We start from the raw sequence: 47,670 nt of genomic DNA, 5'->3' as shown, positions 1-47,670 counted from the left end.
CCCGCCTCTCCATATAAAGCAACAAGAAAAAAGCAAAAGAAAAAACGGGGCCGTCATGCTATTGACAGTCCTCGTTCATATCAGTGAAGCTGAAATTCCCCGCCATTCATTTCCAAGCTAGGATGGGCTCCAGAGGCGCTTGGACTGGAAATGCGCTTCTTCCCACGAGGCTTTGGTTAAAAGGAGCGAGAGCGGATTCTATGGAAGCAACTCTGAACTGTCCCTCCATGATGATCTAAAAGCTCTAAAAGCGGGAAGAGATCAAAGCTGTACGAAAGCACTGTCACATGTTTGGAAGGAGACCGCCCGAACGAAGAGAGGATACAGGCGACTGGAAAACATGTGGCAGGGCTTCTCCCGACCACTACCGTTAGAAGTCAACAACTAAGGGTTTTACGAAAAGAGAACGTATGTGCTATAATCAGTTAAAATTTTCCTAATCTACATAATCATCAAACAAAGGGTGAACGCAATGAAGATGTTTTTTCAGTATAACTGGCAAGTTCGGGACGAGTGGATGGAATGGTGTAAGCAGCTGTCGCCAGATGAATTGCTGCGCGAGCGTACAGGTGGGGCTGGCACGATTTTGTACACGCTGTTTCACATTACGGATGTGGAGTATAGCTGGCTTCGAGGTGTACAGGGGAAGCCGGATATTCAGGTATCGTATGAAGATTACAAGTCTCTGGAAAAAGTAAAAGAACTATCGGATGCTTGGCGCGTAGAATTGCGTGATTTCATCGAGCATTGGTCAGACGAGATGGAGAACGAACCAGTAAAGGTCGCCTGGGATGATGAAGTGTACACGAAGGGGGAGCTGCTTCGCCATGTCATCGCCCACGAGATTCATCACATGGGACAGTTGTCCATTTGGGCGAGAGATCTCGGGATTACGCCTGTTTCCGCCAATGTCATTGGTAGATCAAAAAAATAAAGTGTTAGACTGCGCTTTTACAGACTTAAAACATTATTTTTATCAGACAGTAATAGAGTAGGCCCATGCGTAGTTGCATGGGCCTTTTACAGGTCGGGACGAACAGGTCATCCATCTTAATCACCAATTTGAAAATCGAGCAAAGCGGCTTGTTTCCACATCAAGAGTTGAATCAAGGGAAAATAGAAAGACCTAAATGATAGACATCTCGATCAGCTACATTCTCTATGATTCTTGCTGATGATGGTTGTGTAGCGTCATATATTCCTTCGTAGAATTCAATTTTTACAATATCGAAATGATGGGTCGCCATTGGTAAAGAGTACATGTGTTCACCAACAGCTGCTGGAAGAATCATCTGGAAAGAAAAGCGCCCGTTGGCATCCGTAACGAATTCCATCTGTTTAACAGCTTCTGCGTTAAGATGACCAAGGAAACGGAAGGTCATTTTTTCATTTGGTAGCGGATTTCCGTTTTGATCGGTAACTTCTCCTTCAAATGTAACCGGGACAAAATCGTCCACACGCCATTTGTTTCCGTACCCGTAATTGATTGGTCCTGCTCCACTCGGAGCAATGATATTGGTAATCCTGGTACTACCAACATCTACTGGAGTGTCCACACGGTCGTTTGGATCGGACGTGCTGCGGTACTTAAAGGCCGATTTCAACTTGTAGGATTGTCCATCCGGGTTGACAACTAGTATGTCGACATCGCCCTCTGCATTTGCCACCGGGGCTTTTACTTTCATGTAACCGTCAGTATAGTAAGCCAGAATGCTTGCTTGGTTATCCCCAAAGAATACTTTTACATCCGGCTGTAGATTTACCCCGAACAGGAACACCTCTTTTTCTTCCGCTAACAATCCGCTAGAAGGTGTAACGCTTGTTAACCCAGGGGCTGGATCGCTCAAATAGGTGTAGGCACTAGCCAACACAGATTCTTTTCCATTTGGATTTACTACTTTCAGATCGATGGTACCCGGATTATCTCCTGGAGGCGCCTCTACCTTGATTCGGGTAGGATTATAATAGGTGATGAGCTTGGCTTCTTTGTTCCCCATGTACACCTTCAAGCTTTGGTCGAAGTCTTTGCCATCGATATAGATAGATTCGCCCCCATCCATCTTCCCGCTCGCTGGTGAAATTTTGGTAATAGCTGGAATCGAGTCCGGCGGCGCCTGGTAGGTATAGGCATTAGTAAGTACAGCTTCTTTTCCATCTGGATTCACGACTTTCAGATCGGTGGTACCCATATTATCTCCTGGGGGTGCCTCCACCTTCAATCGGGTAGGATTATAGTAGGTGATGAGCTTGGCCTCTTTGTTCCCCAAGTACACTTTCAAGCCTTGGTCGAAGTCTTTGCCATCAATATAAAGAATTTCGCCTCCCGCCATCTTTCCGCTCGTGGGTAAAATCTTCGTAATCCCCGGGATCAGCTCCGGCGGCGCTTGATAGGTATAGGCATTAGCCAGCACAGCTTCTTTTCCATCAGGATTCACGACTTTCAGATCGGTGGTTCCCGGACTATCTCCTGGAGGTGCTTGTACGCTCATTCGAGCTTCCCCATAAAAGTTGATGAGCTTGGCTTCTTTGTTCCCTATGTACACTTTCAATCCTTGGGTGAAGCTTTTACCATCAATATAAAGAGTTTCGCCTCCCACTAGCTTTCCACTGGTCGGTGAAATTTTCGTTATTCCTAGTTCTTGTGGCGCTTGATAGGTATAGGCATTAGCTAACACAGCTTCTTTTCCATCTGGGTTCACGATTTTCAGATCGATGGTTCCTGGATTATCTCCTAGGGGTGCCTCCACCTTCAATCGAGTAGGATTATAATAGGTGATGAGCTTGGCCTCTTTGTTCCCCAAGTACACTTTCAAACCTTGGGTGAAGTCTTTACCATCAATATAAAGAATTTCGCCTCCTGCTAGCTTTCCGCTGTTCGGTGATATTTTCGATATCCCCGGGATGAGTACCGGAGGCGCTTGATAGGTATAGGCATTAGCCAACACAGCTTCTTTTCCATCTGGATTTACTACTTTCAGATCGATGGTACCCGGATTATCTCCTGGAGACGCCTCTACCTTGATGCGGGTAGCATTATAAAAGGTGATGAGCTTGGCTTCTTTGTTCCCTATGTACACTTTCAAGTCTTGGGCGAAGTCTTTACCATCAATATAAAGAATTTCGCCTCCTTCCAGCTTTCCGCTATTCGGGGTAACTTTTGTAATCAAAGGTGAATCTGTTAATGCTTGCGCTTGAGTGGTTGAAACGCCTGGTGCAAAAAATACGAGTAACAAGATCATAAATATCTTTAGTCTTGTTAGTAAAACATTCGTCTTTTTCATTTTTGGATCTCCTTTTATTCTTTTCTATAATTTTCTTATCGGAATGTTGTCTGGTTATATTTAACTAGATCGCCAAGCTCGCTCTCTGCCCCTGTGCATAATTTTCCTCTTAACGGATCATACTCCAACTGTTTTCAATCACGGTTGTAAGTGAATGACCCGCTTGGGAGGTCGCAGAATATGTCATGGAAAAATCAATTGCTGAGGAAAAAGTCGGTTGCGCAAATGTTGGAGCAGGTGGATAAAAACGAAAGCTCTCTCAAAAAGTCATTAGGCGCTTTTGACCTGACGATGCTGGGCATCGGCGCGATCATGGGAACAGGGATTTTTGTCTTAACGGGAGTTGCCGCTGCCTTGCACGCTGGACCGGCACTTGTTTTGTCTTTTGGCATTGCGGCACTTGCCTGTGTGTTTGCCGCACTCTGCTATGCGGAATTTGCTTCGACTGTTCCGGTGTCGGGAAGCGCTTATACATACAGCTATGCGGCATTTGGCGAATTTGTCGCCTGGATGATCGGATGGGACCTGATTCTCGAATACGGAGTGGCTTGTGCTGCGGTAGCAAGCGGATGGTCCGGGTATGCACAGGGATTGCTAGCCGGGTTTAATATCCACCTGCCCCATGCGCTCACGAGTGCGTTTGATGCATCGAAAGGAACGATTATCGATTTACCTGCGGTCCTCATCATTGTCATCATTGCAGCTTTATTGATGAAGGGGACGAGAGAATCAGCGAGCTTGAATACCATCATGGTGTTAATAAAGGTAGCGGTAGTTATCCTGTTTCTCGTCGTTGGAGTCATGTATGTCAAACCGGAAAACTGGACTCCATTCATGCCGTTTGGTTTTGCAGGGGTAGCGACTGGTGCTGCAACGGTGTTTTTTGCTTTTATTGGATTTGATGCGGTGTCTTCTGCGGCCGAAGAAGTGCGCAATCCCCAACGAGACATGCCAATCGGGATCATCTCTTCCTTACTCGTGTGCACGATTTTGTACATTGCTGTCTCACTGATATTGACGGGGATTGTTCCGTACAATCTGTTAAATGTCAAAAATCCGGTCGCGTTTGCGCTCAGCTATGTCAATCAGAACTGGGTGGCAGGCTTCATTTCGTTGGGAGCCATCGTCGGGATCACGACAGTTTTGCTAGTCATGATGTATGGGCAAGCCCGGCTGTTTTTTGCGATGAGCCGAGATGGCTTGCTCCCCGAGCTCTTCTCGCAAGTACATCCTTGCACACAGGTTCCACAAAAGAGCACGCTCGTCGTGGCAGCATTAGTAGCAACCTTCGGTGGATTATTGCCCCTCTCTAGCTTGGCTCAGCTCACCAACATCGGAACACTGTTTGCTTTTATTTTGGTCTCGATTGGACTGGTTGTACTGCGCCGCACTCATCCGCAATTACCACGGGCTTTTCGCGTCCCATTTGTTCCGCTTGTTCCCATACTCTCGGTCCTCTTTTGCGGATATCTCGTCTTCAACTTGCCTGCGCTGACAAAGATCGGTTTTCTTGGTTGGCTGTCGGCCGGAGCGATCGTCTATTTTCTTTATGGGCGCAAACACAGTCGATTGGCAACAAAAGACGACTCCTCAAAAACATAAGTGGCAGGGTAATCAGATTAGGCATGTTCTACGCGAGCATGTCTTTGTTTGCTATCTGACAAAGCGATCCCATTCATGTTAGAGTAAAAGCAACCAAAACGACGAGGGAGAGCAGGCTATGAAGCGAAAACGAGCAGATCGACCTGGTTGGAGACGCGTGAAGCGATTGGGCTACCAGCAAAAATGGGTAGAGTCTTTATCTTTCTCTGGGTACACTGTCCGCCTGACTCTGGACGAAGTAATTGAGCCTGCCTACATGACTGTGGGGGATAAAACACTGTGTGTGGGCGATAGAGGATATGTATACTTGCAGTATTTTCCACATGGTCAAGCTTATGCCGTAACGAAAATGATGGATGAGCTAGGGAATACCGTGCAATGGTATATCGATATTTGCCGGGGACATGGCAAGGATGAGAACGGGCATATCTGGTATGACGATTTGTACCTCGATATCGTGGTTTTACCGACGGGGGAAGTATACCTGCTTGATCAGGATGAACTCGATGAGGCGCTGATAAAAGGAGCCATTACGAAAGAGGATCACCAGTTTGCCACAGAGATGGCTGATGGCATGCTACAGGATATTTTAGCGGGGAAACGCGATGCCTTTGACTTTCCCAATTTCTTTGCATAGAATGGTGAAGAGTTTTCAATAGTGAAAAAAAGGAGGGGATGGGAATGAATAACAAGGGCAGGAAGTTCCCAATCTACTCTTTTTGCTTCGAAGAACGAAGGCGATGTTTGCTTTCGTTCTTTTTTTGTTGAACGTAGTCCGTTCCGAAGAAAAGAACGTAGGGGGAGGCGCCATGCGGTATAAACGAGTCTTGGTCAAATTAAGCGGTGGAGCGGTAGCTAAGGAAAACGGGTTTGGTTTTGATCCTGTACAGCTGGAGCATATCGCGGGGGAGATTCTGGCTTTGCTGAATATGGGCGTAGAAGTAGCCATCGTGATTGGCGGGGGGAATATTTTTCGCGGGAACATGGCCGATCAATGGGGAATCGAGCGGGTCGAGGCGGACAACATCGGTACATTGGCCACCGTCATCAATAGCTTGATGCTGCGCGGAGTTTTGAAGGCCCGCGTAAACAGGGAAGTCAGAGTCATGACTGCCGTTCCGATCAATGCAGTCGCCGAGCCGTACATTCGTCTTCGTGCTGTTCATCATTTGGAAAAGGGCCATGTGGTCATCTTCGCTGGGGGAAATGGACAGCCGTATGTGACCACAGACTATCCGGCTGTCCAGCGGGCGTTGGAGGTAGGCGCGGACGCCCTTTTGGTCGCGAAGCACGGCGTAGATGGCGTGTACACCGCCGATCCGCGCAAGGACTCTACCGCGAAGCAGTACGTGGAGGTTTCTTTTGACGAGGTGGTCAGAAGAGATTTACGTGTTATGGACCAAGCCGCAATGATTTTGGCCAGAGACCATCAACTGCCGCTGCACGTGTTTAACTTTGACCAGCCGGGAGCCATGGCGCAGATCTGTCGTGGGGAGCAGGTAGGTACGTACATTAGCACAGAGCTGGAGGCATTGTATAAGTAGTAGGCAAAGGTTGGTGCGGTTAGTTTAGACTGATCCTAATAAAAGAGACAGCGGCAGCCTAGGACGAGAAAAAAAGTCCTAGACTTCCGCAGACAATTACATCTCACCTGGCGTTTTCTGTCCGATGGGGGGGATATGCCGAAGCTTGATCACGGTGAGTATGGCGATAGCGATCATGAGCCCGCCGCTAACGGTCACAACAGCATGCATGCCGTCGATAAAAGCTATCTGGGCGCCATGAAGAAGTGTTGAACCAAGAGGTTCGGGCAAAGCTTTTGCCGCCGAGACTGCCCCAGCCAGACTTTCGCTGGAGGCTCCGGATATTAACGTCGTAACATCTCTCGGTATGAAGCCGGCAATTTGAGTGCGGTACACGTATGTACCGATGCTGCCTAATACGGCAATACCAAGTGCAAATGCGAATTCACCGCTCGTCTGCAGCAAGGACACCGCCGAACCCGCTTTCGCCGGCGGGGCCGTACCGACAATTAGATCGCTGGACAAGCTCGCAAACGGGGCTGCTCCCACATTAAAAAAGATATAACCGATGATCAGGGTAGAGAGTCCGGTTCCCGCTCCTACCTGGGACAGTAGAATACAGCCAGCCGCCGAGACGGCAAGGCCTGCCCCGATAATGAGCGACGGTCGGATCCGCCGAGCGATGATCGGCGAAAACAACATGCCCGCCATCGATGCAACCACTCCCGGGAGCATGCACATCGCTGCCGCGAGCGGCGATAGTCCTTCCACGAATTGAAGATGCTGTGCGATGAAGAGCATGGAAGCGCCTGTCAAAGTAATGCCGAACATGCCGCCCAGCGCTGTGCTGAAGGCGGGGTTTGCGAATAGGCGCAAGTCCAATAGCGGACTGTCCAACCGTTGCTGCCGTCTTACGAATAACGTCCCGAAAGCAACTCCAGCCGCGATGGCAATGAGCGGCAAGGTCTGTAGACCTTGCGTAGCGATTTCCTTTAGGCCGTATATTGCTGGTAGAATGGTGAACATCGACAGCATGACGCTAGTTATATCCAAATGACCAGGTGCGGGATCCCGATATTCGGGCAGAAGGTGGGACGCAGTCAACAACAGCAGCGCCATGACTGGAACGCCGAGTAGAAAAATCGAACCCCATGAAAAATGCTCCAGCATCATCCCGCCGACTACGGGGCCAAGCGCCATGCCTCCCATGGAGCACATGAACCATATGCCTATGGCGAGAGAACGCTGCTTATGGTCGCGGAACATATTGCTGATTAAAGCCAGGGACGAAGGCGATATCGTCGCCCCGGCTATACCGAGCAGCGCCCGTGCTGCAATCAGCATTCCGGAGGTGTTGGAATAAGCGGCCAACACCGAAGCCGAACCAAATGCCGCTGCGCCGATCATCAGCAGCTTACGGCGTCCGAGCCGATCTCCGAGTGAGCCCATCGTGATCAGAAACCCCGAGAGCATGAAGCCATATATGTCCATGATCCATAACTGCTCTGTACTGTCAGCGCCGATAGAGACGCTTATGTGAGGAAGTGCGAGAATCATTACGGACAAGTCTATCGAAACGAGCAAGGCAGGCAATGAAAGCACGGCAAGCCCAATCCATTCGTTCAAACCGGCCCGGATATTCGATTCAAACGCAGCATCTTTCATTGGCCGTCCAGAGCCTCTCCGAGCCGATCCAACATTACCTTTGTTCCGTGCTCACGCTGTTCAGGCGTATCGAGACCGTCCAGAAAAACTCCCTGCTCGGTATAGATCAAGCGCGTGCCGCCGTCCACGGAATCGAATTCCACCGTTGTCACGGAGACAGACATCCGCTTGTCTTCCATGTCCAGAGTGTATGAGTATACAATTCGCCTATTCTGAACGATCTCCTGATAGCAGGCAACGAATGTGTAAACTGGTCCCCCAGGCGGACCACCACGATTGAATTCGCGTCCGCCGACGCGGAAGTCGAACTCATCGGCTTTAGGAAACCAACTGGCTTTGGCTGCTTGACCCGCCCATGCAGCGAATACACGGGCAGGGGAATGTTTATAGTCCCTTTCGATGACAAATGTGGAATGCTTAGCAGATCTTTCACTCACAGTCGAAACCTCCTTGTCCGGGTTCTTCCGGATGCTCGTCTAAATATTCACCAAGTCGGTCGAGGTGGAGATCCATACTCGATTTTCTCTCGGCGAAAAATTTCTCATGATTCATTCTCATCGTCCGTATGATTTTCATGAAATGCTCAACGGTAAACGGTTCGTTCCTTTGCATCCGACTCGATACATTCTCAAGCTCGTGCAAGAGTTTCTGCTGCATGCGGATACTTTCTTTCAAGCTGTCTATTTGAATGGTCACAATGTCTGACAGGCTGAGTTGATCTCCGTCCATAACGGCTTTAATCTGCTCCAGCGATAGCCCCAACTCCTTCAAGGACAAGATTTGCTGTAGGCGTGAAATGTCCTTTTCGGTGTAGAGTCTGTATCCGGATGGCGAATAGCCGGACGGCGAAAACAAGCCTATCTGATCGTAAAAACGCAAAGTTCGTATCGTAATTCCCGCCATTTTCGCAAGTTCTCCGACTTTCCACTGTTGCTTCATGATCAGCCCCTTTCTGGGTCGCTAGCGTTTCACCGGTAACTTCACTATAAACCGTTACGTAACGTAATGGTCAAGGATCCATATGAATTTTTTTCCAATTAGTCTAAAACTTTATGATCTCGGAACATTTAAAAGCCCCTCTTCCTGCTTTTTTGTTTACAATGGATAACAGATTGTTGATTTGCTTTGAAAGGATGTCATACATGAGTAAAACAGTTGTACTGGCAGAAAAGCCTTCGGTAGGACGTGACATTGCCAAAGTATTGCAATGTCACAAAAAAGGAAACGGCTTTTTTGAAGGAGATAAATATATTGTAACGTGGGCGCTCGGGCATTTGGTCACCCTTGCTGATCCTGAAACCTACGGGCAGCAATTCAGCTCGTGGCGAATCGAGGATTTGCCGATTATGCCGTCCCCATTGCGCTTGGTCGTGATCAAGGAAAGCAACAAGCAATTCCAGGTCGTCAAACAACAAATGAGACGCAACGATGTCGGGCAGATCATCATTGCGACGGATGCAGGGCGTGAAGGAGAGCTCGTAGCCCGCTGGATTCTCGAGCTGGTGCACGTAAATAAACCAATCAAGCGCCTGTGGATTTCCTCGGTGACAGATAAAGCGATCCGCGAAGGCTTCCGCAATCTGAAGGACGGCAAAATCTATGAAAACCTGTTTGCCTCCGCCGCTGCTCGTGCAGAAGCAGACTGGCTCGTAGGAATCAACGCTACGCGCGCCTTGACGTGCAAGCATAACGCCCAGCTCTCATGCGGTCGTGTCCAGACGCCAACACTCGCCATCGTCGCAACGCGAGAAGAGGAGATTCGTCGCTTTACACCCAAGCCGTTTTACGGACTGTCTGCAGTGGCCCAAGGTCCGATTCACCTTCAATGGCAAGATCAGCAAACGAAGGATGTCAAAACGTTTTCCAAGGAGAAAGCGGATCAGCTAATAGCCTCGATCAAACAGGAGAGAAGCGCAGAAGTCATCGAGATTACCCGTGCTCACAAAAAGACATTTGCTCCGCCGCTGTACGATCTGACGGAGCTGCAACGGGATGCCAATCGGCTGTTTGGCTATTCGCCAAAGCAGACGCTGTCCATCATGCAGGGATTGTATGAGCATCACAAAGCAGTGACCTATCCGCGAACCGATTCTCGCTATCTGTCTGCTGATATCGTCGAGACGCTGCCGGATCGAATCAAGGCTGTCCAAATGAAGCCATATGCACCCCTCGCAGCCAGAATCCTGCGTGCGCCGATCAAAGCGAACAAATCGTTCGTGGATGACAGCAAAGTATCTGACCACCATGCCATTATCCCGACGGAGCAAGCAGTTTTCCTCGGTGATTTGAACGATAAGGAACGCAAGATTTTCGATCTCATCGTGAAGCGCTTCCTGGCCGTTCTGCTGCCTGCCTTCGAATACGAGCAAACTACCATTCAGGCGAAAATCGGGAATGAAACGTTCCTGGCAAAAGGAAAAACCGTGCTCTCACAAGGCTGGAGAGAGGCGTATGACCACGATGTGGAAGAAGACAATGCGAAGGACGGCGTAAAGGAACAAATCCTGCCTTCTCTTACAAAAGGAGATCGTCTGCTTATCCAGTCGATATCCCAGACCAAGGGTGAGACGAAACCGCCAGAGCCATTTACGGAAGCGAGTCTGCTGACTGCGATGGAAAACCCAGCGAAATATATGGCGAACGAGAGCAAGGATTTGATCAAAACGATTGGGGAAACAGGCGGACTTGGTACGGTAGCAACCCGCGCAGATGTGATCGAGAAGCTGTTTAATAGCTTTTTGCTAGAGAAGCGCGGCAAGCATATTTTTGTCACCGCAAAAGCCAAACAATTGCTAGAGCTCGTCCCAGATGAAATGCAGTCGCCGACCTTGACAGCCCAATGGGAGCAAAAGCTCGGTGCCATCGCCAAGGGAAGCTTGAACAAGCGAGCGTTTATCGAAGAGATGAAATCGTACGCCAAAGAAGTCGTCCAACAGATCAAGAACAGCGATCAGACTTTCCGTCACGACAACCTGACCAGAAGCAGGTGCCCGGAGTGCAATAAGTTTTTGCTTGAGGTAAACGGAAAGCGCGGCAAAATGAATGTGTGCCAGGATCGCGAATGCGGCTATCGCAAAAGCATTGCCCAGCAGACCAATGCCAGATGCCCAAAATGCCACAAAAGATTGGAGCTGCGCGGGGAAGGGGAAGGTCAAACCTTTGTCTGCGCATGTGGGCACAAGGAAAAACTGACGAACTTCCAGGATCGTCGCGATAAGGAAAAGGGCAGCAAGGTTTCGAAGAAAGAAGTAGCCAAGTATTTGAAAGGACAGGACAAGGAGCAGGACGAAGGAATCAACTCAGCGATGAAAGACGCACTGTCCAAATTTAAGTTCGACTAAAGAGGCGTGAAAAAAGGCGGCCGACAATTCCTGTCAGCCGCCTCATTTTATTTACTTTTTCTCCAGCACAGCAAAGTAATTATCTTCATCGTCTGCGAAGTTAAAGACGCGGCCCGAAGGCATCGTGACAATGTCTCCAACCTTTACATTTTTATTAACCAGGTCGTTACGCAATTCCTCGATATTTTCCGAAAAGAGCAGGAGGGAAGGAGTGCCAAGATTCATTCCGGGAGACATTTTCGCAACGAATTCCTTATTGTGCAGAACGATGTTTGTTTCAGCGCCTTGTGCGGGAGCAATTTCAATCCATCTCATTTCACCGTTTTTCTCTTCTGAAACCACACGAAACCCTAGTTTTTCCGTCCAAAAGTTCACTGCTTGATCCTGGTTATTGACATACAACATGATTTGCCCGACTTTGCTAATCATCATAGATGCTGTCCACTCCCTAAATGGTAGTTAAAACCCGACGCTCCTAATCCTTTCCATCCCGACGGTATCTGATACCCGATGCCAATGGATTTGTCTAGCTTGTCTTTATCTTAGCATGAATAATCAGATCGAATTTCTTTTCGATTGCGCATTTTAAAAAATGAATTGCATTTCGTAAAAGAGGAGCATATACTCACAATTGAAAGTGAGTAATCACTCGCTAAAACAAAAAGGTCATCGCCAGCCTAGTTCTGTGGCTTGTTTTTTTATCATAAAAAGAAAGTGATTACTCACTCCGATATTTAGGTAGGGGGAAGCGTTTATGAAACCAGTTGTTCGCTCCATTTGTATCGGGGGACTGTTACTGGCATTGACGGGCTGCAATTGGACATCCGAAAATCATCCGTCACTGTCCGGGACAATCGAGGCCATCGAGCTGCCGATCGTAGCTGAAGTAGGAGGATTGGTTACAAACGTGACGGCAGAAGAGGGGAGTGCAGTAAAAAAAGGACAAGTGCTGGCTCAAATCGATAAACGAAGCTACCAAATTACTGTGGCAGAAGCACAGGCAGCATTGGATCAAGCGACAGCCAGGCTAGAAGAGGCGAAAGCTGGTTCACGCGACACGACGATCCAAAGAAGCATGGCCAACGTCCAGCAGGCAAGTGCGAATATCCAACTGGCACAAGCGAGAAAAAATCAGGCGGAAGCAGGCAAAGCACGTGTTACTGAGCAGATGACGCAGGCAGAATCGCAATGGCAGGGGGCGCAGCAGACCCTTTTGTATCAACAAAAAAGACTCGGGGAAGCAACAGCGCTCTTCGAAAAAGGAGCGATCTCTGCCAAAGACCTCGACACGCAAAAAGAAGCAGTGAACCAGGCAAAAACGCAGGCAGATCAATGGGCGGCACAAGTAGCGCAAGTGCAGGCACAGTACCGTTCTGCGCAAGAAGACATGCAGCTTCTGTCTCTTGATCCTGACCGTCGCTATCCTGCGATTCCGCAAGAAGATCGAATAAGAGGAGCGTAATAGAAGGATGAACAAGCCGCCAACATTTGTAGAAGGCCTGTTGCAATATGTAGAAGAGTTGAAAGACGAGAGCGAGATGACAGAGAAGCAGCGCAATATTTTGCGTGCATCAGTAAAGCTGTTCGCCGAAAAAGGCTTTCATGCCAGCTCAACCTCTGAAATTGCCAAGGAAGCAGGAGTGGCAGAGGGAACGATTTTTCGCCACTACAAATCGAAAAAAGATATTTTACTTGCCGTCGTAGCGCCAGTATTGGTCAAGTTCGCGGCGCCGTTTATTTTGAAGGATGTCCGTGAGATCTTCAAAGAGCAGAATAAAAAAACATTCGCACAAATCGTGACAGAGCTGTACCGAAACCGGATCGACCTGGTGCTGGCGAATGAAAAGCATATTCGCATTTTGCTGCAAGAAGCCTTTTTTCATGACGAGATCAGGGAAGCGTTGATCGCGACCGTTTTCACGGGTGTGAAAGAGATGGCAAACAAGCTAATCGAGGCAAAGGTAGATGTGGGCGAATTGCGTCCGCTCCCGACACAGGCTGTCTTTCGGGCGATCCTGTCCTCGATGATCGGGCTCGTTCTGTTCCGGCAAGTCTTGGATACTGATGAATTTACGCAGTTCAGTGACGACGAGCAAATCGCCCTGACCGTAGATATTTTGCTAAACGGGATTGGAAATCACTCTATCTAAAAAATTTTATCGATAAGTGAACGTTTTTCTCTCTTTTTGGGTATAGAAAACCCGTCTGGGAATGGTATAATTGCAAACAACTTTTTGCTGTTTTTTATGGAGGAGAGTAAATCATGCAATTGTTATCAGAGAGAGAATGGCTCGCGTACCGAGAGAAAAACAAAGATCGTGCGCGCATGCTAATTTCTTGCCCGGACCGCGCGGGTATCGTCGCTGCCGTATCAAACTTTTTGTTCCAACAAGGAGCCAACATCGTTCAGTCTGACCAGTACACGACCGATCCGGAAACAGGCCGTTTTTTCATGCGCATTGAATTCGATCTCATCAATCTGGATGAGCGTTGCGAAGAAATGAAGGAAGCATTCAGCCCTGTAGCCGAGAGCTTTGGCATGGAATGGTCGTTAGTCGAAGCAAACAAGCGAAAAAAGGTCGCGTTGTTTGTTTCCAAAGAAGATCACTGTCTCTTGGAGCTCCTGTGGCGTTGGAAATCCGGGGAGCTGTTCGCGGATATCGCGGTTGTCGTCAGCAACCATCCTGACATGCAGGAGACTGTCGAGTCCTTTGGTATTCCGTATCGCTGCATCCCAGTCACGAAGGATAACAAGGCGCAGGCAGAAGTAGCGCAGCTGGCAGCAGCAGAGGGCGTCGATCTGATTGTTCTGGCTCGCTACATGCAGATTTTGTCCCCGCGCTTTTTGGAGGACTACGCGATGCGGATTATCAATATCCACCATTCCTTCCTCCCAGCCTTTGTCGGAGCGAAGCCTTACGAGCAGGCGTATCGTCGCGGCGTGAAGCTGATCGGAGCGACTGCGCATTACGTCACAGAAGAGCTGGACGCAGGACCGATTATCGAGCAAGACGTTCAACGTGTATCGCACCAGGAAGACGTCGAGGCACTGAAGCAGCTGGGACGTCAGGTAGAGCGTACGGTGCTTGCACGTGCGGTTCGCTGGCATTTGGAGGATCGGGTGCTGGTATACGGCAACAAGACGATTGTGTTCCCATAAGCATTGCGGATTAGAAGAGGCTATTCCTTTGAGGAAAAGCCTCTTTTTTTGTGTTTATTTTGGTAGAAGAGTTTTTCCAATTATAGAGGAGTACGACCAAAAGGCAAGCCAATGAAAGAAGGGTGTCACATTAGCAGTGAATACGACTAAGAGACGTCCCATTTCTTATTTTCAAGTCAATTTCTCACGCTTTACCAACTCCAGAAACTGAGTCACAACAGGCCGCTGATCTGTCTCACCGTCACGCGTGCAGACATACAAGGGACGCTTGATCTCTACCCCTGGAATGGTTACACGACCAACCTCACCGCGCTCTACCATTTCTCTAACAGCCAGCGCAGGAGCCAACATCGTTCCGTATCCCGCACGAACGGAGTGGATAGACTCGACCAGACCGTGATACTGCATACCGACCTGCGGACGTTTCACACCATGCTCGCGGCAGAGGGTAAAGAGCCAGTCGCGGGTAGAGCTGCCTTGCTCCCGCAACAAAAATGGTTCCTCCACGAGCTGCTCCATACTGATCTCCTTTCCTGCAAGCGGATGATGGGCGGGCAAAATAAACCAATAGGGAACATCCATCAAATGATGCCGATTGATAGGCAGCTCATCCCACGATTCCTTGATAATGACGGCCACATCGACCTCACAGCTCAAAAGCAGTTCAATGGATTGCATAGAATTACGCGTGCGAATTTCCACATCAACCCCTTCATAATCGCGTTTGTACTGAGCCAGCCACTGTGGCACGAGATAATGGGAGGGGAGAAAGGTAGAAGCAATCCTCAGCCGCCCTTTCTTCCCTTGCTTGATTTCTGTCAGCTGTGTTTCGATTTCGCGTTCCCAGTCGTAAATGCGACGTGCTTTTTCAAAAAGAAAGCGTCCTTCATAGGTAAGAGAAATGCCACGTCCATCAGGGATGAGCAAGGTGATTCCCAACTCGTTTTCCAGCTTGCGGATTTGGGCACTTACGGCAGGCTGGCTAATCGAGAGTGCGATTGCTGCTTCGGTGACACTGCCTCGTGACGCTACTTCTACGAAAATGCGGAGTGCATGTAAGTTCATCCTGTACCTCGATTCATAACGTTTGCTTATGAGTTGTAGATAAAGATGTATTAGAAATGATGAGTGATTGCGCGTAAGGTATAGCTCATAAAGACTGAAAACGAGTAGAGAGAAGGATCAGGAGATGAGAGAAGTCAGTGGAAAGACACAAGTCGTGGCAGTCGCACTGGTGACAGCATTATGCATGATAGGAGATTCGATGCTGTATGTGGTGCTTCCTCTTTTCTGGGAGGAGGCAGGATTAACATCGCTGTGGGAGGTGGGGATATTGCTTGCAGTGAACCGCTTCATCCGTGTACCACTCGGCCCCCTTGTTGGAAAATGGTATGAACGCTCGGGAGGACGCGCGGGTTTGATTGTGGCAGTTGGGCTGGCTTTTCTGACGACACTTTCGTACAGCTTGGAAGGCTTTTGGCTATGGCTTGTGATGCGATGCTTGTGGGGAGTGGCTTGGACATTTTTAAGGCTAGGTGCGTATTCCTTGATCGTGACGGTTTCCGAAGGGCATAATCGCGGGCAGCTCATGGGCTTGTACAACGGACTGTATCGATTGGGCAGTCTTGGCGGCATGCTGGTCGGAGCGCTGTTGGCCTCTTGGTACGGGCTGTCTGTTGCTTCCATCGTACTAGCGGTACCTTCCTTGTTTGCATTCATTCTTGTTTTTCGCTATATACGTCCTTCCTTTACCAGTCAGCATCCAACAGACGTGAAGCAGATAGATACAGGAAAACGGTTGTGGAGTCAGGCGCAGGCGCTGTTGACGATGACGACTGCATTATTCGTTACGATGGTGTACCAGGGGGTGTTTACCTCCACGCTAAGCAGAGTGATCGAAGTGCGTGAACCGCTTATCATGATTGGCGGGGTTATGCTGGGGGCAGCAGTGATTGCGAGTGTGATCCAGGGCATTCGCTGGGGGTGGGAGCCGTGGGCGGCCCCATTGGTAGGCAAAATATCGGACAAACATGGAAGGGCGAATCTGTTCATCGTAACGTTGCTAGTCGCTTCCGTTCTGTTTGCTGCGTTGCAGGCAACGTCTTCGCTTGTGCTATGGTTTGCGATTTTATTCGGCATCCAGTTGACCGCGACGATTATCACGACCGTGCTGGATACCCTTGCGGCAGATGAAGCTGCGAGACAGCCTAACAGCCAAGTGGTAATGACGCAATATTCAGTTATAAGTGATCTGGGCGCGGCATTAGGGCCGCTCCTTGCTTTCTGGCTGGATGAACACGTAGGTCTGGGTCCGATGTACTTCGGAATTGCGATGATCTTACTTCTGGTGGGACTTGTATGGTTGGGGCGACCGAAGCTGATCAAGATGGAAAACGCTTCTTGATGCTTGTCATGACGTGAGCAATGGCTGCTTCCTTGTCCGGACCGTGCAGCAGCATATGGTTCGAATGCTCATACCAGGTGATTTGCGGGGAGGCAGATTCGTCTACGCTGGTTGCGAGTATTTGTGCGCTCACGGCGTGAACCGTATCGTCCCGCCTTGCTTGTAGCAGGACGTAAGGCGTCGTAATTTGAGCCAAAAGCGGCTTTGTTTCTGCCAGCAGTCTGCGAAATTGCAGCATGCTGCTAAAAGGGATTCTGCCGATGCCATGTATGTAGCGTTTGGAGTGGGTTGGGAAATCCTCACGCAAATAATGCATCGCCTCTTTGACATCCCAATATTTATAAGGGGTGTTGATGGTAAACAGCAGGGCGACGGGGTATCTTGTCGTCAAGTGAAAGGCGAGTAGTCCCCCCATGGAAAATCCGATGACCACGATGGTGTCAGCGCGCATGGACAGTCGCTTGTAGCCTTCTTCTGCCGAGCGGAGCCATTCGTGGCGGGTGCTTTTTGCCATGTGACGACGAGTAGTCCCATGTCCCTCCAAGGTAGGGCATTCCACCTGATAGCCAGCCTCGCGGAGCTTTTTGGCGAGTGGGAGTATGTCGTTGATGTCTCCGGCAAATCCATGGATGAGTAAGCAACCGACTGTTCCTGACATGGAATCTCTTCCTCTCAGATACTGGGAAATTTGATGGATCATCCATATTATATACGAAAAGGTGAGAAGGAGGCGACCGCGCAAGTGTGCCCACACCAAGCAAAAAAAAGGAAAGAAAAAGCGACTTCACGCAGTTGCGATGAAGTCGTCTATTTTACTAACGGGGTTCTGTACCTGAAAAATAGGTTACATGTGAGAGTGCTTTTCTTTTTATACAATGTCGTTGCAGTTTGAATACAAAACTGATACGTTGATTGTATGGCACAAGAGTATAGACGTACAGCTACCACAGTATCTCTCATCAACTATCATTTTGTTTTCTGCCCCCGTTATCGAAGAAAGGTATTAGTAAAACAGGTGGAAATACGATTCAAGGAACTCCTTGAAAAAATATGTCAAGAGAATGACTGGCATATGGTAGCAATGGAAATAATGCCAGATCATGTTCATCTGTTCCTGAATTGTCTTCCCGCCGATTCTCCATCAGACGTAATGGCAAAAGTGAAAGGAGTGACGTCTCGAATATTAAGGCAAGAGTTTCAGCATCTCGCTCATTTGCCTAGTCTGTGGACACGCTCTTTTTTCGTAAGTACAGCAGGAAACGTATCAAGCGAAACAGTAAAGCGTTATGTGGAAGAACAAAAGAAAAGGGGGTGAACACATGCAAGCTTTAACCGTTACGATTCGCCTATTTCCTGATCAACCAGAAGTTCTTCATCAATTAGGGAAAGAGTATATTCGGGTAGTCAATCAACTAACCGAACAGGCTGAACAACACGGAGCATTTCCGAAAATGACGACAAAAGATGTAGATACCTTTCTTCCATCTGCCGTTTGCAATCAAGCGATTCGTGATGCCAAAAGTGTTTTTCGTAAAATCAAGAAACTTGGTGTTCGCCCCATTCTTAAAAAATCTGTTTATTTCGTCAACAATCAAAACTACACGGTATCCGACAACACAGTTGCTTTCCCTATCGTTGTAGATGGAAAGACGAAGAAAACAGCGTTTCGTGCTGCGATGACTAGCCGAGATAGGAAACGGTTAAGCAAAGGAAAATCTGGATTGATGCGTATCATTGAAAAGTCAGGGAAATGGTACGCTCAAATTTCGGTAGAAGTGTCTACAAGTGTAACAAACACTGAAAACATGATGGGGATTGACCTCGGTCTGAAAGTTCCTGCTGTTGCTGTAACTTCTACAGGTAAAACCCGATTCTTCGGAAAGGGCCATACAGCCATTCAAGAAGGTGTGTCAATCATCAAGCTTGAACGACTAGAGAATATTCGCAAGACGGCAAGAACAAGCCGTAAAAACGCAAAGAATCTGCATAGTTGGACTTTCTATCAGCTTCAACAATTCATCTCCTACAAAGCAAACCTTGTCGGCATAAAGGTTGTCGAGGTGAATCCTGCCTACACTTCTCAATTTTGTCCTGCCTGTGGGGAGAAGAACAAAGCGAGAGACAGAAAGTACGAGTGTTTATGCGGATTCAACGCGCATCGTGATCGGGTTGGAGCGATTAATATCATGAATCAACCTGTGGCAGATGGTAACAGTCTGTCAGCCTAAGATGCTATAGGCACTGTCTTAGGATGGGCTGATGAGACAGCCCTGAACTTGGGGGAACTACGGTTAGCAGAAATGCACGACCGACTACCACCCAAGAATCCCACTGATATCGAAGGTATCAGCTTGCGGCTTTAGCCGTGGGAGTCTCAAAGCCCAATTGTTTTCAGTTCAGGAGAGATAAGTAGCGTAGGTTGCGTGCAGGCTTGGATATCTTCCGCTGTATAGCCTTCTGCTACTTCGACGAGGACAAGCCCGTCTGGTGTCACGTCCATGACAGCTCTGTCCGTAATGATACGGTTGACAACCTTCTTGCCGGTCAGTGGCAGCGCACATTCATTCAAAATTTTTGTCTCACCATGCTTGTTGACATGATCCATGATGACGACGATTTTTTTTGCGCCGTGGACGAGATCCATGGCACCGCCCATGCCCTTGACCATTTTTCCAGGAATCATCCAGTTTGCGAGATCACCCGCAGCAGAAACCTCCATCGCCCCTAAAATCGCGAGGTCGATATGGCCGCCGCGAATCATCGCAAACGATTCAGCACTGGAGAAGTAGGCCGCACCTGGAATAGCGGTAACGGTTTCCTTTCCGGCGTTGATCAGATCTGGATCGAGGTTTTCCTCCGTCGGGTAAGGGCCAATTCCGAGCAAGCCGTTTTCCGATTGCAGAACGACCGTTTTTCCTTCCGGGATGTAGTTGGCGACGAGCGTGGGCATTCCAATCCCCAAGTTTACGTAAAAGCCATCTTCTATTTCCCCGGCGGCACGAGTGGCGATTTGCTCACGTGTAAGCGACATCTTTTGTTTCCTCCCTTGAATGTAATCCGGTTCTCTGTCTTGCTGCTTACGAGCGGACAGTGCGTCGTTCGATGCGTTTTTCGAACGAAGGTGCCTGTATCACACGTTGTACATAGACACTTGGTGTGTGAATATGCTCAGGGTCCAGTTCACCTGTCTCTACGATTTCTTCTACTTCGACGATGGTGATTTTTCCGGCCGCTGCCATCATCGGATTGAAGTTTTGTGCTGTTTTGCGGAAGACGAGATTGCCCATCTTGTCAGCTTTCCACGCCTTGATCAGTGCGAAATCACCCGTGATGCCATACTCAAGCAGGTACTCTTTCCCTGCGAAATCGCGCGTTTCCCGACCTTCAGCGATAGGTGTGCCGACTCCAGCTGGGGTATAGAATGCCGGAATGCCAGCTCCGCCTGCGCGAATTCTCTCGGCAAGCGTCCCTTGTGGTGTCAACTCGACTTCGAGCTCACCAGACAGAAATTGACGTTCGAATTCCTTATTTTCTCCCACATAAGAGGAGACCATTTTTTTGATTTGTTTTTCGCGTAAAAGGAGACCGAGTCCCCAATCATCCACACCACAGTTATTTGAGACGACTGTCAAGTTTTTCACTGCTTTGTCTCGCAGGGCGATAATCAAATTCTCCGGAATTCCTACCAGTCCGAAGCCGCCCACTAATAAAGTGGCACCATCGTGAATATCAGCCACGATGTCCGTGTAAGAAGTGTAAATTTTAGCCATGACGATCACTCCCACCATGAAAAAATAAAGGATTTTTGTAAGCGCTAACAATGGGGGGCGGTGCAGTTTCCCCGTCTCCCTGCCTTTCTATCATACTAGATGCGAGTTACAAACAAGTGACGAGACATTTGGATTATAAAAAATAATGTAAAATGACAGAAAAGTAGTACAACTATACCATGTTTTTCTGTAAAATATATTTTGTCAATAATCGTCGTTTCTTTGTCAGTATAGGAAGATTCAGGGGGAAATGTGGGGTTGCAGGAATGAAAAATACGAAAAAATGGATAAGTCTCACGGTTGTGGTCCTGCTGCTCGTAGGGTGCGAAAAGCTGAATGAGAATGTTGAAGGTCTGAAACGAACAAAAGAAGATACTGTGATCAAGGTGAAAACCGTGAGTGCGTATACGGTGGAGCAAGGCAAGGATGAGCGACTGATGGATGTCGCAGGTGTAGTAGCACCGCTTCAAGAGCTGGCTTTATCGTTTGGCGCCTCAGGCAAAATCTCAGGCATTCTCGTTGAAAAAGGAGCCACTGTCAAGGCGGGGCAGACGTTGGCGACATTAGATGGAACGGCCTTGCAGCAAGGAGTTCACGCAGCCCAAGGACAGGTAGCTAGTGCTGCGATCAAGCGGGAAAAGGCCTCCAAGGGACCGGAGAGTCATGAGGTGCAGACCAAGAAGCTGCAGGTAGAAAAAGCGAGAGAACAGATGCAAAAAGCTCGCGACGAACTCACTAAAGCGGAGATTCTGTATGCGAATGGAGCTATCTCGAAAGATGAAAAAGACAAGCTGACCTCAGCTCTGCGACAGGCCGAGCTGAGTCTGGAAGAAGAACAAGTGGCGTATAACAACCTGCTGAAGGGCGCCGATCCACTGGATATCGAAGAAGCGAATGCAAGCGTTCAGCAGGCCAATGTTCAATTGAGCCGCGCGAAGCAGGAAGCGGCTGATGCGGTGATCAAAGCTCCGTTTACAGGTGTGGTTGCAGCGATCTCCAAGACCGCATCGGAGCAAGCCGGACCTGGGACAGAGGTCATTCGGATGGTCGATACGAGTTCCTGGCTTGTGAAATTGCAGGTAGAAAGGGAGCAAATCGCCCATTGGCAGGCAGGTAAAGTGGTAAAGGTGAAAGCTCCAGACGGCAGTGAAGCAGAAGGAAAAGTGACGTTTGTCTCACCGGTTATGGATACCAGCTTGGGATCTTATCCAGTCGAGGTGACCGTAGACGGCAAGAATGTAGCATGGAAGGGTGGCATGACCGTCACTTGTCAGTACCCGCTGCCAGCGTCAAATGTTGCGCTCGTTCCAGTTAGCAGCATTGGTGTCTCTGATGAAGAATATTACGTCATGAAAATCAATGAACATTCAGTGGAAAAGACATTTGTCAAAGTGGGCGCATTGCAAGGAACCTTCTATGAGGTAGTGGAAGGTCTCGTGCCTGGTGACCAGATTGTTGCTGCAGGCTTGTCGTATGTAGTGGATGGTGAGGCGGTGAAGGTGGCGGATGAATAACAAGACATTTTTAGCGATTGTCCCCTCCTTTGCCCGCATTCTGGCGGTCATTTGCTGTCTACTTGCGGTAGGAGCTTGGTTCAGGCTGGATATCAAGACGTTCCCTGATCGGTCTGTGCCTGAATATACAATCAGTCTCTTAGCACCCAAACTCTCCTCTGCGGAAGTAGATGAATCGGTCGCGAGAAAAGTGGAGGAATCGGTACGTTCATTAGGAAGTGTGCTTACGATTGCTTCCGAATCTCGGATGGGGTCAGCGGTTATTACTGTAAAAACATCGGAACAGATCGGTTCGGATTACAAGGAACGTTTGGAAAAGAAGCTGGGAGAAATCACGAAGCAGCTTCCAGTGCAGGAGTGGAGCGTCAGCCAAAGCAATCTGGCTGATAGCAAAATTGGCTTTTACCTGTTGTACGGTACGGATTTGCAGACCTTGTCTGATATTGCCCAGAATACCGTGTACGATAAATTGATCAATCTGCCAGGAATTGCTCGCATCGAAATGGACAAGCAAGCCTTGAAGGAGCAGGTAGATATTATTTTCCGACCGTCGATGCTACTCGCCTACGGGCTTACACCTGCTGATGTTCTGTCGCAACTGCCGACAGATGTGGTCGGGGAAGAGGTAGGTTCTGTTGGCACTGATAAGGATCGAACCATTATTCAATGGACGAGTAAATCGGAAGGGCTGCAAGATCTGGGGAAGCAATTGATCTCCACCGATAAAGGATACGTGCCACTAAATACGTTGGCGGACATTCGTGATCGACGCGGGAGCAAAGGCGAACAAATCGGGATGTACCGGGACTCGCCTGCATTAGGAATCACTGTGTATGCAGCAGATGTCGGGCAATTGCCTGTAATCAGCAAGCAAGTAGATGAAGCGGTTGCTGAGTTGAATCAGGCTTCAGGCGGAAAATATCGCCTCGATTTGTTTAGTGACGATGCGCAGACAATCACTGCTGCATTGAGACAGCTTGGGGCACTTGCTGTTCTAACTGCTATCATCTGTTCTCTCTTTTTGTACCTGACCCGAAAACAATTGGCAGGGGCTGTACTTGCGTTTTTGGCAAACGTTCTTGCGGTCGGCAGTGTCCTGGGGGGCATGTGGCTTTGGGGAATCCCATTGACGCTCTCCACGCTTGGACCACTCCTATTGTTTTCGCTATTGTTCACAGGAGCAGGCTCTGCGTTGTTTCATCAGTTTTCTCGCTTGCCCTCGTACTCGTTCGTTCGTTGTTTGCAAGTGGCCTGGAGTTTGATGAAGCCGATTTTACTCACGGTTGTCGTAGTGGCAGCCTGTTGGACAGGTGTCGTCTTCACTGATTTCCTCAAGGCAGAAGACAAGATTGTCTTGTACGATGCTTGGCCTGTTCTCCTGCTGGGGACATTTGCGCTTATTCTTGTCTATGGATTTATCACGCCGGTACTGACAGGAACGTGGCTGAAAGCTTCCGAACAAGTAGAGAAGAAAACACCACGGGCCTCCAACAAAGTGACAAGTTATTTTCAAGATCGCTGGGAACGACTGGTGGAACAAGGGTATTTGCCTTATGGAATCACACTGGTTGCCTCGCTTGCCTTTGTCTTTTTGCTCAAGTCGTTTATTTTAGTAGATCCGTACGCCAAGCTTGATTATGGGGACAAGTCGCTTTCTTTGCCAATGGTGCAGGGAAGCAGCATCGATGATGCCATGCGAGCAGCGCAAATAGCGGAGGAGCGATTGCTCGCCATTGCCGAAGTGCGGGATGTCTATACAATTGCCTCCGAAGAAAATCTAAGGTTTCAAGTAAAGCTCGTGGACAAATACGATTGGACGCAGTCAGTTTCGGAGCTGGAAAAAGTACTGGATAAAGAACTGCGAGATATTCCACAAACAGATCCGTTTGCTCTGGTCATTAATAAAGATAAGGCAAGTCGTCTCGTATTGACGATCATGGGGCCATCCTTGCAAACGACGCAGAACATTGCCAATGAAGTACTGGCATTCATGGAAAAACAGACTGTGAAGGATAAAGATGGGCGAGAACTTGTAACAGACGAAAGAATCGGTCCGGGTGCAGAGGGGACCTTTATCGACATTCGTCCGAAACAAGAGATGCTGGCACGTTACCGGATTACGCAAGAGGAGATCAAGAGACAGCTAGAGAGCTATTTAGGAGAAAAAACAGTTGGCAGTGTCTATTGGAATGAGCGTCAGGTACCTATCCACGTCCGATTTCCTGACGGGTGGATGGAGTATCCGGATCAGGTGAAAAATATTTTGATTCGAACATCACAAGGTACGGTACGACTGTCTGAGCTGGTAGATTGGTCCATCGGCAGCGAACCGCCCATTTATCAACGGGAAGACGGGCTGTATGTCTTCAAGGTAAGCAGTGCGGTAACAGACCCAAATCGAATTGAGCTGTGGTCTTACATTATTCCTTATTCCATGCAAGAAAAGGTGACGATACCGGAAGGCTACACCGTATATAACGACGATGAGCTGAAGAAATTGGAAGAGAAAAAACTCAACACGGTTGACTTGAGTAGCCGGTTCCTGACGATCGGTAGTCTGGTTGCCCTCGTACTTATCATGAGCTTGCTTTTGCAACGCAGAACACGCGATGGATTATTTGCCCTCGTTCTCTTGCCAGCCTTGTCTGGGGGCTTTTCGCTGGGATTGCTGTGGTTGGATCGACCCATGAACGTCATGGGCTTTTACGGAATCGTGGCTGCCATTGCCGTCATCGTTTTGCAGGCACTTCTTGCGATGGATGAGCTGTACAAGGCCCAAGCCGAGCAAGAGCGAGCTTGGGACGGTATTAAGCTGGGGGCCAAACGCACCCTAGTCAATCAAGCGGGGATATACTTTGCGATCGCGTTAGCCAGCCTTCCTCTGGCTGGGGGCTTGGGTGTTGGGAATGATTCGTTTGCGTCCTTTGCCAGCGTGTTATTGTTTGGCATTCTAATGGGGGCTTTTGCCACCATGGTACTTCTTCCTGGTATGCAATATGCTGCCATGCAAAGACAGGCAGCCCATTCTGAGATGTCCTTGCCGATCCTCGCCCGTCATTTACGGATTTGGTGGGAAAATGGCCAAGTACATCGCCGCGATTTCAAAGAAAGAAAACGGGAGCAAGCCCGCTCACAAAAAACAGTGCAAGCCGAAGCCACGAATCATGATTCCAGGGAGTATGTGCCTGCACAAGAGGACTTCCTGCCACTATCTTCTTCTACACAAGACGCCAACCGCTAAATAGGCTGGCGTTTTTCTTTTTCAATCGTTCACGTAGCTGTAACGGACTAACCACATATGCGTCATGGTAAGATAGGAAAGAGAATCGAAAGCAGGGGGTAGCAAACACGTGCGTCGATATCGAAAAATAGGGGATTACTTGCTTTTGATCGCTATTCTGCTAGGGTTGTTCATTTCTTCTTCACAGCCATACGCCAAGCAAGATATGCGAGGGACGATAGACAAGCTCGTAGATGAACAGAGCATACAGGACCGTATAGGCGACATATCCATTCCTTACGCAGGTAGGGAAGTGAGCTTGGAAGAAAAAGGAGCGGCTGGCTTTATTGAGTTCTTTATCCGGAAAGGAACACACTTTACTGTTTTTGCCCTCTTGGCTTTTAGCTGGTACCGCGTGTTTTCGCATCATCTCTCGTTTGGGCAAGCACTGCCCTGGAGCGGTTTTCTCAGTGTGATGACGGCTGTTTTGGATGAATGGCACCAGACGTTTACACCGGATCGAACCGGAATGGTGCAAGATGTTTTACTCGATGCCTCTGGATCTGTCACGATGTTGTTGATAATTGCTCTCAATTACCTGTATTCACGAAGAGCATATCGTTATAAAATGTAGGAAGCCTATCCATCCTATGAGGAGAGAAGGCTGTGATTGAATGATTGGAGAGTGGATTAGATCGTGTTAGAAAAAATGAATGTCCTTGTACTGAATTGCGGAAGTTCTTCTGTGAAGTACAAGCTGTATGAAATGCCTTCCAAAACCTTGATCGCACATGATTATTTGGAACAAATCCAGCGTGATCAATATGAAGATACTATTCGGGGAGTGTTTGAATCCCTCAAACAATATTCGATAGATATCGTTTCCCATCGTGTTGTCCACGGCGGGGAAGCATTCAAGCAATCCGTTATTGTCAATGACCAAGTAAAAGACGAAATTCGTAACCTGTCCCGTTTTGCCCCGCTTCATAACCCCATCAACCTGACCGGGATTGAAGTTGCTCAAAGTTTGTTTCCTGATCTGATTCACGTAGCTGTTTTCGATACATCGTTCCACCAAACAATGCCACCATCCTCGTATTTGTATGCACTGCCTTATGAATACTACGAACAATACGGCATTCGCAAATATGGTTTTCATGGAACGTCTCACCGCTATGTAATGGGTCGTGCAGCAGAAATGATGGCTCGCCCGAAAGAGCAGCTTCGTCTGATCAGCTGCCACATCGGTAGCGGGGTAAGTATCACGGCGATCCGAAATGGTGAATCGTATGATACGTCGATGGGTATGACACCGTTGGCTGGTCTGTCCATGGGTACACGCAGCGGAAACATTGATCCAGGTATCATCCCGTATATCGAGGAAATTGAAAAGACCGATACGGCTGGCGCTATTAAGATTTTGAATAACAATAGCGGACTGATGGGCGTATCAGGTGTATCCAATGATTTGCGTGACGTGATGAAAAAAGCAGAAGAGGGACATCATCGCAGTAAGCTTGCGCTGGAATTGTTTACCACGATTTTGCATAAGCATGTGGGACTGTACCTCGCGCGACTGAATGGAGTCGACGGCATTATCTTTACAGCGGGTGTTGGAGAAAACAGTTCTGCCGTGCGCGAACTGGTTTGCGCTGGTCTGGAATATGCTGGGGTCAACCTTGATCGTGAGGTAAATCGCACAAGCAAAGGCGAGGCATTTATTAGCACGAAGTACTCTCCAGTTAAAGTAATGGTAATCCCGACAAATGAAGAGCTCGTTATGGCGATGGATGCATTTGAACTAGGCCATAAATAGTTTGGAATAAGCGCCTAGAAAGAATAGGCTTTTCAGTATTGGAATTTCTCTGCTATACTAAGAGAATGAGGCTTCTGGTTTGAGGTTCTCACCATTTTTCTGAAAAAATAAAAGGAGTGCAAACTGGATGGCAGTACAAGTGGGAAGCATCATCGAAGGAAAAGTGACAGCGATTAAACCGTTTGGGATGTTCGTAGCAGTCAGCGAAACCGAGCAGGGGCTGGTCCACATTTCCCAAGTAGCAAACGGTTTTGTTAAGGATATCAATGATCACTTTACCGTGGGGGCACAAGTAAAGGTAAAAGTACTCTCCATTGATGATGTAGGTAAAATCTCGCTTTCGGTTCGCGCAGCACTCCCAGCGCCTGAGCGTCCGGAACGTGAAGAACGCCGTGGTGGTGGATATCGTGGAGGCGACCGCGGAGGGAATGCAAAACGAGAAAGCGGAGCTTCTTTCGAAGATAAGATGAAAAAATGGATGAAGCACAGCGAAGAGAACCTTGCGACAATCAACAAAAAGAACGCAAAACGCGGCTACTAAGCCTTGCGATAACGTGAAAAGGACGGGATGATTCCCGTCCTTTTTTGCGTCTAGTGTTCCAGTGGATTTCCTTCTTTTAGCCAGTATTCAAACCCCCCGAGCATTTCTTTTACTCGAAAGCCGAGAGCGGCTGTTCGAAGAAAATAATGTTTTAGACTGAGAAAATATAGTATTAGACTGACTATCGGACATTATGCTAACGGGCAGTATAACGGAATGGATGGTGAGGAAAATGAGGAAAGTAGAGGTTCAGTCCTATAACCCTCTCTGGGTTTCAAAATTTGAGAAAGAAGCTGAAAACCTTCGAATAATTCTTGGTACGGAAATTATTGAAATACATCATATAGGGAGTACATCTGTCCCAGGGTTAAATGCTAAGCCTATAATTGACGTTATGCCAGTTGTCAAAGACATCTATCGAGTAGATGAATATAATGAGCAATTTGTTCATCGAGGTTATGAGTCAAGAGGCGAGAATGGAATAGTTGGAAGACGTTATTTTACTATTGGCGGCACCGACCGAACTCATCACATTCACATTTATGCTCTTGGAAATCCACAAATTCAGCGACACCTTGCTTTTCGAGATTATTTAAGAACTCATCCGAAAGTAGCCAAAAGTTACGGAGACCTCAAAGCAGAACTGGCAGTTCAATTTCCTTATGATGTATCGTCATATATCAAGGGAAAGGAAAAGCTGGGACTTGAAATTGACAGGCAGGCAACTGAATGGGCTATGGGTAGATAGTATCGCTGCGCTAAAGGGTATCGATAGCGTAATAAAACAGCGGCCAGTTTCGCGCACGCCTTCGCGGCACCGTTGCAGTTGGGACCCCAGCAGTAGACGACCATGAGCTTGGTCGGGTCCAGAGCAGCCGTCGTTTCAGCCGAAATCAGCGCATGGGAGTGATTCAGGGCCCCGGGAACATGCCCATCCCGATACGCTCTCTAGCTGCGGGCATCCAGGATGTAGAAGCCTTCTACACCGTTTTGCATGTCATTCCATACATCTGCGACATCTGTCTCAAGAGAAAGCTTGTCGAGAAAATGAGTGAGGGCTACTTCAGGTGATGCGGCGGGGCGTGCGATGGTTATGTACAAAGCATAGCATGGAAGCAATCATCACAGTTATCTATACTATTTAATAAATGTCATTACTGATTTCTATGGGAGGAAGCGGGATGGAGCTAGTCTATTTACATACATTTCGCGAAGTAGCCCGGTATGGGAGCTTTACACGGGCAGCAGAAGAACTAGGCTATGCACAGCCGACAGTAACCGCACAAATGCAAAAGCTGGAGCAGTCGTATGGAGCACCGCTGTTTGAAAGATACGTACGCAAGCTGCGGCTGACACAGGCAGGTGAAGCCTTGCTGCCGTACGCTCGGGAATTGATTCGTCTGTATGGGGAATCTAAAGAGGTAATCAAGCAACAGACAACAGGTCCCATTGCCATAGGAACGATCGATACATTGACGGCGTTCTTTCTGCCACCGTATTTGCAGGCTTTTTGTCAGCAATACCCTCATTCACTGTCCATGATTTGGCCGGGGTGCCGCTTGTATTGACCGAAGAAGGCTGTACGTATCGGGGCATGCTGCTAGAGGCCTTTGGAGAGGCCGGGATGACGCAGCGAGTAGCCTGCCAGTTCAGCAATCCGGAGGCGATCAAGCAGTGTGTGCGCTGTGGCTTAGGGGTGACTTTGTTACCGCTCATGGCGGTCAAAAGAGAGCTCGCAGAAGGGGAGCTCTCAGCCATCCCGTTCCGGTCGGAGAAACCGCCTTTTTCCATTCAGCTTGTTTATCATAAAAAGAAATGGCTATCACCTTCGATGGTGACGCTTGTGGATACGATTACGAGATCACAGAGAGAGGAATCGTGAGCAGGATGCAGCTAGATATTTCGCCATTTGTCACATGTACACCTGAGGAGACAGTCCATCCGGGAGTGCGGCTCTATACCGTCAGCTACTACAGTCAAGACTTGCTGGTAAAAGCTGCATTGGCTGTACCAGAAGCCTATTTTCAGGAGGGAGCAAGTCTGCCAGCTCTCCTGTATTGCCGAGGGGGGATTAAAGGAGTGGGACGCGTCAGACCGGAGAGAATCAGTCAGATGGCTGCTTTTGGATACGTGGTCCTCGCTCCTCATTACCGTGGCAACGAAGGTGGAGAGGGTCGGGATGAATTCGGAGGGGCAGACAGGCATGATGTGTTTGCCGCATTCGAATTGCTCCGAAGCCTGGAGAAGGTGGACAAGGGGCGAATCAGCGTTTACGGCTTTTCACGTGGCGGCGTCATGGCCTTGTTTGCTGCAATGGAGTGCAAGGACGTGCTGTCTTGCGTTGTATGGAGTGGCGTCAGCGACATGTTTTTGACCTACGAGGAGCGGGTTGATCTGAGAAGGATGCTGCGCAGAATCATCGGTCACCCGCGTAAGCAGGAGGATGCCTATCGCGATCGGACGCCTTTGTATCGGATTGACGAGATTTCTTGCCCCGTGCTGATCATACATGGAACGGAAGATGAGAATGTGGGAGTGGAACATGCTCATAGATTGGCAGATGCGCTGACGCGGGCAGGCAAACCGTATGAAAAATGGCTGGCGCAAGGGGCCAGCCATCTGTTTGTCGGAGAAGATATCGAGATGTATACGCGCAAGATGTTTGCTTGGCTGGATGCACAAGCCTAATCTTCTTTGGGTGTAAGCGGCAGTGTGATGATGATTTCCGTGCCTTTCCCCAGCTTACTGTTCACGTGCAGCTCTCCACCGTGGTTTTCGACCATTCGTCGCGAGATCGGCAGCCCCAATCCTGTCCCATCCTCTTTTAAGGAGAAGAACGGATCGAATATACGCACGAGATACTCTTGGGAAATGCCTTCTCCCGTGTCTCTGACATGAATATGGACAGCTTGATCATCCAGGTTGCTTTCAATGGAGAGAACGCCGCCGTCTTTCATGGCTTCAATGCTGTTTTTCATTAGATTTAACAGGATTTGCTTTAATTGCTCGACATCGACGTGAATGCGAATGCTTGGATCACAGCGATCTACGATTTCTATTCCATGCAGCATGGCCTCGGCTTTCATCAAGGGAAGAATCGAATGAACGACACCGGCTAGTGCAACCTCGCGATAATCGGGCTTGGACGGTTTGGAGAGCATCAGCAACTCCGTCACGATGCGGTTGACTCGTTCAATTTCCTGCAAGATTAAGGGCAAGTAATACAAATCACGCTCTTGATTCGATAAGCGTTGTTCCAATAGCTGGATAAAGCCGTAGATGACCGTTAGCGGATTGCGGATCTCATGAGCGGCTCCGGCAGCTAGCTGACCGACCATGGCCAGCTTCTCGGATTGATTCAAGTACTCTTGAATTTGCTCCTGCTCCGTAATGTCCAAGAAGGCGACCATCCACCCCGTTTCCTGATCGTGGTGATGATTGTGCAAAGGGATGTACGAGACCAGGGCAATGAATGGCGTGTCGTCTTTTTTGTATAAGGTCATTTTGCGATTGACGAACCAAGGAGTCGGCTCATTGCATGTGGGTGCTTCAAAGGAATCCTTGGACACCGGGTAGCCGTGATCGTCGAGCTTGACCAAATGCTGTGCCAGCTGGTTTACATGACGACCGACTGTCGCATGGGAATGGGTAATAATACCAACAGGCAGGGAGTTTAAGATTTGCTCCCGGATGTTCTTTTCTTCGGTCAAAATTTGCCGCTGCCTTTCATCTTGTGCGAAGAGATTGGCGATGCTGCTCGACATTTTGTTGAACTCCTGCGCCAACTCAAGGAATTCATCTTGATGGGTATAGACGATTTGCTGACCGAATGTTCCTTTGGATACTTCACGTGCTTGCTGCATCAGAGATTGGATCGGACGCAACAGCTCATTGCGGAAGTAAAACGTGCAGAACAGACCAAACAAGATAGAGGCTACGGAAACCGAATACGTCAGGATCAATGAGACTTTGATACTCTCATTCGAATTCTGAAACTCTTTGTTCGTCTGATACTCCAGCTGATTGAGTGAGAAAGAGAGATCTCGATCCAATCGATCGAGCAAGGGCTTTACATCGTTGTCTAGTACATAGCTGACAGCTGGAACATTTCCTGCTTGCAGCAACGGATTGATTTTGTTCAAAAAGATAAAGTCCAGTTTGGAGATGGATTCAATAATGGAAAACAATTCGCTGTTCGCCTCCGTTTTGGGAAGCGAGGAAAAGCGAGCCGTATCAATCAGATTCGTATAGTACTGATCCAGGTAAGATTCGTCTCGTGTTAATGTATACATGTTTAGCGCATACGTCTTGGTGTAGATCTGATTTTTGACTTCCAGTAAGGCGCTCGTTTGCGGCAAGAGGTTTTGCGTCAAATACACTTCATCAGAGGTGACCTTGGTCATTTGATAGCTGAACAGAGTCGTCACGCAACCGATAAGAAGCATCATTACGAGATAGCTGAGCATGATTTTTTTCTGAAATCCGAGATTGCTGAAAAGGGGCATGCTAATTAACCTCCATACGAGCCACGGGAAGGAATAAGATTTTTCAGTTCCCGTTCCAAATCTTCACGAACATTTGTTGGCACCATGTGACCGAATTGACTGAACTGGTTGACTCCTTCGGCAAGCCCGTACATAACTTTTCCATTAGGGAGTTCCCCCTGAATGAACTCCTCCATGATGATGCGGTAGCATTGGCGAACATCCTGCATCATGGAGGCCAGCACGTAGTCTGGAGCGATGTAGCGTTGATCGGCAATATATCCGATGGTGAATACTTTTGAGCGTTGCGCTTCTGTAATCACTTCGAGATTGAAGCTGTCGCCTGTGGTGTAGATCACATCCACCCCTCGTGAAATCATGTCGCGAGTCGTGAGAACGGCTCCCTGAATATCATTGAAATCAGGAACTTTTCCCACGACCACAGTTGTTTGGGGCGATGCCTTTTTCACTCCCTCGATAAAGCCTTCTACTTGATGGATTTCTGTGGGCTTGTCCACCATGATGTATCCGACTTTATCCGATTTCGTCATTTTCGCGGCAAGAATACCTACGAGCTTGCCGGCAGGCTTCATATCGTAGCGAATAGTCGTCTGATTTGGATGCGGAGCCTCACCGTTAAAGGAGAGGAAGTGTGATTTCGGATAGCGCTGTGCCACTTCTGTAAAAGGATCGGAGAAGATGAGGCCATGACCGAGTATGAGATCATAGTCATTGGCTGCATACTTCTCAGCCACCTTCGTGATTTGCTCCGGTTTGATGTTGTTGGCGATTTCGAGTGAAAAGTTATATCTTTTTTGCAGTTCTGTCATGCTCTCCAGTGCACTGCTGTTCCAGCCCTGATCGTAAGTGGGGCCCTCCAATAACAGGGCGACACGCACTTTGTCAGAAGAATGGCTGCTTTTATTTATGACTTTATCGAGATGTTTCATGCTGGTAACGAACTGACTGGTAATGAGCAGAAGCAGCCCGACTACTAAACCGGTAAATAAGACGGGAAATGGCAGCAGCTTTGGCATGCGGGATTCCTCCATAGAAAAAAAGCATAATCCATTTGAAAATATAGATACATGTCATGCCTATTATATCGGTTCTCTGAAGGTTGTGCATGGAAAAAAGGGATACGGACAGGCTAAACATATGGAGAATAGATCCTCCTGCCAATAGGGAACAGAAGGGAGGCGTACACGCGATGGAAAACGATATGTTGGAAATCCCCCAGATTCATATTCCTGATGAGGTAACACAGGTCGATCGACCAGAGATTGGAGAGACCACTCCACATCCGAAACCAGATAGCCCTCTAGCGTCGAGCGGGACAGCCGAACCCGCCAGCGACAACGGTTCGAAAGAGAGCAGCGAGCGAATCGGATTTATTTCATAATGCCGATCGGATTTCGAGCTATTCGACAAAAGTAGTCATTTTCTCTCGTGGACAAGGCTTGCGATTTCTGCAAAAGTAGGAAGTAGAATAGCAAGCGAGATGCGAGGGGATAAGATTGCATGGCCCGATTGCTGATAGTAGATGACGCAGCCTTCACGAGAAGGGTGCTGACGGATATGTTAGGCGAGCAACATGAGGTTTGTGGAGAAGCGAGCAATGGCTTGGAAGCAATTGAAAAATACAAGGAGCTCAAGCCTGACATTGTTACGATGGATATTACCATGCCGCACATGCATGGGATCGAAGCCATGCGTCACATCTTGGATTTTGACCGAGATGCCAAAATTTTGATCTGCTCGGCAGTCGGGCATCGGCAGAAAGTGCTGGAAGCGATGAAAACAGGAGCGAGTGATTTCGTCGTGAAGCCTTTTCAAAAAGAGCAGATTCTCGATGCAATCGCACGACTTTTGTAAACAGGAAAAGGCAAAACAGCCGCCAAATCCCGGGTGGGGTGGCGGCTGTTTTGCTATAAGACGAGATTTACAAACTGATTTCTGTTCCAATGCCGTTTGCTTTCGCCCGTTCATAGACCGTTTTGGCAACGGCTGTGTCCAAATAGGCAACCCCCACGGATTTGTACAGCGTGATTTCTTCATCGTTTTCTCGACCAGGCTTTTTCCCAATCAAAATGTCTCCCAGCTCAGCATGCATTTGTTCGAAGCTCCATTCTCCGCGTTCAATCGGAATGAGCAGATCGCCTGCTTCGTGCTGGGCTCCCTCCAGTGTATCGACCACGACTTTGCTGTTTTGTACGGTAGTCAAGTCGACCTCCTGCATATGGGGGAGAAAAGCACCGATGGCATTGATATGCGTACCGGGGCGCAAACATGTTCCATCAAACAACGGGCTGGTAGCCTTGGTGCTGCAAATCACGATTTCGGCATTCGCAACCGCTTCATTGGCATCATCCATGACCGTGATTTCGCCTTGCCACTCCAGGTAGAGGGAAAGTAGAGTTTGTTTCATTTCGTCCGCTTTCTCTCGCGTGCGGTTATAGAGATAAATGTTTGTCAGCGGACGGACTTCCATGACGGCTTGAATCTGCCCGATCGATTGTGCCCCGCAGCCCAAAACAGCGCAGCTTTTCGCCTTTTCTTTTGCCAAGTATTTGGTTGCAACGCCACTGCTTGCACCTGTGCGCATAATCGTCAACAGACTCGCGTCCATCATCGCCACATGCTGTCCCGTTTTTGCTTCGGTCAATACGATCACGCTTTGGAGTGCTTTGATATCGTGCTTGTGATTCTCAGGGAAAATGCTGATGATTTTTACCGCTACATAATCGTCCGTTTCCAAATAGGACGGCATGTATAGACTGGTCGCTCCGAATTTCGGATGGTCAATGGCAGTACGAACAGGTGTAGTGACGTTTCCCAGCATATGCTCACGGAAGACGTGCTCCACATCTTCCAAGCAATCTTTCATCGTGTAGATTTGTTCAATGTTTTCACGGCTTAATATTAGCATTTCATTCTTCCTTTCCATCAGGATTCGTCTAAATTCAAATCCTTTGTTTCCTTCGTAGCAGAGATGGCGATCAGAGAGATTACCCCGGAAATCACGATGTACAAGGCGATGGGCACCCAGGAGTTAAAAGTGCTTAACAAGGCAGTAGCGATCAGCGGAGCAGTACCACCGGCCAAAGCAGCACCGAGCTGGTAGCCACCGTAACCCCAGTATAGCGTACATTCGTACTGAAAATCTCCGAGAACATCGTACCCAATACAGCTGTCACTGGAGCCCAGAGAATGCCGAGTCCGATGACAGTAGCGACGGTAAGCCACAGGGCCGATTTTAATGACAGCATATAAAAGTATGGAAATGCAAATAGCATCATGGCTACTGTCCCTGTGATATACAACGGCTTTCTGCCGAATTTATCAGACAGCATGCCCATGTACGGAATCGCGATGGTTGTTACCAAGGTAGCGATCGTGACGGCATTTAGCGCCGTTATTCGGTCGTACCCCAAGTAGTTGGTCGCGTAGGCAATGATAAATGTCGAGAAAATATAGAATGGCGCCGTCTCAACGACCTTGGCTCCGACGGCAATCAGAACGGCTTTCCAGTGGTAACGGAATGTATCTACGATGGGAACTTTTGCGATGTTCCCGGTCGCTTTTGCTTCTTGAAAAGCAGGTGTCTCATCGATGCCATTGCGAATCCAGAGTCCTACAAAGACAAGTGCCGCACTCAACAGAAACGGAATTCGCCAGCCCCAAGACATGAATTGATCATCTGGAAGTGCACTCATCAAAGAAATGGCCAACGTACCGAGCAGCATGCCGATCGTAACACCCATTTGAGGGATACTGCCAAAAAAGCCGCGTTTGCCTTTGCCGGAGTACTCTACGGCGAGAAGCAATGCACCTCCCCATTCACCGCCGATCCCCAAGCCTTGAATCAAACGCATCAGGACGAGAAGAATCGGAGCCCAAACGCCAATGGCATTGTAATCAGGCAGCAAACCGATCAAAACGGTAGCGCCTCCCATCAGGGACAACGTCAAGACCAGTGTCTTTTTGCGACCGATTTTGTCTCCGATATGACTGAAGATGACGCCACCCAAAGGCCGGATGAAAAACGGAAGACCAAATGAGAGATAAGAGAGCAGTAAGCCTACATTTGGATCAGAAGAAGGAAAAAATAGCTTGTTGAAGACGAGCGATGCCATGGTTCCATACAGAAAAAAGTCAAACCATTCAATGGAGCTGCCAATGAGGCTCGCGACCAACGCTTTGTTTTGAACCTTTTTGGAAACGGCAGTCTGTGTTTGTAATGCCATCGGGTAATCCTCCTTTGTCAGTAGACATTGAAGTGTCACTTCAATTCAAGAGTGAAGTAGCACTTCAATTTTTGAGAATAAAGCGATTACATATCTGATAATAATAAAAATTATAAAATGCAAAATAATTTGTAGCAATAGTAAAAATTGATACTTGTGCTAACTTTACAACTTTTTTCAGGAAAGAGTATGATAGACCTATCCTTTTTACGGCGAGGTATGCAAATGGAACCTACCATTGGTGTATTAATCAAATCGCTTCGTGTCGGCAAAAAGAAGACACTCAAACAAATCGCGGAAAAAACACAGCTGTCGATCAGCTTTTTGTCCCAAGTAGAGCGCGGAAAGTCTTCCATTACACTGGAGTCTTTGAAAAAAATTTCGGAAGCCTTGGGAGTGAGCCCAGGCTATTTCTTTTCGGGTGAGTCGAGTGGGGGGAATGAGCAGGTACGCAGGGCGAGCAGAGAGCGATCCCAGCTTCAGCGTGCGCCTTTTGTGTATGAGGACCTGTCCGGGCGCTTGGCGAATCCGTCGCTGGTACCGATTCTCGTCACGCTTTCGCCGCATGGAGAAAAAGGCACGCCTTTTGTGCACAAGGGTCAAGAATTTATTTACGTCCTTGAGGGTGCGCTGACTCTTTTGCTAGGGGAAGAGGAGCATGATTTGTTCCCTGGTGACAGCATTCATATGGATTCATCCGTATCGCACAACTGGATGAATCGTACAGGCGAGGTCACCAGGTTCCTTTGTGTCAATTCGCATGACAGCGACATGATTCCGACCGCTCCTTATTAATTGACCGAGAGCGTTTAGCGAAGTCATGTTTTCTACTATAATAAAGGAACGCGTAGAAAAGAGCGGTAAAGAGGTGAAATTGTGCCCGTAGAGCCTAACTATTTTCAACAGTATCAGCATGCTGATATCGATGAATTAGCTGATGTCATTGGAGAACTTTTGCAAAATCCGATAACGGTTGAAGATGCCGATCATAAACTGATTGCTTACAGCTCGCACGGAGAAAGCACAGATGAAGCGCGGTGGTCTACCATCATGGGGCGACGGGTGCCGGAAAAAGTGCTGACGCGCCTGTGGAAGGACGGCGTATTTCAGGAGCTGTTAACGCAAGACGACCCCGTACACATCCCAGCCAAGGACGAAATAGGCTTGGGTAAGCGTGTGGCGATAGCTATTCGCAGAGGGAGCGACGTGCTCGGCTATATTTGGGCACAAGAGGTGAATCGACCGATTACCCGGGAAGATGATGAAATTCTTCGTCAGGCAGCACGTGTAGCTGTCTCGCGTCTCATCCAGCGGCAGGGAAAACGCAAGGCGGAGGAGCAGCGACGCAAGGAATTTCTGTGGGAGCTGTTACTGGGGAATCACAGCAGTGAGGCTGCCATTCGTCAAAAAGCGGACATCTTGCAGATGCAGCTTCCGACCTCTTATTTAATCTGTATTATTGAAGCGGCAGGAGCGCGTCTGGATCAGTACTTGTATCCATTATTAATGCGTGACAAGCTGCTCTGGGTTGTCGACGGCTCGCAAATCATCTTATTGATCGGTCTGTCCGAAGCGAAAAAAGAGAAGAGTGACGTGCTCATTCGCAAGGTGGAACAGTTCCTGTCCGACTCGCTCGGCAAGCTCGAAGCACATGTCACGGAAGGACGTCAGGTGATTGCCGGGTACGGGAGAGATTACAAGTCCTATACGGATATTGTGAAAAGCTACAGGGAAGCGCTTCACGCGCTCAAGATCAAGAAGCTGTTTCCGCAGGAAAATGAGGGCATTCACGGGTACCACGAGCTTGGGATTTATCGATATCTACTACAGTTGAAGCAGTGGGAAGAGGAACAGGGCTATCAGAATGAACGGCTGGAAAAGCTCAGACAGTACGATCGCGACAATCAGACCACGCTCTTGACGACATTAGAGACTTTTTTGGATGCAGCAGGCAAGGTCAACAAGACAGCAGAGCGCCTGCATATTCACATCAATACATTGAGCTACCGACTGAGACGAATTGAGGAGATCATGCGTGTCGATCTCGACAATATGAACCAGCGGGCCGCCTTATACTTAGAGCTGAAAATCGCGAAATTAGATGGGGAACAGTAGTTTGTTTGTGAATTTTCACAAATGAAAATACGCTAAAATTAAAGGAATCTCCAAGGAGTATGCCTGAAGATACGCTGTACAATAATAGTAATCGCAAAGAAATCGGCGTTTCCAAGGAGGACATACTTATCATGATCGTTGGAATTCCAAAAGAAATTAAAAATAATGAGAACCGTGTAGCTATTACGCCAGCAGGTGTAGCTGCTTTAGTACAAAACGGACATTCGGTTCGTGTAGAAACAAGTGCAGGGCAAGGCAGCGGTTTTACGAATGAGGATTACAAGGCAGTAGGCGCTGAGATCGTGGAAACAGCAGCAGAGGCATGGGCGGCTGACATGGTGATGAAAGTAAAAGAACCACTTCCTGCTGAATACGGATATTTCCGCGAGGGTCTGATTCTGTTCACCTATTTGCATCTCGCACCAGAGCCTGAATTGACTCGTGAATTGATCGATAAAAAAGTGATTGCAATCGCTTACGAAACCATCCAGCTCGACAATGGCGCTCTGCCTCTGTTGATGCCGATGTCTGAAGTAGCAGGCCGCATGTCCGTTCAAATCGGCGCGCAATTCTTGGAAAAGCAATACGGTGGAAAAGGCGTTCTGCTCGGTGGCGTACCAGGTGTACCAAAAGGCGAGGTAGTCGTCATCGGCGGCGGAATCGTAGGGACAAACGCAGCGAAAATGGCACTTGGACTGGGTGCAAATGTAACGATCATCGATGTAAACGCAGACCGTCTGCGCCAACTGGATGACCTGTTCCAAGGCCGCGTTCAGACGCTGATCTCCAATTCCTTCAACATTGCAAGCGCTGTGAAAAAGGCAGATTTGCTGGTAGGCGCTGTACTCATTCCAGGCGCTCGTGCTCCACGTCTGGTAACAGAAGATATGGTAAAAGAGATGACACCTGGTTCTGTGATCGTAGACGTAGCGATTGACCAAGGTGGATCGATTGAAACCGTAGATCGCATCACGACGCATGACAAGCCGACCTATGAGAAGCACGGCGTGATTCACTACGCGGTAGCCAACATGCCTGGTGCAGTCGCTCGTACATCTACATTGGCCCTGACCAACGTAACCGTTCCTTATGCGGTACAATTGGCAAACAAAGGCTACGCACAAGCGATTCGCGACAACAAAGCATTGGCGAAAGGCGTAAACGTCATCGACGGCAAAGTAGCTTACAAGGCTGTCGCTGATGCGCATAACCTGCCATATGCTTCTATCGAAGAAGTTTTGCTGGTGAAAAACTAGCTTCAACGTAAATAAAAGAAGAAACTGCTTGCCCGAGTTTACGGCAAGCAGTTTTTTTATTCATTCATTCGGTCCAAGCGGGTCAGGGTATTTGACTGAACCCATCTTCATTTTTCCGGAATCACTTAAGTACATATGCACCTGGATTTGGGTTAGGGAATCAGGTGTGAGCTTATTGCGTTTGCGTATTTCATACTTTCGCCAAGCCTGGTAGTCTTTTTTAAACAAGCTTTCCTCCAAGCTATACAGATCAACCCCTGCTTTGACTCCGTTTAGAAACGTCCCGCGAATTTGCTCAGCTACCTGTTTTTCGGAATTTTTTCGTACGAAAGCAGGAGTAATCGCACTCATCATTTCACGAACGAATCCTCTTAGTCGGACATTGACCTGATAACGAGGATACTCCCCTGTGGTAATCGGAATGATCTCCAAGTGAACGTGATCGATGCGCATGGTTGCTTTGGGGGTGTTGTTTTGTCTCACGATGAGTCCAGCAAATTCCGTGTTATTATTCATCCACCGAATCCCCATTAAATCACGATTGGAGAAGTAACCTTGCCAATGTCCACGATGAATGGCGTGGATGCCATCGACGGAGAGGCGCGAGATGAAGCGGTTATTTTCTTTCCACGAATGCTCGTAAAGCGTGATGTTTGGCAATAACACGGTGTTTGACGGCTCCCAAAAGTTAGAGATAAACCGAAAAAATTGGATCGGTTCGATAAACGAACGCTGCTCGTAAACATCCTTTGGCTGATGCAAGATAGAGTCCAATGGAGAGAATCCGACCAAAGAATGAGAGCTTAAGACTTTGTCAATCGGCTCCCGCGTTCCGAATACCCACTTGGTGTAACGAACCAGACCGTATCTGTTCATAATATCGTGGGAGGTGATAACGCCCTTTTGCAAGAGGCGCTCATGAAATACGAGGGAGGATACAAAGCCTAGAAACAAAGGTACCTGTGCGTTTTTTTGCAGGTTATCAAAGGCAGACTGAAGCGTTTTCCCTTTTCCGATCGAAATGGTGGCATGTGGAGCTTGAAGGGCCTTTGATGATTCCTGCTTGGCGACGGTAGACAGATCGGTGGATTGGGCGTATAAAACATACTCATTGTTGATGTAATCAATGCCCATCGCAGATAAGTAGCGAAGGTCCTGAATTGATTTCTGATCCCAGCAGCCGCTAAGAAGTGTAGTTGCCAACAGCAGCATAACCGAAGCAATCTGCATGTACTTCATTTGTTATCGCTACCCTTAGCCGCTCTTGTCCGAAAAAAACTGGTCATGGATTTGAACAAGACATTGAACAGTGTGGACAAGGAGTTGGATGAACCCATCAAAATATACGATCTGCCAAAGGAGGTCAAGGTGGACAAGTAGTACACGATGGCAATCATTCCGAGGATAAAGCCGTACATGCCAATGGTCGCAGAAAGGAAGAAAACGGCGAAACGAGCAACTGTTACCGCGCCGCTTAATGACTGGTTGACCAGTGTGAAGGAGGCGACGACGGTAAGTGAGCCGATAAACAGCATCGAAGGAGATGTCAGCCCGGCACGAATAGAAGCATCCCCGATAATCAGTGCACCAACCAGTGCCAGTGTTTGCCCGACATTTTTTGGCAGACGGGCACCTGCCTCGCGCAGAAATTCAAAAATGAATAAGATGATAAATAGCTCCATCGGCGCGGAAAACGGCAGCCCTTTTCGGCCTTGCGAAACGGTAGCGAGCAATTGAAAAGGATATTGCTCGATATTATAGGCGGACAGTGCGATCCAAAAACCAGGCAAAAAGATCGCGATCCAAAATCCCCCTAGGCGCAGCATGCGTTCCAGCCATACATAGGTAACAGGATATTGATCGTCTTCAGGAGATTTGATCAGCTGAAGTAAGGTTACAGGTGCCACGAGGGCCAAGGGAGAGCCGTCTACCAACACGACGACCTTACCTTGCAGCAGCATGTAAATCGCATAATCAGGACGTCCCGTATAATCAACTAAGGGAAACAGCGAATGAGTGTTGTCACTGAGTAATTTTTCCAGGATAGCGCTATTCAAGATCTTTTTTTTGGTGCATCCAAGGAGCCTCTCACGCATCATCTCTACGAGATCTGGAGATACCCCATCTGTGATATACATCATTGCCACTCTCGTACGCGAGCGTGTTCCGAGAACAAAAGGCTCGTAGGCCAGGGTAATGGTTCGCATACGCTTGCGAACGAGAGCCACGTTGGTGGAGAGATCCTCGACGAAGCCGTCCCGGGGACCTTTGATCGAAATCTCTGTATTGGCTTCCTCAGTACCACGCTCCGGCCGATTGGAGATATCCCAGGCGAATGGTGGCGAGTCTCCAATGAAAATCAGCAAATCTCCTGCAAACAGTCGTTCAATCCACAACTCTGGATTTGTGAAGAGCGGGAAAAGGGGCAGGGAACGCAAATCACCAATAGCCAGGAATCGCTCCAATTGCGGCAAGGCCGTATCTTGTAATTGACGAACGTCTGCCAGTCCTTCGCAATAAAGCATCAACACAGGCTGGTCTTCGGATGTGACCGTACGAATAAAAACGACGTCTGCACAATGCGCGAATTTTGCCCGCAATTCTTCTTCAAGGGTCATGGCCTATTCCCTCCTGCTTGGATGGCTTGCGCAGAGTAACCAGAATGAGTGCGAGAGTAATCACAACGATAATGGCTAAGTAAAGCGGATAGTATACGTGCGTCAGAAATGATACGAACTGCATGTCGCTGAAGGGGAGGCTGGTAAAGGCGATCATGCTTCCACCTAGAAAGATCATCATGAATTTGCGCTGTTTTCGGGTACGGAACGTGAGTAAATCCCCCAAGAGCAGCAAGCAAATGGTGATACGTATAAAAGCCCCAGCGAGCCATTGAAAAATCGAGAAAAACTCCATGTTCTCGATGTCTTTTCCAATTGTGAGCAGCCGCCATTGCTCAAATGCCGGAAAGCGTTGACGCGCAGACTCCACAGGTCCAAATTCCGCGATAGCCCCTGTCAACGGACTCAGTGTCAGCAGAAGCGTGATGCCGAGCATGATCAAAAAGTGTACGAGACGAAATGGCTTACGTACGTGAGGCTGGAGCAATAGCAGTAGAAACATCTCTGAAATACCGCCACCTACATAGAGCATCCCGTGCAAAAGAGGACGATACCCATGCTGGAAAAGGGGCAACAAAAGACTATAATCCTTTTTAGGAATATTGCCAAAAGCGACGAAAAATCCGAGCATAACCACGACGGGCAGCAAGATTCCTGCTGTGATTCCTACGGAGGTGATTCCCCCAATAGCAGCGAGTATACATAGGCACATCAAGGCAAATGCGGTCACCCACTCGGGCGTTCGAGGCAAGTAGTTAACAGTTGTCCATGTCTGTGTATCGATAAGATTCGTTAGCGCCATCATGTAAAGGCAAATCATGATCGGAACGAGCAAGAGATTGGTGACTATTTTTCCCGATCGCTGCATGAGCCATTCATACAAGGATTGTTGATTCAAATTTCGATGAATCACAAACAGAAGATACGCCCAGAAGGAAAAGGGGATGCCCGCAAGCAACACACTCAACCAAGCATCTCTGCCTGCTTTGCTAAGTAAGAGGGGGATGACGGTTACGTGGTTCGTAATGCCAATCGTCAGCATCATCACCATTATGGCTTGACCAATCCCGATTTTTCCGTCCACTTTCATGTAAGACTTGTCCCCCTGTGCGTGGTGGTGCTGTTAGGATTTGCCTGCTTGCTTGGAAATATGTATCACGTATAAAGGTTACACCCTCCCGAAAAAGTATGGTATTCTACTATGAGGTAAAAAGGTAGAAACGGAGTAAGGAGTGCAGCCGATGTATCAGCTCATAAGAAAATATCTGTTCCAGCAAGATGCGGAAGAGATTCATGAAAAGACAATTGGTGCCTTAAGGCTGGTGGAGGATTCTGCTCCAGGCAAAAGCATCCTGAAGATGATCTATCAGGTAAAAGACCAGCGATTGGAGAATAAGCTGTGGGGAATGACTTTTCCGAATCCAGTCGGACTTGCAGCCGGTTTTGATAAAAATGCAGAGGTCTATCATGCGTTAGGTGCCCTTGGTTTTGGATTTGTGGAAATCGGGACATTGACGCCACAGGGGCAGCCAGGCAATCCAAAGCCGCGTTTGTTCCGATTGCCGGAACATCAAGCTGTCATTAACCGGATGGGCTTCAACAATCACGGCGCGTATCTAGCTTCCCAGCATTTGGTCGATTACGCATACTCAGACGTTCCGATTGGGATTAATATTGGGAAAAACAAAGTAACGCCGAATGAAGAGGCGTCCATCGACTATAGCAAATGTATGGACATGCTCTATTCATACGGTCACTATTTCGTCATTAATATCAGCTCTCCGAATACCCCGAATCTGCGTGACTTGCAGGAAACAGAGAGCTTGCGTCATTTGGTGCGCGCAGTAAGAGAAAAGGCAACCGAAATGGAAGCGCGTTCCATCAAGAAAAAACCGATTTTGCTGAAGGTAGCACCAGACATGTCGGATGAGCACATGCGCGATGTTGTTCACGCTGCGGTAGAAGAAGGCATTGCCGGCATTATCGCTACCAATACGACACTGTCACGCGAGGCGGTTTCCGGACATCGATTTGCCGAGGAAGCGGGCGGTTTGAGCGGAAGACCTCTTACAGAGCGTTCCACTGCTTGGGTAAAGGAGATTTATCAAGAAGTGGGAGACAAGGTACCAATCATTGGTGTCGGGGGCATTTATAACGGTGAAGACGCCTACGCGAAAATCCGAGCAGGAGCCAGTCTCGTTCAGGTTTATACGGGTATGATTTATCAGGGCCCAGGTATCGCCAAGCAAATCAACAAAAAACTGCTCAAGCTCATGCAACGCGATGGTTTTAAACATATTAGTGAAGTAATTGGCGTAGATGCAAAAGAATAGATAGAACAAGTACGCATAGGTCGATGGCTCCGTTTGTAGGGGGTCATCGGCTTATGCGTTTTTGCTTATATTCTTCCGATTTATGTAGTGATCCGGTATAATGATGTGGGACAAACATGAATTGTCTGTCAATTCCATATTGTCGGCGTTAGGTGCCTTTATGTGACGCATAAAGGGTAACAGGGAATCGGGTGAAAGTCCCGAGCGGTCCCGCCACTGTAACCAGGGAGCTCTCTTTGAGAAGGAAACCACTCATTTTCTATGGGGAAGGACAAAGAGCGCATGGATCTGGAAGCCAGGAGACCTACCTAGTAGCCACACCCACAAACCCTTCGCGGAAAGGAGCGGTGAATACGAGGCAATGAGGCTGTGTGATCAGTCTGTTGTTTTGTGCGCGCATCTCGTCCATTGTTGGAGGAGATTTTTTTGTTTGCAGGAAAGAACGAAAGACAGTGAAGGAGGAATGAACATGAATCGATCTCGTCTCGTATCCACATGTCTGATGATCGCGGGCTTTGTCCTTTATTTTCTACTCAATGAACCAGAGACAGGACACGCGATGCACATCATGGAAGGGTATTTGCCATTATCCTGGGCCTTGTTTTGGTGGGCTGTCTTCTTGCCATTTTTTATTCTTGGGATTCGCTCGATTAATAAGATTGTCAAGGAACATCCCGAAATGAAGCTCCTTATTGGTGTTGCAGGAGCGTTTGCGTTTGTTTTATCTGCGCTGAAAATCCCTTCGGTTACAGGCAGCAGCTCTCATCCGACTGGAACGGGCCTTGGTGCCATTATGTTTGGCCCTTTCGCGATGTCAGTGCTAGGGAGCATGGTGCTCTTGTTTCAAGCCTTGTTGTTAGCACATGGAGGTTTAACTACGCTAGGAGCAAATGCCGTATCCATGGCAGTAGTAGGACCACTGGTGGCATACGGAATCTATCGGATGATCATGAAAGTGGGCAGAAGCCAACGTCTGGCTGTTTTTGCGGCCGCTGCCCTGGCTGACCTCGCTACCTATGTGGTGACTTCGGTACAACTGGCGTTGGCATTCCCAGCTGAATCCGGTGGAGTATTGGCCTCGTTTGCCAAATTCGCAGGAATTTTTGCTTTCACGCAAGTGCCGCTCGCAATCAGTGAAGGTCTGTTGACCGTCCTTGTTTGGAACTGGTTGCTATCTTACAACGCAAAAGAGCTTACACAGCTTCGTTTGCTCAAACGGGAGGAATCGCTGTGAAAAAAGGATGGAACTGGCTATTGCTCTTGGGGGTAATCGTGTTGGCTATTGTCCCGCTGTTGCTGGTGCAGGATTCGGAATTTGGCGGCGCAGATGGCGTGGCAGAGGAAGCGATCAAGGAAATTTCCCCGAACTACGAACCGTGGTTCCAGCCATTGATAGAACCGCCAGGAGGAGAAACGGAGAGCTTGTTGTTTGCGGTGCAGGCGGCGTTGGGTGCGGGAGTGGTTGGCTACGCCGTGGGCTTGTACAAAGGTCGGTTGGATAAGCGGAAAAAATGAACGGGCTGCAACTTGATTCTCTCTCTTATCAAAACAGGCTGAAACGTCTGCCGCCAGCTCATAAGCTATTGCTGGCGAGTGCATTGTTACTGCTTGTTTTGGTGGGACATGTATGGATGCAGATGGCCGTCGTTGTCTGGATGACAGTATGGGTAGTGGTGTATGCCCGGATTCCTGTTCGGATCTATTGTGCCTTTATGATCGTGTCGCTCTCGTTTTTCGCGGCGGGGCTCCCTGCCCTATTGGTAGAAGGGACGAGAGCAGGAGAAGTACAGGGCCAGGTCGCGGCAGCATGGGAGTTGGGTTCGTATGTGCTCTATGTCCCGACGTCATCACTCAGTAAAGTTTGGATCTTATTTTGGCGTACCATGGCGAGCTTATCTTGCTTTGCCTTCATTTTGTTTACCGTGCCGTTTTCAGAAATCTTGCAGGTGCTTCGCCGTCTGCATATGCCTGACCTTGTGACTGACTTATTAATGATCATGTATCGGTTTATTTTTGTGTTAGTAACGATTTCTCACCAGCTCTGGATTGCCCAACGTTCCCGAGGAGGTCATCGCGGCTTCCGGGCGACGCTTCGGGATGCAGGGATTCTGGTTGCTCAATTGTTTGTCAGAGCGATGCGCAAATACGAAGCTTTGCACAAAGGAATGGCGGCTAGAGGCTTCGGGGAGAGCATGCACGTGCTCTCGTTTCATACCCATGCTCGTTCACGCCGCTATGAGTGGGAGTCAATCGCAGGCTGTATGCTATTGGTCCTGCTTGAGTGGTGGACAGGAGGTTGGCGGTTTTGACATCGCGGTTGTTGGAGTTCATCGATTTGCAGTACACGTATCCTGGAGGGCGGGGCCCCGTCCTGTGTGGACTGTCCTTATGGATTCCAGAGGGGAAAAAATGTGTCCTTTTGGGACGAAACGGCTGTGGGAAGTCGACCTTGTTCTTGCATGGAAACGGGATCATCGAGCCACAGAAGGGACAGGTGCTGTGGAAGGGGAAACCGCTTGTCTACAAACGAGCCGCACTGCAAGAGATGACGCAAAAGGTAGGCTTGGTCTTTCAAGATCCCGAGCATCAGCTGATCGCAAGCACGGTCGCGGAAGATATATCCTACGGTTTATGCAATCAGAAGCTGCCTGCGGACGTAATCCGGGCTAAAGTAGAAAATGTGCTGGATGCATTCGGGTTGAGAGAGCTGGCAGAAGCTCCGATTCATCACTTGAGCCTGGGACAAAAACGGCGTCTAGCACTCGCGGGGGTCATGGTCA

General features: G+C 48.5%; 44 protein-coding genes, 2 pseudogenes and 1 riboswitch (1 of these 47 running past the window's edge). Of the genes and pseudogenes, 29 read left to right on the top strand and 17 right to left on the bottom strand.

Features of this window, described 5'->3' with window-relative positions; genetic code table 11:
* Positions 1 to 472: 472 nt before the first annotated feature.
* Entirely contained in the window at positions 473 to 934 is a 462-nt protein-coding gene (locus ACFYU8_RS19895) for a DinB family protein (protein ID WP_390302563.1), read from the top strand.
* Positions 935 to 1,106: 172 nt separating this feature from the next.
* Here ACFYU8_RS19895 and ACFYU8_RS19890 read toward each other — a convergent pair whose 3' ends face one another.
* Entirely contained in the window at positions 1,107 to 3,281 is a 2,175-nt protein-coding gene (locus tag ACFYU8_RS19890) for an IPT/TIG domain-containing protein (protein WP_390302560.1), read from the bottom strand.
* Between the two features lie 180 nt (positions 3,282 to 3,461).
* Between ACFYU8_RS19890 and bcaP the strand changes: the two genes are divergently transcribed.
* The 3 genes from bcaP to pyrH all read left to right on the top strand — a co-directional run bounded on the left by bcaP (position 3,462) and on the right by pyrH (position 6,427).
* Positions 3,462 to 4,883, top strand: coding sequence for a branched-chain amino acid transporter BcaP (gene bcaP, locus ACFYU8_RS19885; protein ID WP_390302557.1), 1,422 nt, complete (start codon positions 3,462 to 3,464; stop codon positions 4,881 to 4,883).
* A 118-nt stretch (positions 4,884 to 5,001) separates the two neighbouring features.
* Complete coding sequence (locus ACFYU8_RS19880) at positions 5,002 to 5,520, top strand: ribonuclease FAU-1 family protein (RefSeq protein WP_390302554.1); 519 nt, start codon at positions 5,002 to 5,004, stop codon at positions 5,518 to 5,520.
* Between the two features lie 172 nt (positions 5,521 to 5,692).
* Positions 5,693 to 6,427 carry a UMP kinase gene (pyrH, locus tag ACFYU8_RS19875; protein WP_390302551.1) on the top strand — a complete coding sequence of 245 codons (735 nt, stop codon included), beginning with the start codon at positions 5,693 to 5,695 and terminating at the stop codon, positions 6,425 to 6,427.
* A gap of 96 nt (positions 6,428 to 6,523) precedes the next feature.
* On the opposite strand, the gene ACFYU8_RS19870 is transcribed toward pyrH, so the two are convergent.
* Genes ACFYU8_RS19870 through ACFYU8_RS19860 form a run of 3 tightly spaced genes read right to left on the bottom strand, consistent with a single transcriptional unit; the run spans position 6,524 to position 9,010 of the window.
* Complete coding sequence (locus ACFYU8_RS19870; protein ID WP_390302548.1) at positions 6,524 to 8,071, bottom strand: MFS transporter; 1,548 nt, start codon at positions 8,069 to 8,071, stop codon at positions 6,524 to 6,526.
* Positions 8,068 to 8,508 carry an SRPBCC family protein gene (locus ACFYU8_RS19865; protein WP_390302545.1) on the bottom strand — a complete coding sequence of 147 codons (441 nt, stop codon included), beginning with the start codon at positions 8,506 to 8,508 and terminating at the stop codon, positions 8,068 to 8,070. The genes ACFYU8_RS19870 and ACFYU8_RS19865 overlap by 4 nt, the downstream gene beginning before the upstream one ends.
* A complete protein-coding gene (locus ACFYU8_RS19860; RefSeq protein ID WP_390302542.1) occupies positions 8,501 to 9,010 on the bottom strand; it encodes a MerR family transcriptional regulator in 510 nt (169 codons plus the stop codon). The genes ACFYU8_RS19865 and ACFYU8_RS19860 overlap by 8 nt, the downstream gene beginning before the upstream one ends.
* A 203-nt stretch (positions 9,011 to 9,213) precedes the next feature.
* Between ACFYU8_RS19860 and ACFYU8_RS19855 the strand changes: the two genes are divergently transcribed.
* Positions 9,214 to 11,412, top strand: a complete 2,199-nt coding sequence (locus ACFYU8_RS19855; protein WP_390302539.1) for a DNA topoisomerase III — start codon at positions 9,214 to 9,216, stop codon at positions 11,410 to 11,412.
* Positions 11,413 to 11,463: 51 nt separating this feature from the next.
* On the opposite strand, the gene ACFYU8_RS19850 is transcribed toward ACFYU8_RS19855, so the two are convergent.
* Positions 11,464 to 11,841, bottom strand: coding sequence for a VOC family protein (locus tag ACFYU8_RS19850; RefSeq protein ID WP_390302590.1), 378 nt, complete (start codon positions 11,839 to 11,841; stop codon positions 11,464 to 11,466).
* Between the two features lie 325 nt (positions 11,842 to 12,166).
* Between ACFYU8_RS19850 and ACFYU8_RS19845 the strand changes: the two genes are divergently transcribed.
* The 3 genes from ACFYU8_RS19845 to purU all read left to right on the top strand — a co-directional run bounded on the left by ACFYU8_RS19845 (position 12,167) and on the right by purU (position 14,572).
* The gene (locus tag ACFYU8_RS19845; RefSeq protein WP_390302536.1) at positions 12,167 to 12,874 is read left to right on the top strand and encodes an HlyD family secretion protein; all 708 of its coding nucleotides are present in this window, start codon (positions 12,167 to 12,169) and stop codon (positions 12,872 to 12,874) included.
* A gap of 7 nt (positions 12,875 to 12,881) precedes the next feature.
* Positions 12,882 to 13,562, top strand: coding sequence for a TetR/AcrR family transcriptional regulator (locus ACFYU8_RS19840; RefSeq protein ID WP_106839227.1), 681 nt, complete (start codon positions 12,882 to 12,884; stop codon positions 13,560 to 13,562).
* Between the two features lie 113 nt (positions 13,563 to 13,675).
* Complete coding sequence (gene purU / locus ACFYU8_RS19835; RefSeq protein WP_390302533.1) at positions 13,676 to 14,572, top strand: formyltetrahydrofolate deformylase; 897 nt, start codon at positions 13,676 to 13,678, stop codon at positions 14,570 to 14,572.
* 171 nt (positions 14,573 to 14,743) lie between these two features.
* On the opposite strand, the gene ACFYU8_RS19830 is transcribed toward purU, so the two are convergent.
* Positions 14,744 to 15,637, bottom strand: a complete 894-nt coding sequence (locus ACFYU8_RS19830; RefSeq protein ID WP_390302530.1) for a LysR family transcriptional regulator — start codon at positions 15,635 to 15,637, stop codon at positions 14,744 to 14,746.
* Positions 15,638 to 15,761: 124 nt separating this feature from the next.
* Between ACFYU8_RS19830 and ACFYU8_RS19825 the strand changes: the two genes are divergently transcribed.
* The gene (locus ACFYU8_RS19825; protein ID WP_390302527.1) at positions 15,762 to 16,976 is read left to right on the top strand and encodes an MFS transporter; all 1,215 of its coding nucleotides are present in this window, start codon (positions 15,762 to 15,764) and stop codon (positions 16,974 to 16,976) included.
* On the opposite strand, the gene ACFYU8_RS19820 is transcribed toward ACFYU8_RS19825, so the two are convergent.
* Entirely contained in the window at positions 16,954 to 17,718 is a 765-nt protein-coding gene (locus ACFYU8_RS19820; RefSeq protein ID WP_390302524.1) for an alpha/beta hydrolase, read from the bottom strand. The two genes, ACFYU8_RS19825 and ACFYU8_RS19820, sit on opposite strands and share 23 nt — an antisense overlap.
* A gap of 174 nt (positions 17,719 to 17,892) precedes the next feature.
* Between ACFYU8_RS19820 and tnpA the strand changes: the two genes are divergently transcribed.
* Positions 17,893 to 18,291 carry an IS200/IS605 family transposase gene (gene tnpA / locus ACFYU8_RS19815; RefSeq protein ID WP_390302521.1) on the top strand — a complete coding sequence of 133 codons (399 nt, stop codon included), beginning with the start codon at positions 17,893 to 17,895 and terminating at the stop codon, positions 18,289 to 18,291.
* 4 nt (positions 18,292 to 18,295) lie between these two features.
* A complete protein-coding gene (locus tag ACFYU8_RS19810) occupies positions 18,296 to 19,204 on the top strand; it encodes an RNA-guided endonuclease InsQ/TnpB family protein (protein ID WP_390302518.1) in 909 nt (302 codons plus the stop codon).
* A 146-nt stretch (positions 19,205 to 19,350) separates the two neighbouring features.
* Here the strand turns inward: ACFYU8_RS19810 and ACFYU8_RS19805 are convergent, their stop codons facing one another.
* Both ACFYU8_RS19805 and ACFYU8_RS19800 read right to left on the bottom strand, forming a co-directional pair.
* A complete protein-coding gene (locus ACFYU8_RS19805) occupies positions 19,351 to 20,007 on the bottom strand; it encodes a CoA transferase subunit B (protein WP_048034676.1) in 657 nt (218 codons plus the stop codon).
* Positions 20,008 to 20,053: 46 nt separating this feature from the next.
* A complete protein-coding gene (locus ACFYU8_RS19800) occupies positions 20,054 to 20,746 on the bottom strand; it encodes a CoA transferase subunit A (RefSeq protein WP_015893185.1) in 693 nt (230 codons plus the stop codon).
* Positions 20,747 to 21,012: 266 nt separating this feature from the next.
* Here ACFYU8_RS19800 and ACFYU8_RS19795 point away from each other — a divergent pair, with 266 nt between their 5' ends.
* The 6 genes from ACFYU8_RS19795 to ACFYU8_RS19770 all read left to right on the top strand — a co-directional run bounded on the left by ACFYU8_RS19795 (position 21,013) and on the right by ACFYU8_RS19770 (position 28,585).
* Entirely contained in the window at positions 21,013 to 22,260 is a 1,248-nt protein-coding gene (locus ACFYU8_RS19795; RefSeq protein WP_390302514.1) for an efflux RND transporter periplasmic adaptor subunit, read from the top strand.
* Entirely contained in the window at positions 22,253 to 25,501 is a 3,249-nt protein-coding gene (locus tag ACFYU8_RS19790) for an efflux RND transporter permease subunit (protein ID WP_390302511.1), read from the top strand. Before ACFYU8_RS19795 ends, ACFYU8_RS19790 begins: the two co-directional genes overlap by 8 nt.
* Positions 25,502 to 25,610: 109 nt before the next feature.
* Positions 25,611 to 26,114: a VanZ family protein gene (locus tag ACFYU8_RS19785; RefSeq protein WP_390302508.1), complete on the top strand. Its 504-nt coding sequence runs from the start codon at positions 25,611 to 25,613 to the stop codon at positions 26,112 to 26,114.
* A gap of 63 nt (positions 26,115 to 26,177) precedes the next feature.
* On the top strand, positions 26,178 to 27,296 hold the full coding sequence (locus ACFYU8_RS19780) for an acetate/propionate family kinase (RefSeq protein ID WP_390302504.1): 1,119 nt from the start codon (positions 26,178 to 26,180) through the stop codon (positions 27,294 to 27,296).
* A 127-nt stretch (positions 27,297 to 27,423) separates the two neighbouring features.
* A complete protein-coding gene (locus tag ACFYU8_RS19775) occupies positions 27,424 to 27,837 on the top strand; it encodes a S1 RNA-binding domain-containing protein (protein ID WP_390302501.1) in 414 nt (137 codons plus the stop codon).
* A gap of 232 nt (positions 27,838 to 28,069) precedes the next feature.
* The gene (locus ACFYU8_RS19770; protein ID WP_390302498.1) at positions 28,070 to 28,585 is read left to right on the top strand and encodes a GrpB family protein; all 516 of its coding nucleotides are present in this window, start codon (positions 28,070 to 28,072) and stop codon (positions 28,583 to 28,585) included.
* A 200-nt stretch (positions 28,586 to 28,785) separates the two neighbouring features.
* Here ACFYU8_RS19770 and ACFYU8_RS19765 read toward each other — a convergent pair whose 3' ends face one another.
* Entirely contained in the window at positions 28,786 to 28,956 is a 171-nt protein-coding gene (locus tag ACFYU8_RS19765) for a rhodanese-like domain-containing protein (RefSeq protein ID WP_390302495.1), read from the bottom strand.
* Positions 28,957 to 29,018: 62 nt separating this feature from the next.
* Between ACFYU8_RS19765 and ACFYU8_RS19760 the strand changes: the two are divergent.
* Both ACFYU8_RS19760 and ACFYU8_RS19755 read left to right on the top strand, forming a co-directional pair.
* Positions 29,019 to 29,719 (top strand): annotated as a pseudogene (locus tag ACFYU8_RS19760) (LysR family transcriptional regulator).
* A 5-nt stretch (positions 29,720 to 29,724) separates the two neighbouring features.
* A complete protein-coding gene (locus ACFYU8_RS19755) occupies positions 29,725 to 30,525 on the top strand; it encodes an alpha/beta hydrolase family protein (protein WP_390302587.1) in 801 nt (266 codons plus the stop codon).
* On the opposite strand, the gene ACFYU8_RS19750 is transcribed toward ACFYU8_RS19755, so the two are convergent.
* Entirely contained in the window at positions 30,522 to 32,342 is a 1,821-nt protein-coding gene (locus ACFYU8_RS19750) for an ATP-binding protein (protein WP_390302492.1), read from the bottom strand. The two genes, ACFYU8_RS19755 and ACFYU8_RS19750, sit on opposite strands and share 4 nt — an antisense overlap.
* Positions 32,343 to 32,347: 5 nt before the next feature.
* A complete protein-coding gene (locus tag ACFYU8_RS19745) occupies positions 32,348 to 33,358 on the bottom strand; it encodes a BMP family ABC transporter substrate-binding protein (RefSeq protein ID WP_390302489.1) in 1,011 nt (336 codons plus the stop codon).
* Positions 33,359 to 33,531: 173 nt separating this feature from the next.
* Here ACFYU8_RS19745 and ACFYU8_RS19740 point away from each other — a divergent pair, with 173 nt between their 5' ends.
* Both ACFYU8_RS19740 and ACFYU8_RS19735 read left to right on the top strand, forming a co-directional pair.
* Entirely contained in the window at positions 33,532 to 33,723 is a 192-nt protein-coding gene (locus tag ACFYU8_RS19740; protein ID WP_390302486.1) for a hypothetical protein, read from the top strand.
* A 119-nt stretch (positions 33,724 to 33,842) separates the two neighbouring features.
* The gene (locus ACFYU8_RS19735) at positions 33,843 to 34,196 is read left to right on the top strand and encodes a response regulator (protein WP_048034664.1); all 354 of its coding nucleotides are present in this window, start codon (positions 33,843 to 33,845) and stop codon (positions 34,194 to 34,196) included.
* Between the two features lie 67 nt (positions 34,197 to 34,263).
* Here the strand turns inward: ACFYU8_RS19735 and ACFYU8_RS19730 are convergent, their stop codons facing one another.
* Entirely contained in the window at positions 34,264 to 35,250 is a 987-nt protein-coding gene (locus tag ACFYU8_RS19730; RefSeq protein ID WP_390302482.1) for an ornithine cyclodeaminase family protein, read from the bottom strand.
* Positions 35,251 to 35,267: 17 nt separating this feature from the next.
* Positions 35,268 to 36,568: pseudogene (locus ACFYU8_RS19725) on the bottom strand (MFS transporter).
* 225 nt (positions 36,569 to 36,793) lie between these two features.
* Here ACFYU8_RS19725 and ACFYU8_RS19720 point away from each other — a divergent pair.
* The 3 genes from ACFYU8_RS19720 (at position 36,794) to ald (ending at position 39,939) form a co-directional block, all read left to right on the top strand.
* Positions 36,794 to 37,363, top strand: coding sequence for a helix-turn-helix domain-containing protein (locus tag ACFYU8_RS19720; RefSeq protein ID WP_390302479.1), 570 nt, complete (start codon positions 36,794 to 36,796; stop codon positions 37,361 to 37,363).
* Positions 37,364 to 37,444: 81 nt separating this feature from the next.
* The gene (locus tag ACFYU8_RS19715) at positions 37,445 to 38,683 is read left to right on the top strand and encodes a PucR family transcriptional regulator (protein WP_390302476.1); all 1,239 of its coding nucleotides are present in this window, start codon (positions 37,445 to 37,447) and stop codon (positions 38,681 to 38,683) included.
* A 131-nt stretch (positions 38,684 to 38,814) separates the two neighbouring features.
* The gene (gene ald, locus ACFYU8_RS19710) at positions 38,815 to 39,939 is read left to right on the top strand and encodes an alanine dehydrogenase (RefSeq protein ID WP_390302473.1); all 1,125 of its coding nucleotides are present in this window, start codon (positions 38,815 to 38,817) and stop codon (positions 39,937 to 39,939) included.
* 60 nt (positions 39,940 to 39,999) lie between these two features.
* On the opposite strand, the gene ACFYU8_RS19705 is transcribed toward ald, so the two are convergent.
* The 3 genes from ACFYU8_RS19705 to ACFYU8_RS19695 are packed head-to-tail and all read right to left on the bottom strand — an operon-like array spanning position 40,000 to position 43,647.
* Complete coding sequence (locus ACFYU8_RS19705; protein WP_390302470.1) at positions 40,000 to 41,178, bottom strand: Ger(x)C family spore germination protein; 1,179 nt, start codon at positions 41,176 to 41,178, stop codon at positions 40,000 to 40,002.
* Positions 41,175 to 42,557 (bottom strand): spore germination protein, encoded by a 1,383-nt coding sequence (locus tag ACFYU8_RS19700; protein WP_390302467.1) that lies wholly within the window; start codon positions 42,555 to 42,557, stop codon positions 41,175 to 41,177. Before ACFYU8_RS19700 ends, ACFYU8_RS19705 begins: the two co-directional genes overlap by 4 nt.
* A complete protein-coding gene (locus tag ACFYU8_RS19695) occupies positions 42,547 to 43,647 on the bottom strand; it encodes a GerAB/ArcD/ProY family transporter (RefSeq protein WP_390302464.1) in 1,101 nt (366 codons plus the stop codon). The genes ACFYU8_RS19700 and ACFYU8_RS19695 overlap by 11 nt, the downstream gene beginning before the upstream one ends.
* 151 nt (positions 43,648 to 43,798) lie before the next feature.
* Here ACFYU8_RS19695 and ACFYU8_RS19690 point away from each other — a divergent pair, with 151 nt between their 5' ends.
* The 5 genes from ACFYU8_RS19690 to ACFYU8_RS19670 all read left to right on the top strand — a co-directional run.
* A complete protein-coding gene (locus ACFYU8_RS19690) occupies positions 43,799 to 44,890 on the top strand; it encodes a quinone-dependent dihydroorotate dehydrogenase (RefSeq protein WP_390302461.1) in 1,092 nt (363 codons plus the stop codon).
* A gap of 133 nt (positions 44,891 to 45,023) precedes the next feature.
* A riboswitch (cobalamin riboswitch) is annotated at positions 45,024 to 45,216 on the top strand.
* A 143-nt stretch (positions 45,217 to 45,359) separates the two neighbouring features.
* A complete protein-coding gene (locus ACFYU8_RS19685) occupies positions 45,360 to 46,124 on the top strand; it encodes an energy-coupling factor ABC transporter permease (RefSeq protein WP_390302458.1) in 765 nt (254 codons plus the stop codon).
* Positions 46,121 to 46,405 (top strand): energy-coupling factor ABC transporter substrate-binding protein, encoded by a 285-nt coding sequence (locus ACFYU8_RS19680; protein WP_390302455.1) that lies wholly within the window; start codon positions 46,121 to 46,123, stop codon positions 46,403 to 46,405. Before ACFYU8_RS19685 ends, ACFYU8_RS19680 begins: the two co-directional genes overlap by 4 nt.
* A complete protein-coding gene (gene cbiQ / locus ACFYU8_RS19675; protein WP_390302452.1) occupies positions 46,402 to 47,199 on the top strand; it encodes a cobalt ECF transporter T component CbiQ in 798 nt (265 codons plus the stop codon). The genes ACFYU8_RS19680 and cbiQ overlap by 4 nt, the downstream gene beginning before the upstream one ends.
* Positions 47,196 to 47,670 carry the 5' portion of an energy-coupling factor ABC transporter ATP-binding protein gene (locus ACFYU8_RS19670; protein ID WP_390302449.1) on the top strand. 374 nt of this gene lie beyond the right edge of the window, so the window shows 475 of its 849 coding nt (coding positions 1-475); its start codon is at positions 47,196 to 47,198; its stop codon lies off the right edge, out of view. The genes cbiQ and ACFYU8_RS19670 overlap by 4 nt, the downstream gene beginning before the upstream one ends.

The sequence above is a fragment of the Brevibacillus sp. NPDC003359 genome (assembly GCF_042878995.1).
Classification (GTDB): domain Bacteria; phylum Bacillota; class Bacilli; order Brevibacillales; family Brevibacillaceae; genus Brevibacillus.
This window is presented reverse-complemented; position numbering and strand designations above follow the sequence as displayed.

What these genes read in the sequence shown, in the direction of transcription:
- ACFYU8_RS19895 (WP_390302563.1), top strand. Translation starts at nt 473, where the DNA reads ATGAAGATGTTTTTTCAGTATAACTGGCAAGTTCGGGACGAGTGGATG.
- ACFYU8_RS19890 (WP_390302560.1), bottom strand. Translation starts at nt 3,281, where the DNA reads ATGAAAAAGACGAATGTTTTACTAACAAGACTAAAGATATTTATGATC.
- bcaP (WP_390302557.1), top strand. Translation starts at nt 3,462, where the DNA reads ATGTCATGGAAAAATCAATTGCTGAGGAAAAAGTCGGTTGCGCAAATG.
- ACFYU8_RS19880 (WP_390302554.1), top strand. Translation starts at nt 5,002, where the DNA reads ATGAAGCGAAAACGAGCAGATCGACCTGGTTGGAGACGCGTGAAGCGA.
- pyrH (WP_390302551.1), top strand. Translation starts at nt 5,693, where the DNA reads ATGCGGTATAAACGAGTCTTGGTCAAATTAAGCGGTGGAGCGGTAGCT.
- ACFYU8_RS19870 (WP_390302548.1), bottom strand. Translation starts at nt 8,071, where the DNA reads ATGAAAGATGCTGCGTTTGAATCGAATATCCGGGCCGGTTTGAACGAA.
- ACFYU8_RS19860 (WP_390302542.1), bottom strand. Translation starts at nt 9,010, where the DNA reads ATGAAGCAACAGTGGAAAGTCGGAGAACTTGCGAAAATGGCGGGAATT.
- ACFYU8_RS19855 (WP_390302539.1), top strand. Translation starts at nt 9,214, where the DNA reads ATGAGTAAAACAGTTGTACTGGCAGAAAAGCCTTCGGTAGGACGTGAC.
- ACFYU8_RS19850 (WP_390302590.1), bottom strand. Translation starts at nt 11,841, where the DNA reads ATGATTAGCAAAGTCGGGCAAATCATGTTGTATGTCAATAACCAGGAT.
- ACFYU8_RS19845 (WP_390302536.1), top strand. Translation starts at nt 12,167, where the DNA reads ATGAAACCAGTTGTTCGCTCCATTTGTATCGGGGGACTGTTACTGGCA.
- ACFYU8_RS19840 (WP_106839227.1), top strand. Translation starts at nt 12,882, where the DNA reads ATGAACAAGCCGCCAACATTTGTAGAAGGCCTGTTGCAATATGTAGAA.
- purU (WP_390302533.1), top strand. Translation starts at nt 13,676, where the DNA reads ATGCAATTGTTATCAGAGAGAGAATGGCTCGCGTACCGAGAGAAAAAC.
- ACFYU8_RS19830 (WP_390302530.1), bottom strand. Translation starts at nt 15,637, where the DNA reads ATGAACTTACATGCACTCCGCATTTTCGTAGAAGTAGCGTCACGAGGC.
- ACFYU8_RS19825 (WP_390302527.1), top strand. Translation starts at nt 15,762, where the DNA reads ATGAGAGAAGTCAGTGGAAAGACACAAGTCGTGGCAGTCGCACTGGTG.
- tnpA (WP_390302521.1), top strand. Translation starts at nt 17,893, where the DNA reads ATGGCACAAGAGTATAGACGTACAGCTACCACAGTATCTCTCATCAAC.
- ACFYU8_RS19810 (WP_390302518.1), top strand. Translation starts at nt 18,296, where the DNA reads ATGCAAGCTTTAACCGTTACGATTCGCCTATTTCCTGATCAACCAGAA.
- ACFYU8_RS19805 (WP_048034676.1), bottom strand. Translation starts at nt 20,007, where the DNA reads ATGTCGCTTACACGTGAGCAAATCGCCACTCGTGCCGCCGGGGAAATA.
- ACFYU8_RS19800 (WP_015893185.1), bottom strand. Translation starts at nt 20,746, where the DNA reads ATGGCTAAAATTTACACTTCTTACACGGACATCGTGGCTGATATTCAC.
- ACFYU8_RS19795 (WP_390302514.1), top strand. Translation starts at nt 21,013, where the DNA reads ATGAAAAATACGAAAAAATGGATAAGTCTCACGGTTGTGGTCCTGCTG.
- ACFYU8_RS19790 (WP_390302511.1), top strand. Translation starts at nt 22,253, where the DNA reads ATGAATAACAAGACATTTTTAGCGATTGTCCCCTCCTTTGCCCGCATT.
- ACFYU8_RS19775 (WP_390302501.1), top strand. Translation starts at nt 27,424, where the DNA reads ATGGCAGTACAAGTGGGAAGCATCATCGAAGGAAAAGTGACAGCGATT.
- ACFYU8_RS19770 (WP_390302498.1), top strand. Translation starts at nt 28,070, where the DNA reads ATGAGGAAAGTAGAGGTTCAGTCCTATAACCCTCTCTGGGTTTCAAAA.
- ACFYU8_RS19755 (WP_390302587.1), top strand. Translation starts at nt 29,725, where the DNA reads ATGCAGCTAGATATTTCGCCATTTGTCACATGTACACCTGAGGAGACA.
- ACFYU8_RS19750 (WP_390302492.1), bottom strand. Translation starts at nt 32,342, where the DNA reads ATGCCCCTTTTCAGCAATCTCGGATTTCAGAAAAAAATCATGCTCAGC.
- ACFYU8_RS19745 (WP_390302489.1), bottom strand. Translation starts at nt 33,358, where the DNA reads ATGCCAAAGCTGCTGCCATTTCCCGTCTTATTTACCGGTTTAGTAGTC.
- ACFYU8_RS19740 (WP_390302486.1), top strand. Translation starts at nt 33,532, where the DNA reads ATGGAAAACGATATGTTGGAAATCCCCCAGATTCATATTCCTGATGAG.
- ACFYU8_RS19735 (WP_048034664.1), top strand. Translation starts at nt 33,843, where the DNA reads ATGGCCCGATTGCTGATAGTAGATGACGCAGCCTTCACGAGAAGGGTG.
- ACFYU8_RS19730 (WP_390302482.1), bottom strand. Translation starts at nt 35,250, where the DNA reads ATGCTAATATTAAGCCGTGAAAACATTGAACAAATCTACACGATGAAA.
- ACFYU8_RS19720 (WP_390302479.1), top strand. Translation starts at nt 36,794, where the DNA reads ATGGAACCTACCATTGGTGTATTAATCAAATCGCTTCGTGTCGGCAAA.
- ald (WP_390302473.1), top strand. Translation starts at nt 38,815, where the DNA reads ATGATCGTTGGAATTCCAAAAGAAATTAAAAATAATGAGAACCGTGTA.
- ACFYU8_RS19705 (WP_390302470.1), bottom strand. Translation starts at nt 41,178, where the DNA reads ATGAAGTACATGCAGATTGCTTCGGTTATGCTGCTGTTGGCAACTACA.
- ACFYU8_RS19700 (WP_390302467.1), bottom strand. Translation starts at nt 42,557, where the DNA reads ATGACCCTTGAAGAAGAATTGCGGGCAAAATTCGCGCATTGTGCAGAC.
- ACFYU8_RS19695 (WP_390302464.1), bottom strand. Translation starts at nt 43,647, where the DNA reads ATGAAAGTGGACGGAAAAATCGGGATTGGTCAAGCCATAATGGTGATG.
- ACFYU8_RS19690 (WP_390302461.1), top strand. Translation starts at nt 43,799, where the DNA reads ATGTATCAGCTCATAAGAAAATATCTGTTCCAGCAAGATGCGGAAGAG.
- ACFYU8_RS19685 (WP_390302458.1), top strand. Translation starts at nt 45,360, where the DNA reads ATGAATCGATCTCGTCTCGTATCCACATGTCTGATGATCGCGGGCTTT.
- cbiQ (WP_390302452.1), top strand. Translation starts at nt 46,402, where the DNA reads ATGAACGGGCTGCAACTTGATTCTCTCTCTTATCAAAACAGGCTGAAA.